General features: G+C 45.7%; 47 protein-coding genes (1 of these 47 running past the window's edge). 28 read left to right on the top strand and 19 right to left on the bottom strand.

Annotated features, from left to right (window positions below):
- Positions 1–91 carry the beginning of a leucyl/phenylalanyl-tRNA--protein transferase gene (gene aat, locus L5L91_RS07400; RefSeq protein ID WP_113940541.1) on the bottom strand. It extends 623 nt beyond the left edge of the window, so the window shows 91 of its 714 coding nt (coding positions 1–91); the start codon lies at positions 89–91; its stop codon lies beyond the left edge, outside the window.
- Positions 92–145: 54 nt separating this feature from the next.
- Here aat and L5L91_RS07395 point away from each other — a divergent pair, with 54 nt between their 5' ends.
- A complete protein-coding gene (locus L5L91_RS07395) occupies positions 146–616 on the top strand; it encodes a glycine zipper 2TM domain-containing protein (protein ID WP_028759742.1) in 471 nt (156 codons plus the stop codon).
- A gap of 70 nt (positions 617–686) precedes the next feature.
- Entirely contained in the window at positions 687–1439 is a 753-nt protein-coding gene (locus L5L91_RS07390; protein WP_263162763.1) for a Nif3-like dinuclear metal center hexameric protein, read from the top strand.
- Positions 1440–1595: 156 nt separating this feature from the next.
- On the opposite strand, the gene L5L91_RS07385 is transcribed toward L5L91_RS07390, so the two are convergent.
- Together L5L91_RS07385 and metG are read right to left on the bottom strand one after the other, a co-directional pair.
- The gene (locus L5L91_RS07385; RefSeq protein ID WP_263176749.1) at positions 1596–2552 is read right to left on the bottom strand and encodes an AEC family transporter; all 957 of its coding nucleotides are present in this window, start codon (positions 2550–2552) and stop codon (positions 1596–1598) included.
- 269 nt (positions 2553–2821) lie between these two features.
- Positions 2822–4891, bottom strand: a complete 2070-nt coding sequence (metG, locus tag L5L91_RS07380) for a methionine--tRNA ligase (RefSeq protein ID WP_263176748.1) — start codon at positions 4889–4891, stop codon at positions 2822–2824.
- 160 nt (positions 4892–5051) lie between these two features.
- Here metG and apbC point away from each other — a divergent pair, with 160 nt between their 5' ends.
- From apbC to L5L91_RS07335, 9 genes are all read left to right on the top strand, one after another.
- On the top strand, positions 5052–6167 hold the full coding sequence (apbC, locus tag L5L91_RS07375; protein ID WP_006081927.1) for an iron-sulfur cluster carrier protein ApbC: 1116 nt from the start codon (positions 5052–5054) through the stop codon (positions 6165–6167).
- 11 nt (positions 6168–6178) lie between these two features.
- Positions 6179–6817, top strand: a complete 639-nt coding sequence (udk, locus tag L5L91_RS07370) for a uridine kinase (protein ID WP_028759746.1) — start codon at positions 6179–6181, stop codon at positions 6815–6817.
- Positions 6818–6848: 31 nt separating this feature from the next.
- A complete protein-coding gene (dcd, locus tag L5L91_RS07365; RefSeq protein WP_028759747.1) occupies positions 6849–7430 on the top strand; it encodes a dCTP deaminase in 582 nt (193 codons plus the stop codon).
- 5 nt (positions 7431–7435) lie between these two features.
- The gene (gene pabC / locus L5L91_RS07360) at positions 7436–8245 is read left to right on the top strand and encodes an aminodeoxychorismate lyase (RefSeq protein ID WP_263162748.1); all 810 of its coding nucleotides are present in this window, start codon (positions 7436–7438) and stop codon (positions 8243–8245) included.
- Complete coding sequence (gene mltG, locus L5L91_RS07355) at positions 8242–9279, top strand: endolytic transglycosylase MltG (RefSeq protein WP_263162745.1); 1038 nt, start codon at positions 8242–8244, stop codon at positions 9277–9279. The genes pabC and mltG overlap by 4 nt, the downstream gene beginning before the upstream one ends.
- A gap of 22 nt (positions 9280–9301) precedes the next feature.
- The gene (gene tmk, locus L5L91_RS07350) at positions 9302–9928 is read left to right on the top strand and encodes a dTMP kinase (protein WP_028759750.1); all 627 of its coding nucleotides are present in this window, start codon (positions 9302–9304) and stop codon (positions 9926–9928) included.
- Positions 9922–10878 carry a DNA polymerase III subunit delta' gene (gene holB / locus L5L91_RS07345; protein ID WP_263162743.1) on the top strand — a complete coding sequence of 319 codons (957 nt, stop codon included), beginning with the start codon at positions 9922–9924 and terminating at the stop codon, positions 10876–10878. Before tmk ends, holB begins: the two co-directional genes overlap by 7 nt.
- Positions 10879–10884: 6 nt before the next feature.
- Complete coding sequence (locus L5L91_RS07340) at positions 10885–11211, top strand: PilZ domain-containing protein (protein WP_028759752.1); 327 nt, start codon at positions 10885–10887, stop codon at positions 11209–11211.
- 133 nt (positions 11212–11344) lie between these two features.
- Positions 11345–12133, top strand: a complete 789-nt coding sequence (locus L5L91_RS07335; protein ID WP_263236022.1) for a TatD family hydrolase — start codon at positions 11345–11347, stop codon at positions 12131–12133.
- Between the two features lie 242 nt (positions 12134–12375).
- Here L5L91_RS07335 and rsmF read toward each other — a convergent pair whose 3' ends face one another.
- Positions 12376–13839, bottom strand: a complete 1464-nt coding sequence (rsmF, locus tag L5L91_RS07330; RefSeq protein ID WP_263236021.1) for a 16S rRNA (cytosine(1407)-C(5))-methyltransferase RsmF — start codon at positions 13837–13839, stop codon at positions 12376–12378.
- 224 nt (positions 13840–14063) lie between these two features.
- On the opposite strand from rsmF, the gene L5L91_RS07325 reads away from it, so the two are divergent.
- Complete coding sequence (locus tag L5L91_RS07325) at positions 14064–15290, top strand: nucleoside recognition domain-containing protein (RefSeq protein ID WP_263236020.1); 1227 nt, start codon at positions 14064–14066, stop codon at positions 15288–15290.
- A gap of 131 nt (positions 15291–15421) precedes the next feature.
- Here L5L91_RS07325 and L5L91_RS07320 read toward each other — a convergent pair whose 3' ends face one another.
- The 3 genes from L5L91_RS07320 to L5L91_RS07310 are packed head-to-tail and all read right to left on the bottom strand — an operon-like array spanning position 15422 to position 19299.
- On the bottom strand, positions 15422–18061 hold the full coding sequence (locus tag L5L91_RS07320) for a PqiB family protein (protein WP_263236019.1): 2640 nt from the start codon (positions 18059–18061) through the stop codon (positions 15422–15424).
- Positions 18048–18665: a paraquat-inducible protein A gene (locus L5L91_RS07315; protein WP_105252657.1), complete on the bottom strand. Its 618-nt coding sequence runs from the start codon at positions 18663–18665 to the stop codon at positions 18048–18050. The genes L5L91_RS07320 and L5L91_RS07315 overlap by 14 nt, the downstream gene beginning before the upstream one ends.
- 1 nt (position 18666) lies before the next feature.
- Complete coding sequence (locus L5L91_RS07310) at positions 18667–19299, bottom strand: paraquat-inducible protein A (RefSeq protein WP_028759758.1); 633 nt, start codon at positions 19297–19299, stop codon at positions 18667–18669.
- Positions 19300–19505: 206 nt separating this feature from the next.
- Here L5L91_RS07310 and L5L91_RS07305 point away from each other — a divergent pair, with 206 nt between their 5' ends.
- The 16 genes from L5L91_RS07305 to L5L91_RS07230 all read left to right on the top strand — a co-directional run bounded on the left by L5L91_RS07305 (position 19506) and on the right by L5L91_RS07230 (position 42686).
- Complete coding sequence (locus tag L5L91_RS07305) at positions 19506–19805, top strand: YebG family protein (RefSeq protein WP_105252655.1); 300 nt, start codon at positions 19506–19508, stop codon at positions 19803–19805.
- A 17-nt stretch (positions 19806–19822) separates the two neighbouring features.
- The gene (locus L5L91_RS07300; protein ID WP_028759760.1) at positions 19823–20281 is read left to right on the top strand and encodes a GAF domain-containing protein; all 459 of its coding nucleotides are present in this window, start codon (positions 19823–19825) and stop codon (positions 20279–20281) included.
- A 280-nt stretch (positions 20282–20561) separates the two neighbouring features.
- Positions 20562–21191 (top strand): RNA chaperone ProQ, encoded by a 630-nt coding sequence (proQ, locus tag L5L91_RS07295; protein WP_028759761.1) that lies wholly within the window; start codon positions 20562–20564, stop codon positions 21189–21191.
- Positions 21192–21219: 28 nt separating this feature from the next.
- On the top strand, positions 21220–23265 hold the full coding sequence (prc, locus tag L5L91_RS07290; protein ID WP_263162733.1) for a carboxy terminal-processing peptidase: 2046 nt from the start codon (positions 21220–21222) through the stop codon (positions 23263–23265).
- Between the two features lie 84 nt (positions 23266–23349).
- Positions 23350–25899 carry an aminopeptidase N gene (gene pepN, locus L5L91_RS07285; protein WP_263236018.1) on the top strand — a complete coding sequence of 850 codons (2550 nt, stop codon included), beginning with the start codon at positions 23350–23352 and terminating at the stop codon, positions 25897–25899.
- A gap of 43 nt (positions 25900–25942) precedes the next feature.
- Positions 25943–26158: a DUF2835 domain-containing protein gene (locus L5L91_RS07280; RefSeq protein WP_028759764.1), complete on the top strand. Its 216-nt coding sequence runs from the start codon at positions 25943–25945 to the stop codon at positions 26156–26158.
- A 338-nt stretch (positions 26159–26496) separates the two neighbouring features.
- Positions 26497–28539, top strand: coding sequence for a DUF1302 domain-containing protein (locus tag L5L91_RS07275; RefSeq protein ID WP_105252651.1), 2043 nt, complete (start codon positions 26497–26499; stop codon positions 28537–28539).
- Positions 28540–28552: 13 nt separating this feature from the next.
- Positions 28553–29917: a DUF1329 domain-containing protein gene (locus L5L91_RS07270; RefSeq protein ID WP_105252650.1), complete on the top strand. Its 1365-nt coding sequence runs from the start codon at positions 28553–28555 to the stop codon at positions 29915–29917.
- A gap of 54 nt (positions 29918–29971) precedes the next feature.
- Positions 29972–30988 carry a WD40/YVTN/BNR-like repeat-containing protein gene (locus L5L91_RS07265; RefSeq protein ID WP_263185379.1) on the top strand — a complete coding sequence of 339 codons (1017 nt, stop codon included), beginning with the start codon at positions 29972–29974 and terminating at the stop codon, positions 30986–30988.
- A gap of 36 nt (positions 30989–31024) precedes the next feature.
- On the top strand, positions 31025–33340 hold the full coding sequence (locus L5L91_RS07260; protein WP_113940560.1) for an efflux RND transporter permease subunit: 2316 nt from the start codon (positions 31025–31027) through the stop codon (positions 33338–33340).
- 264 nt (positions 33341–33604) lie between these two features.
- The gene (locus tag L5L91_RS07255) at positions 33605–38449 is read left to right on the top strand and encodes an NAD-glutamate dehydrogenase (protein WP_263236017.1); all 4845 of its coding nucleotides are present in this window, start codon (positions 33605–33607) and stop codon (positions 38447–38449) included.
- Positions 38450–38512: 63 nt separating this feature from the next.
- Entirely contained in the window at positions 38513–39532 is a 1020-nt protein-coding gene (gene pyrD / locus L5L91_RS07250) for a quinone-dependent dihydroorotate dehydrogenase (RefSeq protein WP_173244571.1), read from the top strand.
- A gap of 200 nt (positions 39533–39732) precedes the next feature.
- Complete coding sequence (locus L5L91_RS07245; RefSeq protein WP_173244574.1) at positions 39733–40266, top strand: cell division protein ZapC; 534 nt, start codon at positions 39733–39735, stop codon at positions 40264–40266.
- Between the two features lie 282 nt (positions 40267–40548).
- Complete coding sequence (locus L5L91_RS07240) at positions 40549–40740, top strand: hypothetical protein (protein WP_263162718.1); 192 nt, start codon at positions 40549–40551, stop codon at positions 40738–40740.
- A gap of 165 nt (positions 40741–40905) precedes the next feature.
- A complete protein-coding gene (locus L5L91_RS07235) occupies positions 40906–42018 on the top strand; it encodes an AAA family ATPase (protein ID WP_263162716.1) in 1113 nt (370 codons plus the stop codon).
- On the top strand, positions 42015–42686 hold the full coding sequence (locus L5L91_RS07230; protein WP_263236016.1) for a DUF4276 family protein: 672 nt from the start codon (positions 42015–42017) through the stop codon (positions 42684–42686). The genes L5L91_RS07235 and L5L91_RS07230 overlap by 4 nt, the downstream gene beginning before the upstream one ends.
- Positions 42687–43001: 315 nt before the next feature.
- Here the strand turns inward: L5L91_RS07230 and L5L91_RS07225 are convergent, their stop codons facing one another.
- The 12 genes from L5L91_RS07225 to hisG all read right to left on the bottom strand — a co-directional run bounded on the left by L5L91_RS07225 (position 43002) and on the right by hisG (position 56849).
- Positions 43002–43337, bottom strand: a complete 336-nt coding sequence (locus L5L91_RS07225) for a YdbL family protein (protein ID WP_106650697.1) — start codon at positions 43335–43337, stop codon at positions 43002–43004.
- Positions 43338–43361: 24 nt separating this feature from the next.
- On the bottom strand, positions 43362–43580 hold the full coding sequence (locus L5L91_RS07220; protein ID WP_263236015.1) for a YnbE family lipoprotein: 219 nt from the start codon (positions 43578–43580) through the stop codon (positions 43362–43364).
- A 13-nt stretch (positions 43581–43593) separates the two neighbouring features.
- Positions 43594–47043, bottom strand: coding sequence for a YdbH domain-containing protein (locus L5L91_RS07215; protein WP_263236014.1), 3450 nt, complete (start codon positions 47041–47043; stop codon positions 43594–43596).
- A gap of 305 nt (positions 47044–47348) precedes the next feature.
- On the bottom strand, positions 47349–48536 hold the full coding sequence (locus L5L91_RS07210) for an aromatic amino acid transport family protein (RefSeq protein WP_263236013.1): 1188 nt from the start codon (positions 48534–48536) through the stop codon (positions 47349–47351).
- Between the two features lie 533 nt (positions 48537–49069).
- The gene (hisIE, locus tag L5L91_RS07205; protein WP_263236012.1) at positions 49070–49711 is read right to left on the bottom strand and encodes a bifunctional phosphoribosyl-AMP cyclohydrolase/phosphoribosyl-ATP diphosphatase HisIE; all 642 of its coding nucleotides are present in this window, start codon (positions 49709–49711) and stop codon (positions 49070–49072) included.
- A gap of 89 nt (positions 49712–49800) precedes the next feature.
- Entirely contained in the window at positions 49801–50574 is a 774-nt protein-coding gene (gene hisF, locus L5L91_RS07200) for an imidazole glycerol phosphate synthase subunit HisF (protein WP_006081894.1), read from the bottom strand.
- Positions 50556–51293, bottom strand: coding sequence for a 1-(5-phosphoribosyl)-5-[(5-phosphoribosylamino)methylideneamino]imidazole-4-carboxamide isomerase (gene hisA / locus L5L91_RS07195; protein WP_263236011.1), 738 nt, complete (start codon positions 51291–51293; stop codon positions 50556–50558). Before hisA ends, hisF begins: the two co-directional genes overlap by 19 nt.
- 65 nt (positions 51294–51358) lie before the next feature.
- Positions 51359–52129, bottom strand: coding sequence for an imidazole glycerol phosphate synthase subunit HisH (hisH, locus tag L5L91_RS07190; RefSeq protein ID WP_263236010.1), 771 nt, complete (start codon positions 52127–52129; stop codon positions 51359–51361).
- A 31-nt stretch (positions 52130–52160) separates the two neighbouring features.
- Positions 52161–53252, bottom strand: coding sequence for a bifunctional histidinol-phosphatase/imidazoleglycerol-phosphate dehydratase HisB (hisB, locus tag L5L91_RS07185; protein ID WP_263236009.1), 1092 nt, complete (start codon positions 53250–53252; stop codon positions 52161–52163).
- 114 nt (positions 53253–53366) lie between these two features.
- A complete protein-coding gene (hisC, locus tag L5L91_RS07180) occupies positions 53367–54563 on the bottom strand; it encodes a histidinol-phosphate transaminase (protein WP_263236089.1) in 1197 nt (398 codons plus the stop codon).
- Between the two features lie 60 nt (positions 54564–54623).
- The gene (hisD, locus tag L5L91_RS07175; RefSeq protein WP_263236008.1) at positions 54624–55946 is read right to left on the bottom strand and encodes a histidinol dehydrogenase; all 1323 of its coding nucleotides are present in this window, start codon (positions 55944–55946) and stop codon (positions 54624–54626) included.
- A gap of 3 nt (positions 55947–55949) precedes the next feature.
- Positions 55950–56849 (bottom strand): ATP phosphoribosyltransferase, encoded by a 900-nt coding sequence (gene hisG / locus L5L91_RS07170; protein ID WP_041408375.1) that lies wholly within the window; start codon positions 56847–56849, stop codon positions 55950–55952.
- Between the last annotated feature and the right edge of the window lie 822 nt (positions 56850–57671).

Below are 57671 nucleotides of genomic sequence, written 5' to 3'. Positions count from 1 at the left end.
CGATAGCCAATAAACCATTAGGATCGGTTAAGGCGTGCTCGGGCGAAGGAAAAGCGTCAAATTCGTGATTCAGGAAAGACAGTGACTTCACAATTGAGTATGATTTAGTTATAGACCTTATTATTAAGTTAGCGGAAATTCAGATATGTGGAAACCTACTCTAGCAAGCTTTATGTTTATTTTTGCTTTTATCATCAGTCCCGCTAATGCTGGCTATGATCGCAATCAAGCCGTGCCAGTTGAGAAAGTACTCTATGGCGATATCACTTCGGTACGTAATATCACCGAAACCCAGTTAATTGAAGACCGTAATCAAGGTTGGAAAACCTTCGGCGGCGCCTTAGCGGGTGGGGTGATTGGTAATCAGTTTGGTGGCGGTTCGGGTCGAGATGTGGCGACGATTTTAGGTGCCTTGATTGGTGGGGGGATCGGTAACCGTTATGGCAGCGGTACTAGCGTGCAATCGTTTAAGCTGGTGGAACTGATGATCAATCAAGAAGATGGCACTCAGGTCATGGTGATCCAAGATTACGATGCTGGCATGACGTTTAACGCGGGTGACAGAGTTCGAGTGGTGTACCTGCAAGGTGGCGTGCGTGTTGATATCGCGATGTAAGCGATTGTCTCATCTTGAATAAGTGCTCATCTTCAGTAAATGGTCATCTAGAGTAACGGACGGTAATGCAATGACACGGACAGAACTAAGCCAATATTTAGCCGATTTTTTACATGTGTCGGCCTTTAAGGATTACGCACCCAATGGGCTGCAGGTAGAAGGCAAGGATGAGATCCGCACCTTAGTCACGGGCGTGACAGCGTGTCAGGCCTTGATCGATGAAGCGATTCGATTAAACGCCGATGCGATATTGGTTCATCACGGCTTTTTTTGGAAGAATGAGCCTGAAGTGATCACAGGCATGAAACAACGCCGAATTAAGGCGCTGCTCAAGCATGATATTAGCTTGTTTGGGTATCATTTACCCTTAGATGCCCACCCAATGCTCGGTAATAACGCGACTTTGGGGAGACAGCTTGGGATCGTCGACGCAGAAGCCATCGAAGAGGTGGCTCAGGGGCTACTGTGGCGTGGAAAACTTGATCTTGCAGTCAGTGCTAGCGAATTTTCTCACACTCTTGAGAATGCGTTAGGCAGAGCCCCACTGCACATTGGTGATCGCGATGCTAAGATCCAACATGTAGCTTGGTGTACTGGTGGCGCACAGGATTATATCGATGTTGCGGCGAGTTTAGGTGTGGATGCGTTTATCAGTGGTGAAGTGTCCGAGCGAACGTTCCATAGTGCGGTAGAGCAGGGCATACATTATTTTGCGGCGGGGCACCATGCGACAGAACGTTTTGGCATTCAAGCCTTAGGCCGTCACCTCGCCCGCGAGTTTGATCTCGTGCACCATTTTGTGGATATCACCAATCCGGTCTAATCCATTCATAAAGCGGCTTATGATGACCATCTAACTGTTTTATTCCTAAACGAAAGGCGAGCATGGCTCGCCTTTTTTATTGTGGTTTATTATTACTTATAGTCACTCAAATCCGTTTCTCTAGCGTTTGTGCAATCAGCTCTTAGCCTTTAGCTGCTAGATCAGCCCAAAAGTGGACAATACAAAGATGCCTAAGGTGCACGTGATCAGCGAGCAGACTGTGGTTAGCGCAATAATATTGGCCGCAAGGGGCGCATTGCCACCCATGGCGCGCGCCATCACATAGCTTGCGGCTGCGGTGGGTGCAGAACTCATTAAAAAGACCATTGCTAACTCAATCCCTCGATAACCCAACAGCAAGGCCCCAATAGTGATAAAAAGCGGGGCAAAGATCAGTTTCAATGCGGTCGAGAACCAAGTTGTATGCTTTTCATGTTTGAGTGAACCAATATCGAGCGAGCCGCCGGTACACAGTAGCGCTAATGGCAGGGTCATATTGGCAAAGTATTGTCCCGCATCGAGCACCATTTTCGGTACTGGAATAGCAAGCAAATAGAAAAAGATGCCGGCCATAATGGCAATGATCAACGGATTTTTGGTGATGGTCTTGATGATCACGCCAAATGCACGTTGGCTGGATTCTTCACCTTTAGGGCTTAGGCAAATAACCGCTTGAATGTTATACAGCAGCGTCATCGAGGCAACATAGACTGCGGCTAAGGCAACACCAGAACTCCCATAGGCGTTGGAAACGTAAGCTAAGCCGATAATGGCGGTATTGGCCCTAAAACCCCCTTGAATAATCACTCCTTGGTCTTTGTGCTTGGGAAATAGCCGCCCAGTTGCATAGGTGGAGAGTAGAAAAAACAGGAAATTGGCTGCTAAACCATAGCCAATTAAGGGCGCGCTGGAGGCGAGATCGTGATTGGAACTAATGATGCTAAGGAACAGCAATGCTGGCAGCGTCACGTTAAAGACTAATCTTGATGCAACATCAATAAAGTTTTCATTGATGACTTGGGTGCGTTTTAGGATCACACCGAGCGCTAACATCAAACAGATTGGGCCCGTAATCGAGGCCGAAAACAGCAACTGCTCAACGATATTTCCCATAACGACTCCTCGAGTTATTCAGTTAGCACTGCGTCGATTTTAGACTTGTCACTGATATGAATGTCACATTGCCGTGAATATCTTGTCGATAGAAATACGAGTTTTAACTCGGTCTCTTAAACCACTCAGTTAAAATTAAATGGCTTAAACTCAGTCTTTTAAAAGACGAAGTGATACTCGGCACCACGAATTGACTAGCAGTCAAAACCAACAAATAAGGCCACATAAAATGCGGCCTTATTGATTTTTCGAGCGTTATCTAGCGCAGATTACTTAACCCGCATGCCAGGCTGTGCGCCTTCATGGGGTTCTAAAATCCACAGGTCGCTGCCACCAGGGCCAGCGGCCAAAACCATGCCTTCTGACATACCAAAACGCATCTTACGTGGTGCTAAGTTAGCCACCATCACAGTTAGTTTGCCTTCAAGGTCTTCTGGCGAATAGGCCGATTTGATCCCTGCAAACACTTGGCGTGTTTCGCCACCGATGTCGAGTTGTAACTTCAGTAACTTGTCGGCGTCAGCAACATGCTCGGCTTTCACGATACGAGCGATACGCAGGTCGATTTTCGCAAAATCATCAAAGTTGATGGTCTCACTGATAGGATCGTCAATCAGTGGCTCACTACTAACCGATGAAACTTTAGCTGTTTTTTCAGGCGCAGCCGTCTTTGGTGCATCGGCCGTGACTTGCAGGTTATCCTTAGAGTCGGCAACCATAGCATTGACTTTATCGAGCTCAACACGTTGCATCATGGCTTTGAATGGCGCGATTTCATGACCCGCTAAATCTTGGTTCAATGCATTCCAAGTGAGCGGTAGTTGGAAGAAGGCTTCCACATCTTGGGCTAAACGTGGCAATACAGGTTTTAGATACGTCACGAGAATACGGAACAGATTCAAGGCATTTGAACACACTTGATGGGCCGCTTCCTGTTGATCATCGTGTTTCACCATTTGCCAAGGTGCTGCATCGGCTACAAAACCGTTAGCAATATCCGCCAGTGCCATGATTTCGCGCATTGCTTTGCCGTATTCGCGGCCTTCGTAAAATTCGGCAATCACCTCTTGCTTGGCTAGAAACGCCTCAGTCAGTTTGGTGTCGTTAATTTTCGCTAGCTTGCCATCGAAACGTTTAGTGATAAAACCTGCGGTGCGCGAGGCTAAGTTCACTAGCTTACCGACTAAGTCTGAATTCACGCGCTGGGCGAAATCTTCGAGATTTAAATCTAAATCGTCGATACGGCTGCTGAGTTTGGCGGCGTAGTAGTAACGTAAATATTCAGGATCTAAATGATCTAAATAAGTTCGCGCCTTGATGAAAGTGCCTTTGGATTTTGACATCTTAGCGCCGTTGACCGTCACATAGCCGTGGGCATAGACGCTGTTTGGCTGGCGGTAACCTGAGCCGTGTAACATGGCTGGCCAAAACAGACTGTGGAAGTAGACTATGTCTTTACCGATGAAGTGATAAACCTCGGCGGTTGAATCTTTGCCCCAGAATTCCTCAAAGCTCAGCTCAGGGCGTTTGTCACAGAGGTTTTTGAACGAACCCATATAACCGATAGGCGCATCTAGCCAAACGTAGAAATACTTACCTGGCGCATCGGGAATTTCGAAACCAAAATACGGTGCATCACGGGTGATATCCCATTGCTGCAGACCTTGCTCGAACCATTCGTCGAGTTTATTGGCCATTTCGACTTGCAGGGCACCAGAGCGAGTCCACTCTTTTAGCATGCCTTCGAAGGCGGGCAGGTCGAAGAAAAAGTGCTCAGTGTCTTTCATCACTGGTGTCGCACCCGATACCGCTGATTTTGGATTGATGAGCTCAGTTGGGCTGTAAGTCGCGCCGCAGGCATCACAGTTATCGCCGTATTGATCCAGTGACTTACACTTAGGACAAGTGCCTTTTACGAAGCGGTCTGGCAGGAACATGGATTTCTCAGGATCGAACAGCTGAGAAATACTCTTGCTCTTGATATAGCCATTCGCACGTAGCTTGAGATAAATATCACTCGCCAGTACGCGGTTTTCATCGCTGTGGGTGCTGTGATAGTTATCGAAGGCGATATTGAAATCGGCAAAATCCTGCTGATGTTCTTTGTTCACTTGTGCAATCATGTCTTCTGGTGCTATGCCTAATTGCTGTGCTTTAAGCATGATTGGCGTGCCATGGGCGTCATCGGCACAAATATAGTGGCACTCATGTCCACGAAGCTTTTGATAACGCGACCAGATATCTGTCTGTATGTATTCCAGCATGTGACCTAAATGTATCGGTCCGTTTGCATAGGGAAGTGCGCTGGTCACGAGAATTTTACGTTGTGAAGTTGCCATCTTGTCTCAAATATCGTGGTGGGCCAAAAATATTGGTAGAGATACTAACCGATTACAGGATGATTTTCATCAAAACCTGAGCCAATTGAGCTAAATCTGCGCTAATGTTTTCTGCATTATCTGGTACACTTGGGCAAATTTATTGGTGGGGGTAATTCTTTTGTCTTCAACTCAAACTGATTATCGTCTGAATGACGATCTTCTCGGGCCAGTTCTGGCTATTCTCGATTCATTTGTTGACCCGTATCTCGCGAAAGGGTTAGTGAGCGCAGGATGCGTAAATAAGCTGGCATTGGAAGGTAAGCGTTTGCAGCTTGGCTTAGTCTATCCATACCCTTGTATGACTCAGTATCGCGACACTGTCATGGCGCTGACGAATAAGTTAGCGGTGCTCGATGCTATTGATGAAGTCGAGTGTGAAATCGATTTTCAACCTAAAGCCTACTCAGCGTTATCTTCTATTGCGCCGATTGCCAATGTGAAGCAAGTGATTGCCGTAGCCTCAGGTAAGGGCGGCGTGGGTAAGTCAACCACAGCGGTGAACTTAGCTTTGGCATTAGCGGCCGAAGGTGCGCAGGTGGGTATTCTCGATGCCGATATTTACGGCCCGTCAGTGCCTATGATGTTAGGTATCCCTAATTTCAGACCGCTTTCCCCCGATGGCAAACATATGACAGCCGCCAGTGCCCATGGTATTGCCGCGCAGTCGATTGGTTTTATGCTCAGTGGTGATGAAGCTGCCGTGTGGCGTGGCCCAATGGCCGCGGGCGCGTTGGCCCAGTTACTGAATGAAACACAATGGCCAGAACTGGATTATTTAGTCGTTGATATGCCACCAGGCACAGGGGATATTCAGCTCACGTTATCGCAAAAAGTCCCTGTGAGCGGCGCTGTTATCGTGACTACACCGCAGGATATCGCGCTGGCCGATGCCAAGAAGGGCATCAATATGTTCCAGAAAGTGAACATTCCTGTGCTGGGTATTGTCGAGAACATGAGTTTCCATTTATGTCCTGAGTGTGGTCATAAAGAACATCCATTTGGAACTCACGGCGGCAGTAAAATCGCTGAACGCTATCAAGTTCCACTGTTAGGCGCTTTGCCGCTGCACATTAATATCCGTGAAGCCATGGATAATGGTGCGCCGACCGTCGTTGCCGAACCTGACAGTGAAGTCGCAGCTCTTTATCGGGAAATTGCCCGTAAAGTGGGCGCAGAACTGGCTTTAAAGCAAAGCCAGAAAACAGTTTCTATTAGTGTTTCAGATGACGAGTAAGGTTTAAGGGTATGAATTCTCAGCAGTGTGTCATTATTGCAATTGCTGGCGCGTCAGCATCGGGCAAAAGTTTAATTGCCAAAACGATTTTTGACGAATTGCGCCGCGATTTAGGCACAGATCAAATTGGGGTAATTAATGAAGACGCGTACTATCGCGATCAGAGTCATTTATCCATGGATGAACGGGTATTAACGAATTACGATCATCCAAAAGCGCTGGACCATCAACTGCTGTGCACGCATTTACAGTTGCTCAAGTCTGGCGAAGCTGTTGATATCCCTTGTTATAGCTATACAGAACATACACGCACTGCAGAAACCTTAAAGATGACACCGAAAAAAGTGATCATTTTAGAAGGTATCTTATTGCTGACCGATCCTAAGTTACGTGCCCTGATGGACGCGAGTGTGTTTATGGACACGCCGCTGGACATTTGTTTCCTACGTCGCTTAACTCGTGATGTGGCCGAGCGGGGCCGTACTATGGAGTCTGTGATTTCACAGTACAAGAAAACCGTGCGTCCTATGTTCTTACAGTTTATCGAACCCTCAAAACAATACGCCGATATTATCGTTCCCCGTGGCGGCAAAAATCGTATTGCGACCGATATTTTAAAGACTCGTATCCAACATTTACTGGCAAAATAACGACATAAAAACTCAAGGAGTAATAGGCAAGATGCGCTTAACCGATATCGAAATTGAACAGGCCCTTGATAACGGCACTATCGTAATAGAACCTCGCCCAGGCATAGAAGCTATTTCAGGCGTCAGTGTTGATGTGCGCTTAGGTGGACAGTTTCGCGTCTTTAAAGATCATACCGCGCCTTTTATCGACTTGAGTGGTCCAAGTGCTGAGATGCAAGCGGCGCTTGATCGGGTGATGAGTGAGATTATCGAAATCCCCGATGGCGAAGCATTTTTCTTGCATCCTGGTGAATTGGCTTTGGCTGTGACTTACGAGAGCGTAACTTTACCTGCTGATATCGTCGGTTGGCTTGATGGCCGTTCGTCTCTAGCGCGTTTAGGGCTGATGGTACACGTAACGGCGCACCGTATCGATCCGGGTTGGCAGGGTAAAATTGTGCTCGAGTTTTATAACAGCGGTAAGTTGCCTTTAGCTTTGCGTCCACGCATGACTATAGGTGCGCTTAACTTTGAACGCTTAAATCATGCGGTTGCACGTCCTTATAACACCCGTAAGAGTGCCAAGTACAAAGATCAGCAAGAAGCGGTGGCTAGCCGTATCAGTCAGGACTAACACGCGTGTTCTGGGTGAATGGCGCATCGCAGGCAAGTGTCGACCCTTCTGATCGAGGGCTTGCCTACGGTGATGGTCTGTTTGCAACGATGCGAACGGACGCTGAGGGGATTATGTTTTTTGAAGCCCATCAAGCCCGTTTAACCGCAGGCGCCGCAAGGCTTGGATTTCAATGGCAAATGAGTGAAGCATTGCAACAGCAACTGAATACCTTAGCCATTGAATATCCTCATCATTGCATTAAGTTAATCGTTTCCCGTGGTGCTGGTGGCCGTGGCTATACACCGCCAGAAACGGTTAATCCTACCGAAATCGTCTCAGTTCATACTATCCCCGGCCATTATGCTCAGTGGCAGCAACAGGGTATTAGCCTTAAAACTTCGTCGGTACGATTGGGTTTGCAGCCGATGTTGGCAGGGATGAAGCATTTAAATCGACTCGAACAAGTTTTGATTAAATCACACTCTTTACCGCAGGGATTTGATGACTGGTTAGTCAAAGATATCGAGGAGAATGTGATTGAATCTTCGATGGCGAATGTGTTTTTTATCAAAGATAATCGCATTATCACGCCTTCATTAGCCCTGTGTGGCGTGGCGGGTGTGATGCGCGAACAGATAATGTTGGCCTTGCTTGAACAGAACATGAATATCGAATGTTTGCCCGTTGGCGCCGAGCGTTTAATCGAATTTGACTCAGCGTTTATCACTAACAGCGTTTTAGGGATTGTGGATGTACTGGCGATAGACTCGCTCAAGTTCACCCGTGCTCCGATTACCGCGCAACTTAGACAGACACTTTCACTCACTCTATGAAAAAAATCATTATTATCGCCAGTTCAACCCTGTTGACCTTGCTAACCTTAGTCTGTTTGGGTGCCTTTTGGGGCTATCAAACAGTTGTCGAATACAGTCAAACGCCGCTGAGTCTCAGCGAGCCTAAAGAGTTGAAGGTTGAACGTGGCACCAGTGTAAATCAACTGGCGCAGCAACTTGCCGATGACGGCGTTATTCAAGATACGTGGAAACTCAAGTGGCTACTTAAGTTTCGTCCTGAGCTTGCCAAAATTCGCACGGGACTTTATGAAATATCACCTTCACAAACGATTACTGATTTACTCAATGATTTGATTGCCGGCAAAGTAAAAACCTTCAGTTTGACCTTAGTTGAAGGTAAAACTATTGTGGAATGGGAACAACAACTTACCAGTGCTCCACATTTACAAATGTCACCAGAAGCATTTGCAGCAGTATTGATGACACAAGGCGATGATTCTGGTTTGCCTGAGGGGAAATTCTTCCCCGACACTTATCATTATACCGCCGAGGCGGATGCTAAAGTCATGCTGACTCAAAGCTATAAAATGATGGAGCAGGAGCTTGCCAAAGCGTGGGCGGAACGGGCGCCTAATTTACCGTTAAAATCGCCCTATGAAATGCTGATTTTGGCATCGATAGTTGAAAAGGAAACCGGCCAAGCCCATGAGCGTGAGCAAATCGCCGGTGTATTTGTTAATCGTCTTAACCTAGGTATGCGTCTGCAAACCGATCCGACGGTTATTTACGGTATGGGCGATCGCTATAAGGGCAATATCACCCGCAAAGATTTAGTCGAAGAGACGCCTTTTAATACTTATCGCATCTTTGGATTGCCGCCAACGCCGATAGCTGCACCGAGTAAAGCCTCATTGATGGCCGTGTCTAAGCCCGCCAGTGTGAGTTACCTTTATTTTGTATCGCGCAACGATGGCACCCATGTGTTTTCAACCACGCTTGAAGAACACAATCACGCCGTAGACGTCTATCAGCGTAAGATAAAACCAGCGACGCCAGAAAAATCACCAAAGTAAAAATGCAGAGAAAGAAAATCCAATGTCAGTTTTTGCAAAATTTATCGTTATTGAAGGTTTAGAAGGCGCAGGTAAGTCGAGTGCGATTAACCTTATTCGCGACTTTATTGAAAAACATACGGGTAAAGCGCCGATTTGCACCCGCGAACCGGGCGGTACACCATTGGCCGAACGTATCCGTGATTTAGTTAAGATTGCTGATGCGAATGATCCCCTGTGTGATGAGGCCGAGTGTTTACTCATTTATGCTGCCAGAGCTCAGTTAGTTGCTAATGTTATAAAGCCCGCGCTTGCGCAAGGACAATGGGTATTGGGTGATAGACACAATCTATCGTCATTAGCTTATCAAGGTGGTGGCAGAGGGTTAATGCCGTTAGTGGAAGCGGTGAGCACTGCAACACTAAAGGGATTTAAACCCGATCTTACTTTGTACTTAGATTTAGATCCTAAGCTTGGGCTTACCCGTGCAGCTAAACGTGGTGAACTTGATAGAATTGAGCAACAAGCGATTGATTTCTTTGAGCGCGCACGCGCTACGTATCTCAAACTTGCCAGCGAAGATGACAGTATTGTGGTTATAGACGCGAGCCAAACTATGGCCGAAGTGCACAAAGATATCTTAGCTGTGCTTCAGGCGATGGTATGGTAGCCGAGTCCGGATTTACGGCTGAGCAATTACCTTGGCTCGAAGGGCCAAGACAGGCATTTTTAGCTCAATTAGCGCGTCAAAAAATACCTCACGCACAACTCGTTGGCATTGATTCAGCCTATGGCGGTGAGTTGCTGAGTGTGTTTATGGCGCGCGCGGCTATGTGTGTGCAGCCAACGCCTGTGGGAGCGTGCGGTTTTTGTAAGTCTTGTCAGCTCTATGATGCGGGCAATCATCCTGATTTTTATCATATCGCCGCCGATGGCAATCAAATTAAAGTCGATCAAATTCGTGAGCTGTGTACGCGTCTGACGGCCACTGCACAGCAAAGTGGCAGGCGTGTAGCGATTATCCACCACAGCGAGCGTCTTAACTCCGCTGCCGCGAACGCACTCCTTAAAACCCTTGAGGAGCCTGGTAAAGACACCTTACTGATTTTGCAGTCGGATACGCCTGCACGTTTGATGGCGACGGTTAGCAGTCGTTGTCAACGCATTCCTTTTGTCGTTCCGAGTCGAGAGGTCATCAAAAACTGGCTTGCCCAGCGATGTGGTATTCAAGAGGATGTAACTTGGTGTTTGAGTGTGGTGGGTGGGCCGTTAAAGTTGGCTGAGAGCTTGCGGTCTGAGGGTAGCCAACAGAGTCGGTATCAATCTTTGCTACAATTTCGCAAAGATTGGGCACAAAGTTTGTCGTCTGGTCATCTGTGTGCTAGTTTGTTAATAATAAGTGAACAACAAATAATTGATGTTCTTAAGGTTTTGTACCTACTTATACGACAGGTTTTACTGAAAAATAGCCATCAAGATGCGTTTGTTCATGCGCAGCTCGGGAATTTGGCGGCTAAGATCATGGGAATGTGTCATAGCTTAAGCACAATGCCGAGCGTCAATTATCTGGCCCTGTGTCAAAGTTATGTCTTAGAATATAGAGAGATAACAAATAAGTAATATGCCATGGTAGATCTCGTCGTTAATTTTGATACCTTACATCAGTTATATCGTGCCTATATGCCTTTTATTAAGCCGGCAGGATTATTTATTGCGACCAGTGAAAGTCATTATCTTGGCCAACCGCTGACGATTGCGTATCGTTTACCCGGCGCAACCCTCACTAATGAATTTCGTGGTGTTGTGGTGTGGATTAATCCCTTAGGAGCGTCGGGTGGCCGCCCTGTGGGGATTGGCATTAAAATTATTTCTGAGCCAGATAGCCATAAACACCATATCGAAAAGTTACTGTCCCGCGAACTCGCCTCCGGCGATCTAACCTGCACTATGTAGCTTAGCCTGCATTATTGATCTGGTTTAAACGTTTGTTCACTGCCTAAACTGGCTATTTACTTCTGTTGAATTTGACCTCGATCTCTTGGCTGGGTATCCTTGTCGTCCTTTGTTACTCTGCTTGGAAATCCTTGTGCTTATTGATTCACACTGCCATCTCGATCGCCTCAAAGCGGCGCCTGATCAACAAACCTTAGAACAGATTCTTGCTAATGCTAAAGCCCGTGGCGTGGACTATATGTTGTGCGTGAATGTACGCCAGCAAGGATTTGAATCGATGCGAGATAAAGTTGCAGCCTTCGAACAGGTATTTTTGTCATCAGGTGTGCATCCATTAGACGTTAAAGAAGGCCTCGATGTTGAGCAAATCCGCCGCTTTGCCACCGATCCTAAAGTGGTCGCGATTGGTGAAACGGGGTTAGATTATTTTTATGCCGACGACACTAAGCTGTTGCAACAGCAATGTTTTGAGCAGCAGATTGCCCTTGCGGTAGAAGTGAATAAACCTTTAATTGTCCATACCCGTGATGCACGTGAAGATACGATCAATATGCTTAAGCAGGGCAACGCGGATAACGTTGGCGGCGTGCTGCATTGCTTTACCGAGAACTGGGAGATGGCGAAAGCGGCGATTGATCTCGGCTTTTATATTTCGGTTTCAGGCATAGTCACTTTTAAAAATGCGGGTGATCTGCGAACCGTTATTCGCAAAGTGCCTCAGGATCGTCTGCTAGTTGAAACTGATTCGCCTTATTTGGCGCCGATCCCACACCGTGGACAAGAGAATCAGCCTGCCTATGTGCGTGATGTGGCTGAGTTTGTGGCAGGGCTTAGAGGTGAGCGTTATGAAGATCTTGCTGAATACACCAGCAATAACTTCTTTAATTTATTCAAAGATGCAGCGCGTTTAGTTGGCCGTTAGCAGCAAGTGCTTTGAATCACTTTATGCGATTGCGTGATTGTTAGCGTACAGGCATAAAAAAAGGCCCAAAACGATTAAAGCTGTTTGGGCCTAGGGGAATGGCTCATTGAAGAGCCGTGCGCTACAGGTGAAAGCGCCATGCAGTGCGCTTTACAATAGACTCAGTGTAGTCGAGCTTTTGTCTTATAGTCGCGCTCACTTTCCCCCTTTTTTAGGTTATTTATCGCTAAAAAACAGCGAAATTATAACGATTTCGTCTGTTCTGGTAGCAGTAACACTTTATCTTTCACTAAGTCTCTGGGTAGGTTGTTTTTTAACTTATTGCCTAAATGTTTCGCCATCCCTAATGGTGCACCGCCATAACAGACGATCACTTCACCTTGAGCTTTCACTGCGGTGTTTAGGGCAATATCTCGCCCCATCAAATACTCTTTCGCTTCAACATCGCTCACATCGACCGTTTTTGCGGTTGGGCTGAGCTGTTTTCCTGCTAATGCAATAATCGCTTCATGGCGGACTTTAAAGCCGTGTTTACTGTTATCGGCGAGTTTAATGCCAATACGCTGAAAGCGCATACGGCCGATAAAAGCGTTGAATTCATGCGGGAATAGCCAGAATTCATCATCGCGAACCATGATGAGTTCGTCCGGTAAGCTGATGCCTAAATCCTGCTGAAAATAGTCTTTGATCCCTTGGGCTTGTTTCGCTGATGCGGGCGTGAAGGGGAAGTTTTTCTGCAGTTTAGGCTCAGGCTGTAAACGCGGCACTGAGGCGGTTTTTGTCAATTTAGCGACAAAGAAACCTTCACTGTCGTAAATCTGTGGCCAGACATGTAAGAAGCCTTCGGGCGTTGTAGCTCGATCTGCGCCATCAAATAAATCGCTTAAGGATTCAAATTGCACCGCATCGCCGTAGACTTGCTTTAAATACTCGCACACGCCTTGGTTTTCGAGGCGGTTTAAGGTGCAGGTTGAGTAGACCAAACTGCCGCCGGGTTTCAGGGCGAGAAACGCCGATTCGATTAAGGCTTTTTGGGTTTCGCTAATCGCCAGCACATCGTCTAGGCTCCAGTGTTTTAGCGCATCGGCGTCTTTACGCACTGTGCCTTCACCGCCACAGGGCGCATCGATAAGCACGGCATCAAAACTTTCGTACAGGTATTCGCCAAATACACGGCCATCGAAATGGGTGAGGGCGCAGTGGCTCGCGCCCATGCGCAGCACATTGGCGTGCAATACTTTTACGCGGCTTGCCGAATATTCATTTGCCACTAATAAGCCTTGGTTTTGCATTAATGCGGCCATTTGCGTGGTTTTTGAACCGGGTGCGGAGGCAAGATCGAGAACGCACTGCCACTTTGCACTAGGCGTAAAGAGTGCATTTGGCGTAAAAAGTGCGGTCGGCGGCAACATAGAGCTGGCTTCTTGAATGTAGAATAAGCCCTGAATATGCTCTAAGGCATTGCCGAGTTGTTCTTCTTCATCGTAACTGATCCAAAATCCGTCTTCACACCAAGGAATAGGATCGAACGTCCAGCCCTTAGGTTGCATCAAGGTCTTAAAGTCGTCGCTGCTGATTTTTAAGGTATTGACCCGAATTGAACGTCTAAGCGGCCTGTCGCAGGCGGCAATAAACTCGTCCATGGATAAATGGGCGGGGAGTTCTTGGGTGATTGTATCGATAAAATTTTGATTTAATTGGACCATTGATTTCATTGAACCATAGGAAAATAGACTGTGTATCAACTGGCGCGAGTATATCATAATCCCTTATTGGGTCTGAGATTTTCTCCCGAGCAGCCAAGGCTGCTATTGTGATTTAATGTTTATACTTTGACGATTTCAGCGATATTGGAATGAGTCGCCATAAAGCTAGCACTCAGTAGCCATGAGCTAATAGAATAAAAACAAATAAAAATAAGGGGATTAGCGTGCTGAATCGCGTGTGGTTGGCTTTTTTTATCACAGCATTGCTTGCAATAGCGGTGCAACTGTTCAATGGGCACATAGAAGTCCTATCGGCTTCGGTCGCCGCATTATTTGCGAGTGCTAAGCTTGCTGCTGAAATTTCCCTTGGGCTGATTGGCGTGCTTTCTCTGTGGATGGGATTGATGCAGGTTGGAGAAAAGGCTGGCGTTGTCGGCGCTATTGCCTTTGTGTTTGAGCCATTACTGCGCCGTTTGATGCCTGAAGTGCCCAAGGGGCATCCGGCCTTTGGCAGTATCACGATGAATTTAACAGCGAATATCTTTGGGTTAGATAATGCTGCCACACCACTTGGTTTAAAGGCGATGCATGATTTACAGAGTTTAAATCCGCTAAAAACCGTGGCGACTAATGCGCAAATCTTATTTTTAGTACTCAATACTTCCTCTGTGACCTTAGTGCCTGTGACGGTATTCCTTTACCGTGCCCAGCAAGGTGCCGCTGCGCCTGCGGATATTTTCTTGCCGATTTTACTGGCTACTTCGGCATCGACATTGGCGGGCTTGCTGGTTGTGGCGTTAGTGCAGCGGATTTCATTATTAAACTCAGTGGTGCTCGGTTATGGCGCCTTGATGCTCTCAGGGTTAGTGGCGAGTGGTTTTTATCTGATGACCTTAAGTGCTGAGGCCATTGGCACAGTGTCGACGGCAATGGGCAATGGTATTTTGCTGTTATTGGTATTTACCTTCGTGATTGTTGCGGGCATTCGCAAGGTGGCGGTTTATGATGAGTTTATTGAAGGCGCGAAGGCGGGTTTTGCCCAATCTATCCGGCTGATCCCTTATTTGCTCGCCATGTTATTAGCGATTGGTTTACTGCGTGCATCCGGCGCCTTGGATTATCTGTTGCAGTTGATTGCCACTGGTGTGCGGATATTAGGTTTCGATACGCGTTTTGTCGATGCTATGCCGACCGCGCTGATGAAACCTTTTAGTGGCTCAGGCGCTAGAGCTATGATGCTTGAGACAATGGATCACCACGGAGTAGATTCCTTTGCGGGTCGATTAGCGGCGATTTTTCAGGGTAGTACTGAAACCACTTTCTATGTTCTCGCTGTGTATTTTGGTTCTGTGGGTATTCGCCATGGACGCCACGCCTTGGCTTGCGGTTTAACTGCGGACTTTGCGGGGATCAGTGCCGCGATTGCCGTTTGCTATTGGTTTTATGGATAAGTGGGCTCGCGACCTAGAATGTGCCAATAACAGTTCGAGAAGCTAAAAATAAATCAGGCGCATAATGCGCCTGATTTATTTGTAAGAGCTTTAATATTAGTGCGTTGGTGTAAGTATTTTGATGAAAAGAATTACTGGGCGGGTGCCCATTGCTGCCATTCGTTTTCGGCTTTGTGTTGCAATCTTAATACTGTCCCAGTCGCTAAACGATTATCCCCTTGAGTCGTGTCCTTAGTCGCCACATTGATGCCGCCAGCGAGTAAGGTTTCCAGCGAGCCCGCTTCGATTTGGGCACCTGAAAAGAGGCCGACATCGACTTTAATCCCTGAGGCATCCCAGAACTGACTGCTTTGATTCACTAAGTGACTGTACTGAGCCTCGATATGGGCCTGCATCAATACACTATTACCCTGTGTCGATAGGCTATAACCGTCGATTTGACCGACTTTAATCCCTCGGAAGAAGATAGGTGTGCCGACTTTCATTGAGCCTAGGCTAGTATCTTCTAGAATGAATTTCAGCGCATCTTCGGCAACATTGGCATAGCTGCTGGCAGCGAGGTTGGCAACAAACTGGGTCGCTTTTTGACTGCCCTTACCCGGTAAGACTCCTATGTAAGGACCTGTGATCAGCGTTTCTGGCGCTTTGATCCCCGCCAGAGAAATTTGTGCATCCACTAAATGATATTCACAGTCACTGCGGCTGAAATGTTCGGCATATTCCCCGTAGAGATATGCGCTAGCTGTGAGTGTATTGAGATCCGCATTGAGCTTCACCTGCGACACTTCACCCACTTGATGACCTTGATAGCGAATCGCGGCCTTGGCCGTAAGCTTGCTGGAGGCGGGTAACGTGAGGCGAATCGCCTGCGCCTGACTTAATGCCAACTGCTTGCTCTCATAGAGTTTTAACGGGGTTGTATTGCTCACTTTGTCATTGCTATCAAGCAGTCCCAGACTGATGCTGCCCTTTAATGCCCCTTGTAGCGGGGCAACGGCGACATCAATACCGGCAAGACTGGCACTGATATCCACGGCGCTGTTACGCCAGAATACTTTTGGCTTTTTCAGCAAGGGTTGAAATTGTTTGTCGATAGCGAGCTTGATAGCAAAGTCTTCGGTTTTGCTTTGCCAGTTCACTGAGTCAACTGTGCCAATTTGCATTTTTTTATAGTAAATCGGTGAGCCTTGGCTGACATCGGCGCCATCTTGACTGATTAACGTTAAATGCACTTGCTGCTGACGATCATAAAAAGCTGTCGCGGCATCCACAGAGCTAAAGAGGGTCAGAGCACTGTTAGCAGCTAGAGGTGTGTCGCTGTGACCTTGGATCAAGCTAACTGCACCTTGAGTGAGCGTTGTAAAATCCCTTGCTTTGACTGAGACACCGTCTAACGATGCGTTTACCGTTAATGCTGACTCAGGCACAAAATAGCTGTCGCTGCGAATTAGACTGGCAAACTCAGGTTGTAGCTCGAGTTGGTATTCCACCGCCGATAAATCTTTGGTTAACTTAACCGCAAGCACTGAACCAATGGGAATTTGCTTGAAGCGAACCTGAGCGCCCGCTGAAATACCCATGTTTTCGGCTGAGGTTAGGGTCAAGAAACGCTTCTTAGATTGCAGTAAATCAGGCGCCTTTGATTGTAAGACAAAGCTGTTTGGTACCGAGTTTTTGGTGTTGATGCCTGGCAGGAAGTTGATCACGCTACCTGTCAGTAAACGTTCTGGATTTTTAATGCCTGAGAGGGAAATATCAGCACCTTCAAGCCAAAACACGCCGTCGTTAGTTAACAGTGAACCGTATTGAGGTTCAAACTTAGCCACGGCTGTAACACCATTAGACGTGAGTTGTTTACTTAAAATACTGCCAATGCTCATGCCGCGATAAACGATGCGGGTACCTTTGTCGACACCGTTAGCGTCAGCCATGGTTAGGTTTATTTCTATGCCGCCAAGGGCAGTGGTTTCTGAATCATAAAGCGAAAAAACGTCACCGTTTTTAGCTATGTCTGCTTTATCGTCAGAGCTGAAACTCACGCCGCCAGCCAGAATGGACGCCAAACTCTCTGAACTGACTTTAACCCCAGTTAGTGAAGCATCAATTTTGACGCCAGAAACATTCCAAAAGTGAGAGTTTTTCTTCACTAATCGCGCGTATTGCTCTTGAATGAAAGCGCTGATAATGACTCTTTGATTGCCATCTAAACGATAGCTGACCACGCTACCCACGGGGATTTGGCGGAAAAATATTGGCGAGCCAACATCGAGCGAACCGAGTTTATCGGAGGTCAATTCGACCATCACACCTTCTGAGCCGATTTGCATCGGCGGCGGTTGGCGTTCTGCTTCAAAAAATGTCGAGGCATTACCTTTCCCTGGTTGGATAGCAATATAGTTACCCGAAAACAGCGCATCTAAGCCTTCAACACCTGTAATACTTGCTTTAGGTGTGACAAGCCAGAAGAGGGTTTCTTTATTCAAGAAAGGCTTCGCGCGGTAGTCCATCATGACCTTGACGTTCACACCTTTGAGATCTTCATCTATGCCAATGTCTTTCACTTTACCGACAGTCAAACCTTGGTATTTGACTAAGGTTTTACCCACATCAATCCCAGTGGCGCTCGGAAAGTGAATTTGAATTTCAACCCCCGATTCTTTAATGCTCTTAATGCCCAGCCAAGCACCTAATGCCAACGCGACAATAGGAAGCAGCCAAATGGGCGAAAAGAGTTTTTTCTTTACAACTTTCGGCGATTCAATTTGTGTCATCTTGAGGTTCCAATCGATCCCAGAGTAAACGAGTGTCTAAAACTTTTGCGGCTAACTGAGTTAACAGAATCACCAAGGCAAATGCGGTAGCCGCAGGCGCGGGTTTCGCGTCGAGTAATTGTCCCATGTTCACTAATGCCACTGTGATTGAGATGACAAATAAATCGAGCATTGACCAGCGGCCAATCCATTCGATGATGTGAAAACCCACCATCAATTTCTTTTTTGAAATCGGAATATCAAAGCTTATCGCACACAGATAAATGGATAAGCCGATGATTTTAATCCATGGTACTAAAATACTGGCGGTAAACACTATGATGGCAATAGGCAGCATATCTGAATGCACTAAATGCAAAATGCCTGAAAAAATGGTGTCGTGCCGCACTTGCCCTTGATTGGTCAGCATAGTGATAGGGTAAATATTCGCTGGCACCAGCAAGATGGCAGCGGTAATCAACAAAGCCCAACTTTTTTGCAGGCTGGAATAGTCCCTGACGTGCAACTCAGTTTCACAGCGCTGACAGTGCGTGAGTTCACTGCTGTTGAGTTGGCGACACACTTTACAGAGACATAGGCCGATATCTTTACCTTGTTGTTTCATATCAGCTATGACCTTCCAATAACGTCCACATATGTTCTAAGTCGTATTCTCTTTGTAGAAACAAGGTCACGAGAAACAGCATAGTGAAGCAAAATGTGCCCATACCAAAATAAATGTCCGAAAAATCAGATAGCTGAAATGATGAAACTAAGAAGCTGATCACATAAATTTCCAGCATAGTGAGTTGCGATAAGACGCCATGAAATTTTAACAACTGCTTCAATGAGTTACGCCAAAAAAGGCTACTCAATCCCCATTTCACAATTAAAATCTGTGTCAATATCGATAACAGTAATAAGCCTGGACCTATCACAGCTGCGGCAAGTACGGCGACACCTACAACCCAATAGCCTTGGTCAAATACTGCAAATGCCCCTTGGAAAACCGTAGTAGTACGAATACTGCCGAAAAAGTGGATCTCGAGTACGGGTAAAAAATTGGCAGGGAAATAAAACACTAATGCCGAAATACATAGGGCTAACATACCATTCACAGAGCAGTATGGCGTGTCATAAAGTGCAGTGCTGCAACGAGGACAGATTGCTCTAACGCCGCTAGGCAAGGCACGTTTGCGGACTGCTAAATCGCAGGAGCGGCATAGGGTTACTGAATTTTCTGCTGCGTTTTCATGCATATAAAAATATATATTAGCCTAATAGGAGTAATAACAGCGAGATCGGTGCAAAGTGTCGTGCTAGTTAGCTGTTAAGCCACGTCTAGCGCTTTATAATCTTGGCAACGAAAGTACGCTAATAATATCAGATTAATCAGAACACTTGCATCACAAGTTCAATCTATGTCACTCTAGTTACTGTATATAAAAACAGTGCGAGGGCAGTCATGGCAGTAATAACACAGTTTGTCGTGGTCAGAGAAGGGGTTGAAAAGATGACATTCACATCTAAGAAGGAGGCTGATGCCTACGATAAGATGCTCGATATCGCCGATAACCTTATCCCCTTCATTCAAAAAGCTGATTTGGGTATAGATGAAAGTGTGGGCGAAAAGCTCGCATTCTATTTTGCTAACAATAAAGATGAGCTGACGAACTTGCTTAAAGGCGCCGTTCAGGTTAATAGTACGCCAACGAATCCGCCTGCAGCGAAAAAAGCGGCTAAAAAGACCGAAGCAGCAGAATAAAATTGTTAGGAAATGTAATGAAATCGAAATTTTATGAGTCACTTAACCGTCAAGCCTTGGCCTTGTTGGAAGGGGAAGACGACCTTGTTGCGGCGATGGCGAATTTTTCAGCCTTGCTCAATGATAATTTAACTGAGCTGAACTGGGTGGGATTCTACGTCATGCGTGGTGAACAACTGGTACTTGGCCCGTTTCAAGGTAAAGTGGCTTGTACACGCATTCCGTTAGGAAAAGGTGTGTGTGGTACAGCAGCATTCACTAATCAAACTCAGCGAGTGGCTGATGTCCATCAATTTGATGGTCATATTGCCTGTGATTCTGCCAGTAATTCTGAAATCGTTGTGCCAGTTCGTGCGCAAGGTAACGTGGTTGCCGTGCTCGATATTGACAGTCCTATCTTCGATCGTTTCGATGAAGAAGACCAAAAGGGGCTGGAATTACTGGTTAAAAGTTTTGAAAACTGCCTATTTGATTAATTTGCGTACAATAACGCATAATTCATAGTCGCAATCGGTGGCGTGCGCCTTATAATATGCGCCTGCACGCATTAAGCTGGTTTGATTGGCATGCAATGAATAAGCTTAGTGTTTTGAGCTGTCAAAATTTGTTAAGGTATATTTTTTAACTTTAGTAAACGCGGCTAGGATGCTAATTTGTACGTTGACTCAATATTGAGTTTAACGAAGATAAACGACATGTAAGAAGCTGATATATATCACCTCGAATCGATGTCCCTTTTTGACTGTGGAAGTAATGATGGAATCAACAGAAAAGTTGACCGACACCAATGCAATTTTGGCGTATTTGTATGAAACATTTCCTTTGTGCTTTATTGCTGAAGGTGAAACTAAGCCATTAAAAATCGGATTGTTTCAAGATTTGGCTGAAAGGTTGGCTGATGATTCTAAAGTCAGTAAAACTCAGCTCAGAGTTGCCTTGAGACGTTACACCAGCAGCTGGCGCTATTTAAAGTGCGTTAAAGCAGGCGCACAACGCGTAAACCTGGATGGCGAACCTTGCGGCGAGTTAGAGCAAGAGCACATTGATCATGCTCAAGCCATGTTGAAAGAGAGTCAGGATAAGGCCAAAGCGAAACGTGCAGCACTTGCACCTAAGCCCGCGGCGAAGAAAGCACCTAAAAAGGTGGCTGTTCCTCAGCGTCCTAAAACTGAGCGTCCTGCTAAGCCTGCACCAAAAGCTGCAGCGCCAGTCGTCAATTATGTTCAAGCACAATTGACTGATTTAACGAAAAAACAACGCGTCAATGTTAAATTAGGTATGACACCCGTAGCCGGTGTGATTACTGACATTAACAAGGAAGATATTCATGTTCAGCTTGATAGTGGCCTAACGATTAAAGTTAGAGCAGAACATATCCTGCTGTAATCATTTATTAAAACGGAGTAACTTGTTGATGCGAAAACTCACTTTGGCTACCTCGATCGCCACTGTTTTTGTCGGATTCTCGGCTTGGGCCGTACCACCCACGATTCAAATCAGCGAGTTACCCACTCTCAAGCAGGAAGCGCAACATAAGGTTGCGAGCAAAAGGGTAACGGACTTATACACTCGTTCGCACTATCATAGATTCAATCTTGATGACGCCTTTTCTGCGCAAATTTTTGATCGTTATCTGCAGCAGTTAGACTATCGCCGCAATGTGTTAACCCAAGCGGATGTCGATAGTTTTAAACCTTATGCTACCCAATTCGATGACATGCTCAGTTCTGGTGAACTTGAGCCTGCCTATAAAATGTTTGATATCGTCCAAAAGCGCCGCTATGAAGGCTTTGTCTATGCTTTATCTCTATTAGATAAAGAGATGGATTTTTCTGCGCCCGGTGATGCCTATGAGTACGACCGCGATGAGGCCGCATGGCCAAAAGATCAAGCCGAGATCAATGAGTTATGGCGTCAACGTGTTAAATACGATGCGCTAAATCTGAAACTCACAGGTAAGAAATGGCCTGAGATTGTTGATATCCTGCAAAAGCGTTATAACAACGCTATTAAACGCTTGATTCAAACTAACAGTGAAGACGTGTTCCAAGGCGTGATGAATGCCTTCTCTCGTAGCATTGAGCCACATACAAGTTACCTTTCACCACGCAATGCTGAACGTTTCCAAATGGAAATGAACTTGAGCCTTGAAGGCATTGGTGCTCAACTGCAACTTGAAGACGATTACACAGTCATTAAAAGTTTAATTACTGGCGGCCCTGCTGCGGGCAGTGAAAAACTGTCGCCGGAAGACAAGATTGTCGGCGTCGGTCAAGAAGGCGGCGAGATTGTTGATGTGATCGGCTGGCGTTTAGACGACGTGGTTGACCTGATTAAAGGTCCTAAGGGCAGTAAAGTTGTTCTGCAAATTTTACCGAAGAAAGGCGGTTCCAATGCTAAGCCATTCGACGTTACCTTAGTTCGCGACAAAATTCGTCTTGAAGATAGAGCGGCAACCTCTAAGGTGATTGAACCTAAAGACGGCGAGTATGCTAATCGCAAAGTCGGTGTGATCCAAATTCCTGGTTTCTATATGAATTTGTCGCAGGACGTTGAAAAAGAGCTAGTGAAGTTAAACGACGCCAAAGTAGAAGGCATAGTCATTGACCTTAGAGGTAACGGTGGTGGTGCATTAACGGAAGCCGTGCTACTGACGGGACTTTTTATCGATATGGGCCCTGTAGTGCAAATTCGTGATGCCGATGGACGAGTGTCTGCGCATCGCGATAACGACGGTAAAACCAGTTATGTAGGACCATTGACTGTGATGGTTGACCGTTACAGTGCTTCAGCCTCTGAAATTTTTGCTGCCGCATTGCAAGATTATGACCGTGCACTGATCGTCGGTGAGTCGAGTTTTGGGAAAGGCACAGTACAGCAGCATAAGAGCCTAGGCCGTATCTACGACATGTATGAGAAGCCAATTGGCCATGTGCAGTATACGATTCAAAAGTTCTACCGTATTAATGGTGGTAGTACACAGATTAAAGGTGTGACCCCCAACATTGCTTACCCAAGTGCGTTGGAGCCGGGCGAGTACGGTGAAGCTGAAGAGAAAAATGCTTTACCTTGGGATAAAGTGCCTATGGCGCAATATGGCACGCTTAATGATGTTACGCCTGAGTTAGTGACTAGCCTTGAATCTAAGCACCTTAACCGTATAAAAAACAGCGTAGAGTTTGCCTATATCAATCAAGATATTGCCGACTTTAAAAAGCATCACAAAGAGAAAACTGTTTCTCTGGTTGAAAGTGAGCGTATTGCTTCCCGTGAAGCCGATGAGAAAAAAGTCCTCGACAGAACAAACGAGCGTCGAGTCGCCAATGGTTTAGCACCGGTTAAATCAATGGAAGACATTAAAGACGACGCTGAATTGCCAGATGCATTTTTAGACGAAACCGCTTATATCACCTTAGATATGGCTGATGTGCAAAAAGTGGCTAAAACTAGTGCTAAGTAGGCGCTAGTCGAGTCGATTTATCCGATATCAAAACGCGCTTATGGCGCGTTTTTTCTTATTTAGATCAGCGTTAAAGGGATCGAAATGACACAAGCTCAAGCAAAATACTTAAAAGATTATCAAGCGCCACTTTTTACGATAGAGACTATCGATTTAGCATTTAATTTGGCTGGCAATGAAACCCAAGTGCAGGCGATCAGTCGTATAAAACGCACTTCAAAACATGCACAAGCCTTAGTGTTGGATGGCGAAGATTTGACCGTTGTTTCGCTGACTGTTAATGGTGATGCTGTGCCTTACCATGTTAGTGCAGGTCAATTAGTTCTAGAAACTGAGCTTGATGAGTTTGAGCTGAACATTATCACTAAGCTCGATCCTGAAGCTAATTCGAGCCTTGAAGGGCTCTATATGTCCGATGGTGCCTACTGCACGCAATGCGAGGCAGAGGGCTTTCGACGTATCACTTATTTCCTTGATCGCCCTGATGTATTAGCTAAATACACAGTTCGTATTGAAGCCGATAGAGCCGCATTCCCGTTTTTACTGAGTAACGGTAATTTGATTGATCAAGGTGAGTTAGATGGTGGACGCCATTATGTTTGCTGGCAAGATCCATTTCCAAAACCAGCGTATTTATTTGCCTTAGTCGCTGGCGATTTTGATCTATTGCAAGATGAGTTCATTACTCGCAGTCGCCGTAAAGTGATCCTGCAAGTGTTCGTTGATAAAGGTAATTTACATAAAGCACACCATGCGATGGCATCACTTAAGAAATCCATGGCATGGGATGAGAGCCGTTTTGATCTTGAGTATGATTTAGATATTTACATGATAGTGGCCGTCGACTTTTTCAATATGGGTGCGATGGAAAACAAAGGCTTAAATATCTTTAACACTAAATATGTGCTTGCAGATACCTTAACGGCCACCGACGAGGATTATCACGGCATTGAATCGGTTGTAGGTCATGAGTATTTCCATAATTGGACAGGAAACCGCGTAACGTGTCGCGATTGGTTCCAGTTAAGTTTGAAAGAAGGCTTAACGGTTTTTCGCGATCAAGAATTTAGCTCAGATTTAGGCTCTCGTGCTGTGAATCGAATTCACGCAATTAAAGTGATCAAGAATCAGCAATTTGCAGAAGATTCTGGCCCTATGTCCCATCCTATTCGTCCAGAATCTGTCATTGAGATGAATAATTTCTACACTGTGACTGTGTATAACAAGGGCGCTGAAGTCATCCGCATGATGCACACTTTGCTCGGCGAAGAAAAGTTTCAGGCGGGAATGAAACTGTATTTTAAACGCCACGACGGCCAAGCTGTCACCTGTGATGATTTTGTGGCGGCAATGGAAGATGCCAGCGGAGTGGATTTAACCCAATTCCGTTTATGGTATAGCCAAGCCGGTACGCCGATTGTGACTGCGATGGACAGTTTTGATGCGCAAACGGGCGTTTATCAATTGACCCTTAAACAAAGTCTAGCGAACTGTGCATCACCGCTGCATATTCCGTTTAGCTTAGAGCTCTTAGATGCGAAGGGCCATTCTTTAGTGAATGAGATTCTCGATTTTACTCAAGCTGAACAAGTGTTTAGCTTTGATGGACTCACTCATAAACCCGTTGCTTCGTTACTGCAAAACTTTTCCGCGCCCGTCAAATTACAATATCGATTCAATGTGGATCAACTCGTTCACTTGATGCGTTTTGCTAGCAGCGAAGTGGCGCGTTGGGAAGCTTCTGTGACCCTAGTGAGCCAAGCTATTTGGCAAAATGTGGCGAGTTTACAACAGCAACAAGCTATGGCTCTCGATCCCCGTGTGCGCGATAGTTTTAAAGGTGTGTTGTTAGACACTGAGCTTGATCCGGCATTGATCGCCGAAATATTAGCGATACCTACGGCTTCGGCTTTGATTGAGCAAACAGAGAGTGTTGATCTAGATGCGTTAGCTTTAGCACGTGAATTTGTACTAATAGAGCTCGCTTCACATAGTGAAGATGAATTGATTGCGCTATATCGTTCTTTAGTCGCAGTAGAGAGTACGCAGGCAAGAGCCCTTAAAAATCAGTGTTTAACTTGGTTAGCTCGGGTGTCGGATGAGGCTGAGGGGTTAGTGATTTCTCAGTTCGATAACGCCAGTAATATGACGGATTCTCTTGGTGCGTTGACGGCAGCCAATGTTGGGAATTTACCTTGTCGTGATGAACTGATGACGACATTTGAGCTACGTTGGCAGGATACACCATTGGTGATGGATAAATGGTTTATGTTGCAAGCGACCCGTGATGCAGATGATGTGATTGAGTGTTTGCGTCAGTTGCAGCAACACAAGTGCTTTAGTATGAGCAATCCAAACCGAGTGCGTGCTTTAGTGGGCAGTTTTGCTGCCGGTAATATTTATCAATTCCACCGTAGAGACGGTAAGGGTTATGCTTTCTTAACCGAATGCTTAATGACCCTTAATAAGCTCAATCCGCAGGTTGCGGCCCGTATGGTGACGCCATTGATCCAGTATCATAAATTCGACTTAGACCGCCAAACCTTGATAAAAGCCTGTTTAGGACAACTTTTGGCTTTGCCTGACTTATCTAAGGATATGTACGAAAAAGTCTCTAAAGCATTGGCAAAATAGCAGTTTGTAGGAGGAGGGCAGCAGTCTGTGCTGCCCTGATATTATGGAACTGTATTTCAAACTATCGATCAGCTATCGAGATTTCTTACCTTATTATCAAGGGCTTGCCGATAAAGTCGAGGTTCGTGAAACTCAAGGGCGGATTTTGTGGATTAATGGCCGTCATTTTAGGCGTTTTTTAACCGAAAATGGCATTCAAGGCTATTTCAAATTGGTTTTAGATGACAAGGGACAATTTGTTTCATTAAATCGAGTTTAGTCTTAATTTGTTTATCTTTACTTAGAGCAATTACTTTAAACGGTCGGCTGATTACTAAGCTCGCTTTGTGATATTTTATTTTTAAATATGTTAATGAATTATATGATTTTTTAATGTGTTTTTATGTTTCATTCCTATTCTGCTTTTCGCTAATTTAAATCTCTCCTTTTTAGTTATCGGTACAAATGTACCTACATGCTTAATTCTTTAGAAAATTTTCTCTAACTGCGCCTTGCTCAAGGGGATTAATTGCTGTAACAATGATGTTACCTGTGAGCTAACAAGATGTTGGTTGTAATTCCTAAAACAAAGAATCCAGCAGGGTACGGAGAGCTAAAATGAAAATTGTTAAAAATAGTTTTAACAAATCGGCGCTTGCTTTGGGGGTGGCGTCGGCATTGAGTTTGTTAATGATCCCAAGCGTTAATGCAGTATCTTTTAATTGGGGAGAGGTTGAGGGCACATTTGACTCAACTTGGACTGCTGGTGCGAGCTGGCGTGTAGGGGAGCGCGATTGGGAAGGTCAAATTGGTAAGGTTAATCAACCCCAATTCGATTGGTCTAATTACAGCGCATTTGGCAATACTAAATACACTTCTGCTGAGATTTGGGCCCAGCCCGGATCGTATTCCAGTAACAATGACTTAAGTAATTTACTTTATTCTCAAGGCGATACTACATCCGAAATCGTTAAAGGTTTGCATGAATTGTCATTGAAATACAAAAACTACGGTTTATTCGCTCGTGGTATGTATTTCTATGATCGTAAACTCAATGACGGTAATTATGATTTTAATGATCCGATAACGGGCAAAGAGTTTGACCCTTGCGAAGATAACCGTGCTTCAGAAGTTCAATGTAAAGATATTCGCCTACTCGATGCGTTTGTGTATGGCAACTTTGACCTCAACGATGGCGCTAATCCATTATCTATTCGTGTAGGTAATCAAGTGGTGTCATGGGGTGAAAGTACACTGATTGCCCATGGGATCAGTGAAATCAACGCCGTTGACTTGAACATACTTAACGCGCCTGGTGCTGAACTCAAAGAAGCGTTCAGACCGCAAGGCATGGTGTGGGCTTCCCTTGGTTTGACGGATTCATTAACGGTAGAAGCATTCTATCAATATGATTGGCAACCTATTTGGGTACCGACACCGGGTTCTATTTTTGCGACTAACGATTTTGCGGGTTTCGGTGGTTACGCTCAAAACGCTCAGCTTGGGTTTAATGCCAACCCTGACATCAATTTAGACTTTGTGATGCAAGAATACGAGCGTTTAGCGGGCATGATTGCCAGCGGCCAATCTATTCCGACACAGCAATTGGTTTCTATGGCCTTAGCTTACCCAACAAAAGTGACGCTAGTGCAGGATGAGGCAGAGCCAAGCAATGATGGCCAATATGGTATTAAGCTGGGTTATTACGCGCCTTCACTGGGTGAAACCGAATTTGGTTTTTATTTCATGAATTACCATAGCCGTCGTCCTCTTATCAGTGGTACAGCCGCCGATTTTAGCACGGGTGCACTTTTGTCTGATCTGGCGACTATAGGTCAAAACTCGGGTAATATTGATCGTGAATTGCTGCTCAATTTGAAGAGTTTCTCTAAGGCGCAAATCGTTTATCCAGAAGATATCAAGCTTTACGGTTTCAGTTTCAATACCTTGGTTGGTGATACCTCTGTCGCGGCTGAAATTGCCCATCGTCAGGATGAACCACTGCAAATCGATGACGTAGAATTGTTGTTTGCCGGTATGCCACAGCAGTTAGCTAACGCTGGTCTTCGTCCAGATCTCGATGGTATTTCACAGATTAAAGATGTTAAGCCGGGTGAAACCGTGGATGGCTTTATCCGTCTTGATACCACTCAGGCGCAGATGACTTTCACCCATTTATTTGGTCCAACGTTAGGTTTAGATAACTTGACTATGTTGGCCGAAGTGGGTGGCGTGTGGATCCATGATATGCCAGGTTTTGATGAGCTACGTCTCAATGGTCCAGGTACGTCACGTTCTGGCGGCAACCCAGATATGCCCGGCATCATTCAAGCCTTGCATAATGGTCCTGAAACTAACCCGTTCCCAACCGACTTTGCTTGGGGATACCGTTTAGTTGGAAAGGCGGATTTCAACAACGTATTTGCTGGGGTCAATATGTCTCCACGGGTGATTTTTTCCCATGACGTTGATGGTATTACACCTGATCCTATGTTCCTGTTCACGGAAGGACGTAAGTCTGTCGCGCTAGGCGTTAACTTCGACTATCAAAACCGTTGGGGTGCAGATATCTCCTATAACAATTTCTTTGGCGGTGTCGGTACGACGAATGCGATGGCAGATCGTGATTATGTTTCATTCAATATCAAGTATTCGATCTAAAAGGACTCAAACAATGAAGAAACTGACGATATTGGCGAGTGCAGTCATGCTGGCTTTCGCAGCGCCAGTCGCTATGGCTAAGATATCAGAAGCTGATGCGGCAAAACTTGGCAATGAACTTACCCCTTTAGGTGCTGAAAAAGCAGGTAATGCTGATGGTTCTATTCCTGCGTGGGATGGTGGTATCACTCAGCCTGTGGCGGGTTATACCAAAGGGATGCATCACCCAGATCCTTTCCCTGAGGATAAGATTGAATTTACTATTACCAATGCTAACAAAGCGCAATATAAAGATTTTTTAACGCCGGGTCAGATGAAGTTGTTCGAACTTTATCCTGATACCTACAAGATGAATGTGTACAAGACTCGCCGTAGCGCCTCTGTACCACAGTTCGTTTACGATGCGACTAAAGTTAACGCGACTCGTGCTGAACTGATTGCACAGGGCAATGGTATTTCTGGCGCGGCTATTGGTATTCCATTCCCGATCCCTGCAAATGGTTTAGAAGCAATTTGGAACCACATTTTGCGTTTTCGTGGTATAGATATCGAAACTTCCCGTAGCCAAGCTGCACCGACAGCCGATGGTAGCTATAGCTTAGTCGAAACGGCTGAGGAAATTCGCTTCGAATATTCTCGTCCAGAAATTACCTTAGATCAGCTTAAAGCCAGCAATACGCTGTTCTACTTTAAGCAAGTGGTGACTCAGCCTGCACGTTTAGCTGGTACAGCCTTATTGGTTAAAGAAACCATGGATCAAGAGGCGCTTCCCCGCCAAGCTTGGACCTATAACACAGGTCAACGTCGAGTACGTAAAGCGCCGAACGTGGCTTTTGATACACCGGGTACAGTGTCAGATGGTCTGCGTACGACAGATGATTTCGATATGTTTAACGGCTCTCCTGTGCGTTACAACTGGGAACTGGTTGGCAAAAAAGAAATTTATATCCCGTACAATGATTACAAACTGCATTCGGATAAGCTGAAATATGACCAAATATTGAAACCTGGTCATGTGAATCCTGAATACGTTCGTTGGGAAAAACACCGCGTATGGCAAGTGAGGGCGACGCTGAAAGACGGTATGCGCCACATTTATAAAGTGCGCGATATGTACCTTGATGAAGATTCATGGCAAGTGTCAATCGCCGATCTCTACGACAACCGTGATCAGTTGTATCGTGTGGCCGTTGCACATGGCTTGAATTACTACGAAGTGCCAGCACAGTGGGATACTTTAGAAGTCTTCCATGATTTGCAATCCCGTCGTTATCTCGCCATGGGCTTAGACAACCAAAGTGGCATGTATAACTTCGATGCCAAACTGACTGAAGCTAACTTTACCCCCGATGCATTGCGTCGTGAAGGTATCCGTTAATAGGCCACGTACAAAGGGGCGCTTAGCGCCCCTCATTAGTTTAAGGAAGTTTGTATGTCGTTTCGCATCCTTCAGTGTGTCGCTGTATTAAGTTTCGGTGGCGCTTTTTTTCCTTCTACGTTATCTGCAACGCCCTCTGATCCGATTTTTTCTCAAGTTCAACCTCTTGCTGTTTCATCTTTGATTTTAGATATTGCCAACGTAGGCGCAGGTTTAGTGGCTGTGGGTGAACGTGGTCATGCTCTGGTGTATGACGGCAGTTGGCATCAAGTGGTAACGCCCGTGAGTTCACAGCTGACCAAAGTCTTTTTCCTCAATGAAAAACGCGGTTGGGCTGTAGGTCATGATGCAACCATTTTACAGACTCAGGATGGCGGTCAAACTTGGCAGTTACAAATGCATTCGCCCGAGATTGAAAAGCCTTTCCTCGATGTGGTGTTTTTAGACGAAAACAATGGTATTGCCATTGGTGCTTACGGTTTGTTTTATCGCACTAATGATGGCGGTGCCCAATGGCGCGAGAAGTTCCATGAGGAGCTTTTAGCTGAAGAAGATGTGGCTTATTTGGCGGAGTTAAAAGGCAGCGATCAATCGGCCTATTTGAGTGCGCGCGCTTCATTATTGCCGCACTTTAATCGTATTTTAACCTTAACCGATGGACGTTTATTATTGGTTGGCGAGCTGGGCTTAGTCGCTGTTTCTGGCGATCAAGGTAAAACATTTACGCGTACCAATTTTGATTACGATGGTTCTATGTTTAACGCCGTAGAAACGAAAAATGCTGTGTATGTGATGGGCCTTCGCGGTCATATATTCAAAGCTGATGTGAGTTTAAGCCAATGGAATCAAATAGAATTGCCGGTGCAATCCTCAATCAACGGTGCCATGGTTGTTTCTGACGACGCGCTATATTTAGTGGGAAATGCGGGGATAGTGATCAAGCTAAATGAGGACGACAGTAGCAGTATCGTGACTCGTCGCCAAGGGGAAAACTTAGTGTCTATTGCGAAGGATAATCAAGGGAATGTGTGGTTATCCGGCAGCCAAGGGCTGTTTATTCTTAAGCCATAAAATTTTAAAACTACAATAAATAACAGGGCCGAGAAGATGTTAGAAAAACTGGTCAACGGATTTGAGTCATTTTTGTTTCGCAATCGCGCATGGGTCGTCGGCATTTTTGTGTTTTTGACGTTGTTTTTTGGCTATCAGGCCAGTCAACTCAAAATGGATGCGGCTTTTATCAAAAATATTCCACTGCAGCACAGTTATATGCAGACCTACCTGAAACACCAAAAAGATTTTGGTGGTGCCAACAGCATCATGGTGGCCGTTGAGGATACCAGCGGTAATATTTTTAATGCTAACTATTTTGATACCTTAAAAAACGTGCATGATCAGCTGTTTTTTATTCCAGGGGTTGACCGTGCGCAGGTGAAATCAATTTTTTCGCCTTCCACTCGTTTTACTGAAGTCGTTGAGGATGGTTTTGCTGGTGGGCCTGTTATTCCAGCGGATTTTTCAACTTCAGTGTCTGGGTTAGAAACGGTTCGCGATAATATTGAAAAAGCAGGGATTGTCGGCCGATTAATTGCCAACGATTACAGTGCGGCTATGGTGTCGGCTCAATTAATGGATTTTGATCCACAGACGGGTAAACCGCTTGATACCATTGCTTTTGCTGCACAATTAGAAAAAGAGCTTAGGGGCAAGTTCGAAACCGATAAGGTTAAAATTCACATCATAGGTTTCGCCAAAATGGCCGGAGATGTGGCTGATGGCGCTAAGGGCGTGTTGCTGTTCTTCGTGATCGCGATTTTGGTCACTGCCATTATGGTTTACCTCTTTTCTAAATCCATCATCTTGACCATGCTGCCACTGGTCTGCAGTTTAACGGCTGTGGTCTGGCAGCTTGGTTTATTGACTGTGATAGGTTTCGGTCTCGATCCTATGTCGATTCTGGTACCGTTTTTAGTCTTCGCCATTGGTGTGAGCCACGGGGTGCAGATCATCAACGCTGTACGGCGTCGAGTGCTCGACGGGCAAACGACAAAAGCGGCTTCGGCGTCGGCATTTCGTAGTTTATTAGTGCCGGGTGGTGTGGCATTACTGTCCGATACTGTTGGTTTTATTACCCTGTTATTTATCGATATTGGGATTATTCGCGAGCTGGCGATTTCTGCCTCGCTCGGTGTGGGCGTGATCATTTTCACTAACCTTATCCTGTTGCCTTTGGTGATTTCTTTTACTGAAATCAAAGTCAATAAACACGCAGAACCGACGGCTGAAGAAGTGCGAACTGAGGCTATTTGGCGCTTCATGGCGCGTTTTGCAACACCTAAATATGCTGTGGTAGTCATTATTGCCACTGTGGTGTTGTATTTTGTGGGTCTGCAACAAGCTAATCAGATGAAGATTGGTGACTTACAGGGCGGCGCGCCAGCGTTACATCAAGATTCGCGTTATAACCTCGATACCTTCTTCATCACAGATCATTTCTCTATCACCACAGATGTGATGACTGTGATTGTTGAGGCAGCACCTGAAGCCTGTACTTACCACGATGTGCTCACTCAAATTGATCAGTTTGAGTGGTTAGTACGCAATACCCCAGGGGTGGAGTCGACTGTGAGTCTGGCGTCGGTCGCTAAAAAAGTGAATGCAGGCTTCAACGAAGGTAATCCAAGATGGGAAGTGTTGCCGCGTACAACGGCGAGCTTAGTACAGGCTATTGGCCAAATTCCCACGACTTCAGGTTTATTAAATGGCGATTGTTCTGTCATGCCTGTGTATCTGTTTATGAAAGATCACAAGGCCGAAACCATAGAAACTGTGGTCGCTAAGGTCAAAGCCGTCGCCGCGAAAATGGACAACGAGAAGTTGCAGTTTAAACTGGCGTCGGGTCCTGTGGGTGTAATGGCAGCGACTAACGAAGCGGTGGCTGAGGCACAGTTACCTATGATGATATACGTCTATGGTGCTGTGTTTGTACTCTGCTTAATCAGCTTTAAATCTTTTAAAGCCACTGTGGCGGTTATTATTCCGTTATATGTCGTGTCGACACTGGCACAGGCTTTGATGACTCAGCTCGATATTGGCTTAGCTGTTAGTACGTTACCTGTCATTGCGCTGGGGGTTGGTATTGGCGTGGACTATGGTATTTATATCCTCTCGACTATGTCGTCTAAGCTATCGAATGGTATGCCAGTACAGCAGGCTTACTATGAGGCGTTGGTCGAACGGGGTAGTGCGGTGATCTTTACTGGCCTTACATTGGCGATTGGTGTCAGTACTTGGTTCTTCTCGGCGCTTAAATTCCAAATGGACATGGGAATATTGTTAACATTCATGTTTGTGGTAAATATGCTCGGTGCCATAATTATCCTACCTGCATTGGCCGCCATTTTCTGGCGCCAGCCTAAGTAGAGTCTACAAATGGGGAGCTAAGCTCCCCATTTACTTTTGAATACTTAGTCTGCTTTATCGATTGTTTGGTCATTTGTCATTCCTTGTTTACGCCAATACTGGATTTCAAGAGGATGTACCACTAAAATTTTCCTCGAAATACAGCGGTTTTAGTAATAAACTTCGCGCGACGATCTAGATCACATTAATTTATCTGCGATTGTTAAGCCGAAGCATCCAAATAATGAAAAAAGCGCTGCCATAGACGCTTAAGGAAACAGCAACATGGCCTTGAAAGATGCAATGCCTTCAGTACTACTTGAAAATGTAGTCAGTTTAATTCACGCTAAAGTCCCTAATTCACAAGCCAAGCAAGTTGAACAGTTCGCCACCTGCCTTTATGCCCACATGTCGAAAGACGATCTCAATGCGCGTAATGACAGTGATTTATACGGTGCGGTTCTCAGTTTATGGAACGCCCTGAACAAAACGCCAAAAGGTAACACTCATCTAAGAGTGTTCAATCCTAGCCAAGCCAAACACGGCTGGCAATCGACTCACTCGATCATTGAAGTTATCCAACCTGACATGCCATTCTTGGTCGATTCAGTTGGTATGGCATTGAAGCGAATGGGTATTACTGCTCACATGATGTTGCACACTCCACTGGCGATTGAGCGTTCAGAAAGTGGTGTGACGAATGTCACTTATCTTAATCAGAGCCCTGAAAGCACTGAGCATGTCGCCGTATTTTTGATTGAAATTGACCGTCAAAGCAGCACGGTCGATATCAAAGCATTAGAGCGCGAAATTCAGTCTGTGCTTGCCGATGTCGCTTCATCAGTTAACGACTGGGAAGTCATGTCTGCCAAGTTGGCTGAGATGATCAAGGAATTGCCAAAACGTCCGTTCCCGGGCGATAAGCAAGAGTTAGAAGAAGCGATTAACTTCCTGACTTACTTGAATAATCATCACTTTACGCTATTAGGTTACCGTCAATACGATTTGAAACGTGTCGAAGGTGACGTTGAGTTAGTGCCTAATATCGCCTCTAGCTTAGGTTTGATGAACAAGCACACTAAAGCGCAACCTGAGCAAGGTTTGTTGTTATCTAGCTTCTCCGATAGTGCCCGCAAAGAAGCCTTAGACCACAGCTTACTGATCCTCACTAAGAGCAGTGCTAAGAGCCGCGTGCATCGCCCAGCTTATGTCGATTATATCGGTATTAAGCGTTTCGATAAGAAAGGCAATGTGATTGGCGAAGATAGATTTATCGGTTTATATGCGTCAAACCTGTATAACCGTAGCCCACGTGAAATCCCACTGCTGAATGAAAAAGTGCAGCGTGTGTTAGATCGTTCAGGCTTGACCCCACGTTCACACGACTATAAAGCCCTGCTAAACATCCTTGAGAATTTACCTCGTGACGAGCTAATTCAAGCCAATGTTGATGATTTATCGCACATGGCTCATGGCGTGTTAGAAATGCAAGACAGAGACAAGCTGAAACTCTTTGTACGCAAAGATGGCTTTGGCCGTTTCTTATCCTGTTTAGTGTACGTTTCTAAGGATCGTTACAACACTAAACTCCGCCAAGATACTCAACGTATTCTGGCCCAGCACTTTAACAGCAAAGAAGATGTAGAGTTTACGACTTATTTTTCCGAGTCGACGCTAGCCCGCACTCACTACATAGTCAAAGTTGATAACAATAATATGGATGTAGATGTGGCTGCCATAGAGAACAACTTAATAGAAGCGGCACGTTCGTGGGAAGATAAGTTAAGCACTGCGCTTAACAGTGCACTCGGCGAAGAAGCTGGCACTCATCTGACTAAGCGTTATTTCAATGCGTTTGAACAAAGCTATAAAGAAGACGTATTACCAAGTTCTGCCGTCGTTGACATGCAACAGCTCGAAGCACTGGATGATGAACACAAGCTCGGCATGTTGTTCTATCAACCGCAGGAAGCGGCGCTGAACGACAACAAAGTGCGTTTAAAGCTATTCCATAAAGATGAGCCTATTCATCTATCTGACGTGTTGCCAATGCTCGAAAACTTTGGTCTGCGCGTGATCAACGAGCGTCCATATGAAGTCACGACTTCAGACGGTTCTACCTTCTGGATCTTAGACTTCTTGATGACAGTTAAAGTCGTCAACACAGATAACATCGCTGATAGCCAAGACAGATTCCAAACTGCACTGTCACAAGTGTGGCAAAAGAAGTTAGAAGATGACGGCTTCAACCGCATTATTCTGGCGTCAGGTTTAACGGGCCGTGAAGTCTCTGTATTGCGCGCGTATGCGAAATACATGCGTCAAATCGATGCGACTTTCAGTCAGTCATATATTGAAGAAACCTTCGGTCGTTACCCACAAATCGCTGATTTGTTGGTGAAGATGTTCATCCGTAAATTTAACCCTAAACTGAAAACCCGTACTCTGGGCAAGTTTTTGGAGCAGATCAATTTACGTTTAGATGAAGTGTCTAGCTTGGATGATGACCGTATTATTCGTCGTTATTTAGACTTGATTAACGCCACTCTGCGTACCAACTTCTACCAACTGGATGCCAAAGGCGAATCTAAGAGTTATATCTCGTTTAAATTCATGCCTTCACTGATCCCTGAAATGCCACGTCCACTGCCGAAATTCGAAATATTCGTTTATTCGCCACGGGTTGAAGGTGTGCATTTACGTTACGGTAAAGTGGCTCGTGGTGGTCTGCGTTGGTCAGATCGTCGTGAAGACTTCCGTACCGAAGTATTAGGTTTGGTAAAAGCACAGCAAGTGAAAAACACTGTGATTGTGCCTGTGGGTGCTAAAGGTGGTTTTGTTTGTAAACAATTGCCAACTGAAGGCGGCCGTGAAGCTTTCTTCACCGAAGGTCAAGAATGTTACCGCATCTTTATCCGTGCATTGCTCGATATTACCGATAACATTTTGAACGGTGAAATCGTCCATCCATTGGATGTGGTTCGTCATGATGAAGATGACCCATATTTAGTGGTAGCAGCCGATAAAGGTACAGCGACATTCTCTGATATCGCGAACTCGATTTCCCTCGAATACCGCTTCTGGCTCGGTGATGCATTCGCATCGGGTGGCAGCAACGGTTATGACCATAAGAAAATGGGTATCACGGCCAAAGGCGGCTGGGAATCGGTTAAGCGTCATTTCCGCGAAGTCGGTATTGATTGTCAAACCACAGACTTTACCTGTTTAGGTATAGGTGACATGGCGGGCGACGTATTCGGTAACGGTATGTTGTTGTCTAAGCACACTAAACTGGTTGCAGCCTTTAACCACATGCATATCTTCATCGATCCAAATCCGGATACGGCATTAAGTTATGATGAACGGGCGCGTTTATTCGCTCTGCCACGTTCAAGCTGGGAAGACTACAGCAGCAAGTTGATTTCTAAGGGTGGCGGTATTTTCCTCCGTTCATCTAAATCCATTCCATTATCGGCAGAGATGAAGCAAATGTTGGCCACAGAGAAAACCTCTATGACCCCAACTGAGCTGATGAAAGAACTGTTGAAAATGCCAGTGGATTTGATCTGGAACGGCGGTATCGGTACGTATGTGAAATCTTCACGTGAAACCCAAGCTGAAGTCGGCGATCGTGCCAACGATGCTCTACGTGTCAACGGTGGCGAACTGCGCGCTAAGATAGTCGGCGAGGGCGGTAACTTAGGTTGTACTCAGTTAGGTCGTATTGAATATGCGTCTAATGGCGGTCGCATCAACACTGACTTCGTGGATAACGTTGGTGGTGTGGACTGTTCAGACAACGAAGTGAACATCAAGATTTTGCTGAACGCTATGGTGACTGAAGGTGAACTGACGCTTAAGCAGCGTAACCGTTTACTGGAAGAAATGACCGAAGAAGTCGGCCAAATCGTACTGCAAGACTGTAAAGATCAAACTCGTACTATCTCTGTGACTCAAGTGCGCGGTGCTGAGCAGTTAAAAGAGCAGATCCGCTTTATCCAGTATCTGGAAAAAGAAGGCAAGTTAGACAGAGCGTTAGAGTTCTTACCGTCTGACGATGAGCTAGCTGAACGTTTAGCCAGTGGTCGTGCATTAACGCGCCCAGAGCTATCAGTATTGGTTGCTTATGCGAAAATGGTACTGAAAGAGCAATTAGTGACGCCAGAAATCACTGAAGATACTCTGTTAAGCCAACTGCTTATCGCGTATTTCCCGAAAAAACTTCAGGAAAAATACAGCGACAAAATGGCAACCCATCCACTGCGTGGCGAAATCATTGCGACCTCACTCGCCAATGAACTCGTCAACGACATGGGCTTGAATTTTGTTCAACGTATGCAAGATGAGACTGGTGCCTCAGTTGCCGACGCGGCAATTTGTTACACTATGGCTCGCGAAGTATTTGGTTTAGCTGAATTAACTAAATCGATCACTGACTTAAACGGCATAGTTCCGGCTGTGGTTCAAGGTGAAATGCTGCATCAGTTACGCCGCAATATGCGTCGTGCTAGCCGCTGGTTCCTCCGTCACCGTAACCGCTCTTGGAGCATCGAACAAACCGTTGCCTTCTTCAAACCAGTATTTGAACAAATTAAAGATAATGTTCATTTATATCTGGTAGAAGAAGAAGCGAAGGGTATCCAATCTGAGATCAATGCTTTGGTCAAAGAAAACGTACCACAAGCTGTGGCAACCATTGTGGCTAACATGAGCACCTTGTTCTCTGCCTTAGACATTGCCCAAATTGCGCAAACAGAAGATAAGACAGTGGCATTAGTGGCTGAAACTTACTTCAAACTCGGCGCCCGCGTTGAGCTGCACTGGTTCTTAGAACAGATCAGCGCTCAACCTGTAGCGAACCATTGGCAAGCACTGGCTCGTGCCGCCTTTAGGGAAGAGTTAGATTGGCAACAACGTGCATTAAGTTCAGTTGTCTTAAGAACCTGCAGTGCAACCTGTGATGCCGAAAGTGTGATTTCTCAGTGGATTGAGATAAATCAAGGCTTATTGGAAAGATGGTTCCATATGCTAGCTGACTTTAAAACGTCGCAAATCCATGAGTTTGCTAAGTTCTCTGTCGCCCTACGTGAACTTAACCTTCTGATCCTTCATTGCGAAGGCCAAAAGTAAACTTATTATAACAATCAGAAGCCCTGGCGATCGCCGGGGCTTTTTTTAGGTCGAGGAAAGTACATGTTTTATAAAATCGCACAGAAAGTCATGTTTCAGATGGATCCTGAGCGAGCTCACCATCTTGCTATAGGCAGTTTAAAAATGACCGCCAATAGCCGGTTAACGTGTCTATATGGACAAACGATTGCACCCGCTCCTGTCAGCTTTATGGGGTTGACCTTTCCTAACCCAGTGGGACTCGCTGCCGGTATGGACAAGGACGGCGAATCGATTGATGCCTTTCATGCGATGGGATTTGGTCATATTGAAGTGGGTACAGTTACCCCAAGACCACAGCCTGGTAACGATTTACCCCGTCTATTTAGATTAAAGCCTGCCAAAGGCATCATTAATCGCATGGGGTTTAATAATAAGGGTGTCGATAATCTGGTCAAAAATTTGATCGCTAAAAAGACCGATATTATGGTTGGCGTTAATATTGGCAAAAATAAAGACACGCCAGTAGAACAAGGTAAAGACGATTATTTGATCTGCATGGATAAAGTTTATCTCCATGCGGCTTATATTGCGGTGAATATTTCATCACCCAATACCCCAGGATTACGATCGCTACAATATGGCGATCTATTAGATGAATTATTGAGCGCAATTAAAGCCAAGCAACTTGAGCTGGCCGAAAAGCATAAAAAATACGTGCCCATCGCGCTTAAAATTGCTCCAGATTTAACCATCGAAGAAATTGAAAATATCGCGCAAGCTTTGATTAAAAACAAATTTGATGGCGCAATTGCGACCAATACTACTTTAACACGTGATGGTGTTAGCGGTCTTGCCAACGCCAATGAAAGCGGCGGCTTAAGTGGCAAACCTTTAACTGAGCTGTCTACTAAAGTGATTAAGCAATTGGCAATTTGTTTGAAAGGGCAGATCCCGATCATCGGTGTGGGCGGTATTAATAGCGCTGAAGATGCCTTAGCCAAATTCGATGCGGGCGCCACTATGGTTCAGATTTATTCGGGTTTTATTTATCAAGGTCCGAAGTTAATTAAAGAAATAGTGAATGCATACCGCTTGAAATAATGATCTTAGGATTAAGATAACGATCTAAAATAAGATCTTATTCTTTAACAGCGATCTAAAATGATCCTTAGATCGCTGTTAAGATCTTACAATAGAACGACTAAGTAACTGTTAAATAATTTGTATTTTATTATTTTTATTTTGATATTGGATAAAATATCTACTATTATGTCCCAGTGTTCAAATATTGGGTCACCGTTATGTTATTAATGCCGCAAAAAGATTGGCAATGGAAATATAACGATTCGTATGGTGTATTAGGCGTATCGTTAGGTTCCGAGATAGAATTTCTGACGTCTTATAAAGCAAAATTACTCATTCCAGATGCCTTATCAAGCATGGAATTTAATATTGCGCACGCCAAATTCTATATGAACTTACTCGATAGATTGCCTAAAACCCTGTCTTTGTCCGATGCCGCTATTGTTCAAATTGCGCTCAATGCCACCGCAGCCCATTTTATGCTGACACCGCAAATGCCTAAATCATGGTTTTTTGATACCAGTGATGTCTGTGTTTATAGCGATGTAGGTAAAGTCTTTGAACTTAAATGCCAAAAGCAAAGGGCACTCGTGCTTGTGGTTGAAAACACCCTGCAATCGGCCTTAGTGATGTTATTATCGCCCGAATGTGTTTTATCCGGTGCTAAAACTATGGTGCAGTTTGAAACCATCAAAGTGATGCATAATCGCTTACACCCCCTACGTGCGCAGCGCCACGTGGTTGCGGCATAGTGTAGTTGTAGATCAATAGCCATTATTGGTTTTTAATATCTGCCATTAGCCATACATCACGATTGGTTTTGATATTAACCACTTGCCGATAATTCGCTAAAATCCCCATGGCGTTAGTGCGTTATCTGTACTCTTTTCTGCTAAGAAAGCCTTTTCCTAAAATTAGTCACGTGGATCTTCAACACCTTCCTTTCGAATTCTACCCAACGATAATTTGTGAGTCTTATTACTCTTTATTGGCTCTGCTTTTAGTATCAAACTCATTACGCAGTCTGGTTTGCCATGGTATTCACTCGTCGACTCGCAGCGAGTCCATCCGTGGATGCTCGACCGCCCCGTCCATGGGGCGGACGGTCGTCTCGCCAATCACCATGGCGCACCTTTCAGCATTTGCGTAGTCTGCAGGTTCAAGAGGAGGAGTTTTTATTTAACTATGGTAAGAACGGTTTTGGTGAGCTGTTTGTGTACCTCTAAAAGCAAAAAGAGTTGGGAGTGCCTATATTTTTTGGGGATTAAAATGCGCTAGCCGTGGTAAAGTGTCTGTTATTGTTTGGACCGAATAAGGCGATCGTATCAACGATTACCAATTAACGTCAGCAGAAAAGTGTGTAGCCAGAGAAAGCTAAAAGAGGGTGTAAAATGGGTACAGTAAACCCCATCAAGGAATTGAGTATTGTCGGTTTTAAATCGATACGTTCGATGGAAAAGCTAAGATTAAATAGCTTAAACGTCCTAATTGGCGCTAATGGTGTTGGTAAAAGTAACTTTGTTTCATATTTCCGCTTGCTTGGTGAGATGCTCGACGGGCGTTTACAGGTATGGAGTAAAAAACAGGGCGGAGCAGATCGAATTTTAAGCTTTGGCATAAAAGAAACTGAAAAATTTGGATCTCTTGTGACCTTTGGTATTAATGGTTATAAGTTTCTTTTAGAACCAACAGTAGATGGTGGTTTTACTTTTGCGCAAGAATCACTCTATTTTAAAGGGCCTTATTTTGGTGATAAGTGGATTTCTCTGGGTTCTGGTCATAATGAAGCAAAGCTAAAATTTAAATATGAAAAAAGCAGTAAATTTTCAGAAGCTGATTATTGTTATAGTTCAATTTCGAGTTGGCGTGTGTACCATTTTCACGACACTAGCGATACGGCAGGAGTAAAGCGGTTATCCTCTGTACACGATAACGAGTATTTACGTAATGATGCTTCAAATTTAGCAGCGTATTTATATCGTTTAAAAAATGAAGAGTCCGAGGTATATAGTCAAATTCGTAAGACTGTTAAGCTAGCGATACCATTTTTCAACGATTTTGTGTTAAAGCCAACTCAGTTAGAAACTGGTGAAGAACAAGTTCGTTTATTATGGACACAAACAGATAGTGATTATGCGTTATGGCCTAGTCAGTTGTCTGATGGTTCAATCCGTTTTATTTGCTTAGTAACAGCGTTGCTACAACCCAAACCTCCTTCTACCATTATTATTGACGAGCCTGAGCTTGGATTACACCCGTACGCTATTACTTTACTTGGAGCATTATTACGATCGGCTTCACTGCGTATGCAAGTGATTGTTTCGACACAATCAGTACCTTTGCTGAATGAGTTTGAAATCGATGATCTTATTGTTGTAGAAAGAGAAAATGGTGCTTCTAACTTTAAACGTTTAGAGGAAGATGAATTTAAGTTTTGGCTTGAGGATTATTCAGTTGGTGAACTTTGGGAGAAAAATATTTTAGGCGGGAGGCCGTCAAAATGATCATTGTTCATGTCATTTGTGAAGGGCAAACTGAAGAAGCCTTTGTTAATAATTTACTTGTTGAACCTTTTGCTAATAAAGGTATTTACCTTAGGCCTGCTTTAATAGGTAAACCTGGGCATAAAGGCGGTAACTTCAAATTTGAACGTCTTTTGCCCGATATCCGAAATCGACTTACTGCGGATAAAAACTGCTATTGCACCACATTTTTTGATTTCTATGGGTTACCCGAATCATTCCCGGGTAAAAAAGCTTTAGCTGTTAATGCTGCTATTACGGATAAGGCTGAATCGTTGCAGAAAGAATTGGTTGCAAAGCTTACCGAGACATTAGGTACTGATGTGATGCGCCGCTTTATTCCTTTTGTACAAATGTATGAGTTCGAAGGTTTGTTATTCAGCGATCCCGAGAAAATGGCTTTAGGCATGGATAAACCAGATTTAGTTGCATCCTTTCAAGCTATCGCTGATAAGTTCGCTTCACCTGAACACATCAACAACAGCCCGCTAACAGCACCGAGTAAGCGTATTATAAGTTTAATTGATAATTACGAAAAACCACTGATGGGAACTTTGGCGGCACTAGATGTTGGCCTTGAAGCTATGCGCGGAAAATGTGAGTTATTTAATACATGGTTGCAACAAATTGAAGCATTGTCAGCAGAGTAATTATTACAATAGCAATCGATTTTTTAGTAACACAATTACGTAATTTAGTTAATAATTTAATAGCACCCATTGTTAAATTTGGTTACCCAGTATACGCCGGGGTTGATGAGATTAAGCACAGTCATGGAAGTGACCATCCGTGACATGGATGTCACGGTCGAGCCTATAGGGATACTTCTTACTAGGTAACAGGACGGCGTGTCACTGGAATAAGTGTGCTTAATTAAACTCCATCAACAAAAACGCCTGCTACTGCAGGCGTTTTGTTTATGTCTATTCGCTTTGCTTTTACGCGCTATAGCCTTAGAAAGCGGACTATTTTTTAATCCATTTGCCTTTGGCATCTTGCACATAGTTGCCTTTATCTGTGGCGGCTATGGCTTTTTCGCCTGCGAGTTTAGCTACATCGGCTGGGGAGAGTTTGTTCTTCTTGGCGATGGTTTCGTAGTGGGCGCGACGTTTGTTATTTACGTCGTCCATCACGGCTTTGGCTTCGGGATTGGCTTGCACTAATCCTAAGTAGCCGTTGGCTTGTTCGCCTAAATAGCCCTGTGATTTAGCTTCTTGAAGTGACATGGCAAAGGCGCTTAGGCTTAAAAAGCTGAGGGTTAATAGCAATAATAACTTTGTTTTTAGTCGGATTGATTTCATGGTGATTCCTCAATTCTTATTTAATTAGAACAGCTTATCGTCTGATAGGAGTTGGTCTAATTCCTTATCTACTTTGATCCGTATCTCATGTTCAATTTTCACATTGAGATTGATAACGATAGGTTTATCCGGCGGTTCTATTTTGACTGTGGGCGTACAGCCCTGCAATGAGGTTAGGGCTACCAATGCGATAAGTGCGCTTCGGGTACCTATGCTAATTTGCTGTAATTGAATTATCTTCACTGAGGTTTCCTTGTTACTTCACTGATTTTTCGATTCTGTCCTGCAAGTCATTACCAATTTGCAGACTTCTAAATAATTGCAGCATGTTCTCTTCGTGGGAGTAATTCAAGTGGATAGGGCGTTCAATCCCTTCACCGCGGCCTTTCACTTCGACGAGTAGTTTAGCATCACCGGCTTGGTCCATATCAAAGCTGCTTGATAATTGGCTGTATTGTAAGTGTTCTAACGTCGAAAAGACAAAGTCTAGATACGGTTGGGATTGGCGCATCTGCTCAACGGCGGGGTTGCCCGAGATAGCGATGAGTCCGCCGGGTGCGCGCGCGGCTAATTGCCCGCCAGTGATCGACACTTTGCCGTTGATTAAATCGACGGGCAACACGCCATCGAATATGCCGTCGGCATAGATGCCAATTTGCGGTTGAATACGCAGGACCTCTTCTAGACTCATGGCCTGCAGTAACAGATAGGCATGGGATTTATCCTGCAATTTAAGATTAAATTCTGGCAGCAGAAACTGGCCGCTGAGCACTTTGCCTTTGGCGGTCATGGAAACATCGGTGTCACTTAAGCCTGTGAGTTGTTGTATCCAATTGTCGGGCAATTTCTCGGCATCTTTGCCAAGGGCGATATCGGCTTCCACTTCGATATCGGTCAGTGGGAAGCCTGGATCAAATAAGTTAAAGGTCATCAGCGTCTGCGGGCAATTGAGCTTACTGAGGCTGCTAAAATAGCCTTTATCCTGTGGCTTGTTATGAGACACTTTTTTATAAGATTGCCCCCAAGTGAACTCACATTGCGCTTGCAGTTTTCCCCCCTCAAAAATGATGTCTTTATAAAAGCCTTCAAGTTCTGTCATCGATTGAGTTATTTGCATGGCAAATTGGGTCTGATCGCGCTGTTGGGTTAAATTAAACTGCGCCTGTAATTGGTTATTACCTGTGACATTAAGCTCAGATGGTAAGGGTTGGGTTTGATTGAGCAAGGCTAGCGCCTCGGTCATGCTAGTGTTGACTACCCATTGGCCCGTTAACACTAAGGGATTGTTCGCGGTGGCAAGATTCAGCTTATGTTGGCTTTGCAGTTCAACTGTGCCCACTTGCCAGTGCTCATCACCAAAGAGCGTATTATTTTTCCAATCTAAGCTTTGTGCCAGCGTTAACTTGTCCAGCTTGAGTACGGTTTCTTTGCGGCTGCGGCCTTTGCTGCTGAGCTGTTTTTCGATATTTAGCTGACTGGCTTGCCATGCGAGTTGATTACGCCAAGTGGTAGCGCGTAGTGAGTCGAACAGCGCTTCGATATCGGGTTTAAGCTCAAATGACATGGCTTTGTGTAATGCAATCGAGAAACTGCCCGCATTCATATCGGTTTTCGTTATGATGCTAGTGCTAGCATTTTTATCCGCATTAGCCTCAGTGACTACATCATCTGTCACTAAAGTCTGTTTGGTCTGCGAAAAATACAGTTGCTCCAGTGCTAAGGTTAAAGGCGGTATGGCAAGGGTTAACCTGTTTGCGGTATCAGATGTGGGCACTGAGCTTTGCGCTGGACTGGCTTTCTGAATGCTAGCGTTTTGAATACCAGAACTCTGAGTATGAGTGCTTTTCTGCGAGCTTATGTTCAGCGGCGCGAGGGCATTTATCGCGATACTACCAAGGCTAAACTCTGCATGTTTAGCCGCATTTTTATTTTGCATGCTAATACGCTTAAGCTCACCCACGGCGAATTGTAGCGTGTTGCCAGTATTTTGTTTTGTTGATTGAGTCAGTTCAGTCGATTCGGTAGCGGCAGTGATAAATTGCCAATCGGTTGAACTTGGCGTCTGAACTAAGTTAAATGTGCCTGCTGTCGTTAACTGACTATTATTCCAGCTAAAGTCCTGCGGCGGATTTGCCCACAATTCAGATAATTGCATTGAGCTGGTTTGCTTCGTACTAAGGCGCCAATCTGTTTTGAAGGACAGTGCTTCGGTTGATTTTGTTATTTCAACATTGGCCAAATCGACTTGGGTATCTAGCTTACTGCCTAAGGTCTTAAGCTTCACTTGAGGAAGTTTAATTGCAAGGGGATTAGCTAAGTGCACATCTTGCGGAATTTGAGTCAGCGGATAGTGCAGGGCTTCAGGCAATGTCAGTGCGATCCCCACTGGTGTATCTGTACTCTTGAGCCCCGATAGCAGCTTAGCGATTTGACTCGCTAGCGGATAAGGCACTTGCTCCGAAGCAGGCTTGGCTGCCGGCTGGGTTAAAGATTGAGTTGAAGGCTGTGTTAAAGGCTTAGCCAGCGACTTATCGAGCAGCTGCATCAATCGTTGTTGCTGGACGGCATTGGGGCTCACAGCTAAGCTAAAGGGCTCTAGTTTTAGGTCAAGTTCAGCTAAATGTCCGGCAATCTTAAATGCTAACTTAGGTTTTGACACAAGCTCGGGTTTAGGTGCAAGTTGCAGCGCTGCCAACTGATTAAAGGTCAGCTTTGGCTCGATTAACTGATGCTCACTGATAAGCTCGCCTGAGGTTAATGTAATACTGCTGTTGGATACCAATTGGCCTTGTAAATCAATTGCTAACGCTTGCCACTCTTTATCAAGCTCAGTTAACGGACTCAGCACACTGTCTTGCGCTTGCCTCAGGCTGATTTGATGCAAGCTCGTAAGCAGCGGCGCGAGCTGGATTTGACTCATGAGTTGCCATTTGTTGGTTTCGAGTGTTGCTTTCAGTGTGGCGATGCTTTCGCCTGCGTGGCTAAACTCGCTGTTGATTTCCCCCGCGCCGTTGAGGCTCAACTTGTCCATCACCAAACGATAGGCAGGTAAATCATTTTGGGTGTTGAGATGCTGGGCTTTGAGAATAAGACTGGTTTTTCCGATATCGATGAGTGGTAATGATTTGATATCTAAGGCCAATGCGGGGCCTTGTTCATCGATGGCATTTCTATTGGGTAAAAACAGTGATTGCCCTAACTCGACCTCAATATCACCTGTGGATATTTGGGTGATTTTTTGAGTGAGGTAAGAAGCTTGGCTGAACTGTTTAAGTTCGGCAAAACTCTGTGGCCAGTCAAGTTTTAGCTGAATATTCAAATCATTAAGCCTGATATGGCTATCATGCACCCTCAGGTTGGCAGAAGTAATTCGCCAATGTGCTAACTGACTTTGCCCTAATTCAATGTCAATCAGTTCGCTGTCCATACCTGTGAGGGCAAAATTTGCCGCCCGTATGATGAGTTGTTCAGCCTGGGTATTCACAATCCAAACAGTTAACGCCACGCCCGCCAAGATGCCCGTTAAGCTGGTCGCCAATAAGGTTTTTTTTAGGGGGAATTTACGGCGATTTTGCTCAGCAACATGGGTATCCGTTCCAGAACCTAAAGCACCACTGCGAGGGTCAGCGGATATCTGCGTTGCCTCGTGCTGAAGTGTCTTGCTATCAGAGGCATTGCCACGGCTTGGCTTGTTGTGGATTGGCATTGGGTTTGATATTTATCCTTTATTGACTGAGCCCTGATCAAACTCGTGCTTTAGCAGTGCAAAAATACACGAATGTGTATATTTCATTGGCACTTTTACTTCGTTCGGTTACTTCGGAGCTTTTATATCGCGCACGAGCACCTGAGGCAGTTTAACACTCAAGGGCTTAGCTGACTAATGTGAAAGGATCATTGAATAGACAAGAGACTGATGTCAATAGTTGAGGTTTTACAGGCTCTTGTACTTAATCTATCATTCGGGCAAGCTAACTTTTAGTTAACTCACTCTTGGTGAGTGAATTGCGGCTAGCTAAATATCTGGGCGGCGATCACCACAATTCCGCAAAGTGTGGCGAGCATTAAGGCTAACTTGCCGCCCGCAACGCGGTAACCCGTCGGCATATTGGCAGCGTCTCGCATCTGGCGTTGTGTCCACACCATGGCCACAGGTAAAAAGATGGCGAGGATCACCAGCGCAATCGCCGCGTAACCTAGGGCGGTGATAAAACCTTGAGGGTAGAAGAGGGCAAAACCTAAGGGCGGTAAAAAGGTGATAGCCGCGGTTAAGCTTCGACCTGTTGCATTATCTTCTTGCCTTAAGCTTGAGGCCATAAAATCGAACAAACCTAAACTCACCCCTAAAAACGAGGTCGCAAGGGCGAGATCGGCAAATAGACTAATAGCGCTACTTAAGTATTCACTGTGCAGTACGCTCGCCAGTTGATTGATAAAGCTTGATAAACTCTGGTTTTCGAGCAATTGACTTTGGTTCAATACGCCTTGACTGCCCAGTTGCCACAAAAGGTAAATCACTAATGGCAAAGCTGAGCCAAACAACATGATCCTGCGCAGGGCTTTGACCTCAACGCCCAAGTAGCGCACCACTGAGGGAATCGAACCGTGGAAACCAAAGGAGGTAAAAATTACCGGGATAGCCGTGATAATCAGCCCTTGGTTAAGTGGAAGCTCGAGTAAATGTGGGCTTTCAACCTGCGGCAGTAACAAGGCCAACATAAGCAATAATGCCAATAGCTTAAGGGCAAATAAACCGCGATTGATGAGATCCACACAGTGGGTTCCCATGCCCACAATGGCGCCAACCAGCAGGGTGAATAGGATTGCACCCGTCTGCGGTGGCAAATTTAGTCCTAGCCAAGTGCTCAGCTTTTGGTTCACTTGCTCGCCGCCGCCAGCAATGTAGGCGGCGCAGAGGGCGTACAGTAAAAACATCAAGGCGCTATTGGCGACCAACTGGCCCTTACGACCCAATAAGCGCTGCGCTAAGTGATTAAGACTGGCATCGCTGGGGGCGAATTGGTGGATCTCCACCATTAGCAGTGCCGTGTAGGCCATTAGCGCCCATATGATGAGCATTATGGCGGAGGAGGTGCCAAAGCCAAGTCCAGCAGATGCGATAGGCAAAGCCAACATGCCCGCGCCGATTGTGGTGCCGGCGATAAGCAGTAAACTGCCGAAAATTTTATTCTGTGTCATAACATGATCTCAAAAGCGTGTTGCAAGAAAAAGAGATAAAGACTTGATCCTAAAGCAACTGTCTTAAAGGATTTTGATGCGATTCAATAATGAAATGATTCAAGCACAAAATAATTTAAGCAAATGAGACAGTGGCGCTCAGCGGATCCGAAAGGATATGGCCACAATGGAATGTCAGGCGAGGTGCCTATCTATGCCATTGCGGCTACAGATAGGGAGTATAAAATGCTGTGAAACACATAAAACTTGCCTTAGCGTGTGTTGAGTAAAAACGGATAAGTGTTTTGATGCTTTGCCTTAATAACCTAACGGCAACGGAGGTTACCATAGGGAACTGAAATGTACTTGTCAACCATTACAACAGTATTTTGATTATTTTTTGTCACAGGATTAAGGCGCAAGATATTCATTGTTTACATTGCGGCAATGGCACTTGAGGGAATCGCACGATAAAAAATGCCGCCGACTTGATTTAAGCGGGCGGCATTTTTAGCGGTAAAATCGATAGTAAGACATCAGGAACAGTGAGCAGATTATGCTTTGCTCTGCAGCGCCTTTTCATGTCTTGCCAACAAATTTGCTGTGATGTCACTGAGGCTTAAGTGTTGATCCTCAAGCAATACCAGCAGGTGATAGATAAGATCTGAGGCTTCATTAACCAGCTCTTCCTTATCGTGGGTCGCGGCGGCAAGGGCGGTTTCAAGACCTTCTTCACCGACCTTTTGGGCGATACGTTTTGTGCCGCGCGCAAACAAAGACGCCGTGTAACTGGAATCGGCACTTTGCCCTTTACGTGAGGTGATTAAGCTCGCGAGGTTGTTCAAGAAAGGGTGCGCATTGTCATCTAACCAGCAACTTTCGGTGCCTTTGTGGCAGGTTGGGCCGTTGGGGATCACTTGCACTAACAGGCTGTCGTTGTCGCAGTCCTTATCGATAGCGACCAACCTTAGCGTATTCCCCGAGGTTTCCCCCTTGGTCCACAAGCGCTGTTTTGAGCGGCTGAAAAAGGTGACATCACCTGTGCTCAAGGTTTTTTCCAGCGCGGCCTTATCCATATAACCGAGCATTAATACCTTGCCCGATAAATGATTTTGGATCACGGCAGGAATGAGCCCATCCTGTTTGTTCCAATCCAGCTCGCTAAAATCCGACTTAGTGTTTGTTTGCGTTGACATAGTATTCACTCTTAATCTGTTTGTAGAACCTAGAACCTAGAACCTAGAACCTAGAACCTAGAACCTAGAACCTAGAACCTAGGACCGCTCTAGCGTCTAATCGCGATCCCTTCGGCCGCTAAATAGGCTTTTAATTCACCTATGTTGATAATCGCCTTGTGGAATACGCTCGCTGCCAGCGCTGCATCGACCTTAGCTTCAATAAATACATCGCGAAAATGCGCCATAGTTCCAGCACCGCCCGAGGCAATTAACGGCACGTCGCAGATGGCGCGAACAAGACTTAACTGCTTGATATCGTAGCCACCACGCACACCGTCTTGGTTCATCACATTGAGCACGATTTCACCACAACCACGTTTTTGCACTTCTTCAACCCAGTCTTGGGTAAACCATTGGGTATCTTTAGTCGCAGCCTCATCGCCAGTAAATTGCTTTACTTTATAGCTGTTGCTGGTGGCATCGAAAAAGGAGTCGATACCAATCACGATACATTGGCGGCCGAACTCGTCCTGCAGGCGTGAGATCAAACTCGGATCGGTTAACGCGGGCGAGTTAATCGAAATCTTATCCGCACCAAAGGCTAATAACTCACGGGCTTGGCTAATGGTTTTAATGCCACCTGCCACGCAGAAGGGAATATCAATCTGCTCCGCCACGCGGCTCACCCAAGATTTATCGACCACACGTTCGTGGGCGCTGGCGGTAATGTCATAAAACACCAGCTCATCGGCGCCTTCTTCGGCATAACGCGCGGCTAAGGGGACGATATCGCCGACAATTTCGTGGTTACGGAACTGCACGCCTTTCACTACTTTACCGTCTTTTACATCTAAACAGGGGACTAGTCGTTTGGCCAGCATTGGATTGCCTCCGCCACGTTAAACTGATTGATAAGCAAGGCTTTACCGATAATGATGCCCGCAGCGCCGCTATCACGCACGGCGGCAACATCATCAAGGGTCGCAATACCGCCGGAGGCTTGCCAAGCTATATTGGGATAGCTAACTGCAATTTCTTGATAAAGCGCGGTATTGGCGCCCGTTAAGGTGCCATCACGGCTAATGTCAGTTACAAGCGCGTGCTTTAAGCTGACCGCGCTAAAGGTTTCTACAAGGGATTCTAAACTCTTACCGCCACCACTTTGCCAACCGGATACGGCGACCATTTTCTCACCGCTCTGGTTGATATTCACATCGAGAGCGAGGCAAATCGCTTCGCTGCCGTATTTGATAAACCATTGTTTGACTAACTCAGGTTCTTTCACCGCCAGTGAGCCAATCACCACGCGTTTTACGCCGATAGCTAATAATTCAGTGACTTGCTCTTCTGTACGAATGCCGCCGCCCACTTGAATGTTGGCGTTAAGTCCCGCCACGAGTTCACTGATAAGGCGAGTTTGGCGTTTAGCGGGATCTTTCGCGCCTGTTAAATCAACGATATGCAACCACTTAGCGCCTTGTGACTCGTATGATTGCAGCTGCGCCAAAGGACTTAAATCAAAGGTGGTCTGCTGGCTGTAATCGCCTTGATAAAGGCGGACGACATTGCCATCAATTAAATCAATCGCAGGAATAATCATATGCTTAGATCCTCGATTGATTTATTTGTAAGTTGTTTGTTAATAACTGGTTTTTAATGAGTAATTTATTCATTGGTCAGTCTTTCCTGCGCCAACTTGTCCATCAGCGCTTCATCCATCTGTAAAAAGTTACGCAGAATTTGCGCGCCCACGGCGGCACTTTTTTCGGGGTGGAACTGCACGCCCATAAAGTTGCCTTTGCCAATGGCGGCGCTAAAACCTTCACCATAGGAACATTGGGCTAAGGTGAATTCGCTCAATGGCGCGCGGTAACTGTGGACGAAATACACATAACTGCCATCTTCAATGCCCGCAAATAGCGGGTGAACGCTAGGGGTTTTGGCTCCTTGTGAGTTTGTCGTTAGCTTAAGTTGATTCCAGCCCATATGCGGTAAAGGTAAGCCTTCAGCTTTGAGTAACTCAGTATCCAGTTCACAAATGTCGGTCGGGATTATGCCTAAGCATTCGCAGTCTTGACCTTTGCCGCCGCGCTCCTTAGAAATCGCCGCCAACATTTGCATGCCAAGGCATACGCCCAGTACAGGTTGAGTCAGGCCTTGAATGAGTTCGACCAAGCCTTTTTCATGCAAGGACGCCATGGCGGCTCCCGCTGTGCCCACTCCCGGTAGCACCACACGTTTTGCCGCTTTGATTTTGGTTTTATCGTCTGTGACCAACACCTTAGCGCCTAAACGCTCGAAGGCGAAACGTACTGAGTTTAAATTGGCGCAGCCCGTGTCTATGATGACGGTTTCAGCATCTGATGATTCATTTGCTGTTAATTGCGGGCTAGTTGTTAATTGCTGGCCAGCTATTAATAGAGTGTCTTGTTGCATCCTAACCTCTTAAACGATTTATGCTGATGCCTTAAAGCACGCCTTTGCTTGATGGCAGAATATCGCCTTCGACTTTAACCGCTTGGCGTAGCGCGCGCCCGAGCACTTTAAACAGGGCTTCAACCTTGTGGTGATCGTTATCGCCTTCGGTTGACACATGCAGCGTACAGCGCAGGCCATCGGCAAAGGATCGGAAGAAGTGCGGCACCATTTCAGTGGCCATTTCGCCCACATGCTCACGCTCAAAATCGGCCGAGAACTTGATAAAAGGGCGGCCAGAGATATCCAGCAGACATTCACCCTTGGCTTCGTCCATCGGCAGACTAAAGCCGAAACGGGCAATGCCGCGTTTGTCGCCGAGCGCTTGGCGCAGGGCATCACCTATAGCCAGTGCAGTGTCTTCGATGCTGTGGTGATCGTCGATTTCTAGATCGCCATCGACTTTCACATCCATTTTAAAATTACCGTGGGTGGCAATTTGATCTAGCATGTGGTCGAAAAAGCCAATGCCAGTGTCGATTTTACCTTTAACGGGGCTGTCGAGATCCACAGTCACGCGAATATCGGTTTCTTTGGTGGTACGTACGACTGTGGCGGTGCGGCCTTTATTGAGCAGCGCATCGGCGATGGCGTTCCAGCCTAAAGTGTCGCGTTGATATTTCAGGCTTTTAATGCCCATGGCATTGCCCAGCTCCACATCGGTTTCGCGATCGCCAATTACCGCCGATTGGGTGAAATCGATGCAGCCTTGGGTGAGGTAGTCTTTCACTAGCCCAAGCTTAGGTTTACGGCAGCTGCAATTTTCATCATTAAAGTGTGGGCAAATTACCACATCTTCGAAGTTAACCCCTTGGCTTTTGAGGATTTGCATCATCATATTGTGGGGCACATCGAAATCTTCCTGCGGGAAAGACGGTGTGCCAAGGCCGTCTTGATTGCTGACCATGACTAAGCGAAACCCTGCCTTTTGCAGACGGAGCAAAGCGGGGATCACCTGTGGCTCAAACACTAATTTAGCCAGACTATCGACCTGTTTGTCGGTGACGGGTTCTTCAATCAAGGTGCCATCGCGGTCGATAAACAGAATTTTTTGTGCAACATTCGGGATAAATTGTGGGTTCATGGCTCTACCTTCAAATTCAAGTCGTTTAGCTAATGCTTAAGCTGATTTTACCTTCAGCGTTGCATTCGCTTTTTATTAGTTTTTTATGATCAGAGATTTATTATCAGTGACTTATTATTCGTTTTCTGATGACTGCTCAGTGCGTTGCGATTCAAATAAATTCACTAACACATCGGTATCCGCCTTTGAACTAAAGCTAAAGCGGATAGCTTTGGCAAGCCTTGGGTCTTTGTAAGCGCGGGCGACAACACCGCTGCCTTGCAGTAACGCAGCGACCTTGGCGACATCATCAAATTCAGCCAGTACATAATTGCCGTTAGGCTTAAGCACGCGGGCGCGGGACTCTGAACTATTCGATTTTGAACAATAAGCGCTGATCGCCGCTGTGAGTCTGGCGCCTTGCTCATTTAATTGTGCGACTTGCACTTTCATCCGCGCAATGCCAGCGCTTGATAGCGCCTGTGTGGCGACTTCACTCACGGGCAGCGGCACAGGATAGGGCGCAATCACGCGCATAATGATTTCGACTACGGCCTCGTTTGCCAGCATAAAACCACAGCGTGCGCCGGCGAGTGCGAAGGCTTTTGACAGGGTGCGCAGTACCACTAGATTCGGATAGCTTTCCAGCAAATCTGCCACACTGTATTCGGGGCAAAACTCAATATAGGCCTCGTCGATTACCACAAGCGTGTTGGGCAGGGCCTTGATCGCTTGCTCAATAATGGCTTTGTCAATCACTGTCCCCGTTGGATTATTGGGATTGCAGATAAACACCAGTTTTGCGCCGCGAACGTCCTCGGCATAGCTTGACGGCAAGCCATATTCCGCGCTGAGATTTAATGCTTTAACGCCCACGTTAAAGGTGTTCGCGCTGATGGCATACATGCCGTACGTCGGGCCAAAGCAGGCAATGCTGTCGACGGCAGGTATACAAAAGGCACGAATTAATAGTTCAATCGCTTCATCGGCGCCGCGGCTGGCAACTATCTTACTGGCACTCACACCGCTGTACTCGCTGTAAGCGTTGATAAGCTGCGGCGGTTGGCATTCTGGGTAACGATTCAATTTTGATAAATCGAGTGCTGCGGTATCGACATTATTGAAGGGTGATTCGTTGGCATTGATCCAAATATCACCACGACCGCCCAGCCTGCGGGCACTCTGGTAGGGCGTTAAATCCAGTAACTCTGGGCGCGCTAAACGCTCGGCTAAATTTAGCGGCGTCGATTGCGCTAACGTTGATGATGCTAGCTTTGATGCCGTTAATGCTGCGGGTTCTGCTGTCTTTTCCATGCTGCTCACTTGGTTCATTTTCTTCACTCAGCTCTATTTTTATAAACTTAAGTGCTAATCACTTAAGATCTAGGCGGGTCATTTCTCTAGGCTAGCTAGACGAATAGCGACGGCATTTTTGTGCGCATCGAGCAATTCGTTACTGGCTAACGTCATGACCGCTTGCCCCAATCCGATTAAGCCCTTAGCGCTGAGTTCCTGCACGGTAAAGCGGCGGCTAAAATCGGCTAATGACAGGCTCGACACGGCGCGGCTATAACCGTAGGTCGGCAGCACGTGGTTGGTGCCACTGGCATAATCACCAATAGATTCAGGTGTATAAGCGCCTAAAAATACCGAGCCCGCCGCGCGAATGTTTTTCAGTACCTCACGGGGAAAGCGCGTTTGAATGATCAAGTGCTCAGGCCCATATTGATTCGAAACCTGCGCGGCTTGCTGCATATCGTCCACAACAAAAGTGCGACTGCTGAGGAGCGCCGTTGTAGCTATATCACAACGCGGCAGCGCGGCGAGTTGTCTTGTCAGCGCGTCATTGACGCCATCGGCGATAGCTTGCGAATCTGTCACTAAAATCACTTGTGAATCTGGGCCGTGCTCCGCTTGCGAAAGCAAATCGGCGGCGATAAATTCGCAATTGGCGTCGCTATCGGCAATCACTAACACTTCAGAAGGACCGGCTGGCATATCGATACACACAGTGCAGCGACCATCCTGTGACACTAAGCGTTTAGCTTCTGTCACGTAGCGATTACCTGGGCCAAAAATCTTATCGACCGCGGGAATCGTTTCTGTGCCGAAGGCCAGTGCCGCAATGGCCTGCGCGCCGCCTACTTGATAAATTTCAGTGATCCCACAGGCATTGGCGGCATAGATAATGGCATCGTTGATGGGCGGTGGGCTGACTAATACTCTTTGTTCGCAGCCTGCGATCTTGGCGGGCAGGGCGAGCATCATCACGGTAGAAATTAATGGCGCACTACCACCAGGGATATATAAACCCACTTTTTCAATCGGTTCGCTACGTAGCTCGCAGCGTACTCCCGCCTCGGTTTCCATATCAATCGGGCGAAATTGCTGGGCGCTGTGAAATACGTCTATGTTCGCCATGGCTTTGGATATCGCAGCTTTCAGCTCTGGCGATACCCGTGCGCTTGCCGCAGTAATGTCGGTTTCACTCAGACGCAGCTCATCACTACCTTGTCCATTTACATCTATGGTCGCGCTATTGAAGCCATCAAACTTTTGATTAAATTCGGCAATGGCGGCATCACCCCGCGTTGCCACCGCATCGATAATGGCGCGAACGCTTTGCTCTAAGCCGCTGTCACCAATTAAAGGTGAGCGTTTCAGCGCCGTTTTTTGCTCGGCGGTTGATAAGGTTGACCAAGTTAGGATTTCCATACATTACCCCATCATTTTTTCGATTGGCATTACCAGAATCGAGCTGGCACCGAGTGCGGTCAACTGTTCCATGGTATCCCAGAACAAATCTTCGGTACTGACGGCGTGGATAGCAACGCGGTTAGTATCATCATTTAATGGCAATACGGTTGGGTTTTCCGCGCCGGGCAGTAGGGCGACGATTTGATCTAAGGTTTCGGTTGGCGCGTGTAGCAGTATGTATTTGCTCTCACGGGCGCGGATAACGCCGTTGACGCGGGACAGAATTTTGTCGATGAGTGCTTGTTTAGTCGGCGATTGAGTTTGGGTCGATTGAATGATGCAGGCCATAGAGCGGTAAATCACTTCGGTTTCGTATAAACCGTTGGCCTCTAAGGTGGCGCCCGTCGACACAAGATCACAAATCCCATCGGCAAGGCCGGCACGCGGGGCGACTTCAACCGAGCCTTTTAACATACAGTCGCGATAAGTTATGCCTTTTTGTTGCATAAAACGGCGCAGAAGGTTCGGATAAGAAGTGGCGATGCGTAATCCTTCTAACGAGGAGGCATCGGCGTAACTGAATTCTGTTGGTACGGCTAACGAAAGGCGACATGATCCGAAATCTAACTGACGCAGTTTGAGACAATCTGCGGGTTTGTTCAGAGTTTGACGCTCGATTTGTTCTTCTTCGAGCACGTTTTCACCTATGATCCCCATATCGACTACGCCGTCCATCACTAGACCTGGGATATCGTCATCACGAACGCGCAGTAAATCGATAGGCATATTGTCAGCATGAGCGATAAGGCGTTGTTCATTAATGGAAAATTTAACACCACAGCTTTTTAGCAGTTGCTGAGAGTCAGTAGAAAGACGGCCAGATTTTTGGATGGCGATGCGTAAACGGTTCGATTCAGTCATAGTGTTATCTCGCTCAAAAGTATCAAAATTAAAAGATTCAAAAAGTGTTGTTTAATCGGTTTAATACGCACTGCCATTCAATGGGCCCTAGCTAAGAAATCTAGCTAACGTATTGATAATTTATTAAATATCTAAAAGTTTTTTATTTAAATTAAAACCGAAATTAATGCCTAAATGCAAAAACCCCCGGAATTCCTTCCAGGGGTTTATGATCATCTTGAATCAGTCCGCCAGAAGGATATAGTCCTCCGGCAGTGAGCGTCCGAAGGCTACCGCATATGGTGGTGATGGTGGTGGATAGCGTTCAGTAGTGTGCTCATTTTACTCTCTCGGTATTTAACGTTATTGGCCCAACTGTTCGAAATAAAGTGCAGTCGAAATACAGTTAAGCCTTGAATGCGTTGTTACGGACGTCTATCCGTATAAGTGGATTTAAACTAACCGCTTTTATGAGCCTTTGCAACAGCCAATTTGAATTAAATGAGAATATTTATGCGTTTTTGTGAAAGGCGGAAGGTTATCGTTAAATAAAGTTATTGAGCATTTTTGTTGGGTGGATGTTGAAAGTAGATGGAAATGTGTTGGAAAGTAGTGTTTGGGGTGCAGTAATTTCAGTTGTTAGAAGTTTAGCGTTTACGGGTATCCACTAGCACAGGCTTGCCATGGCATTCGCTCGTCGACTCGCAGCAAGTCCTATATGGACACCTCGAATAGATCAACCACTTTTTGAGTAACAGAAAGTAATACTGCGTACGTATATCCGACCTGTTTGTGAGAATCTTTGTTCTCTGGCCTTAATGAGAACCGCGCCTTTGCTGCTTA

The sequence above is a fragment of the Shewanella sp. SM55 genome, from assembly GCF_025654025.1.
GTDB classification, from domain to species: Bacteria; Pseudomonadota; Gammaproteobacteria; order Enterobacterales; family Shewanellaceae; genus Shewanella; species Shewanella oncorhynchi.
Note: the sequence above shows the minus strand (reverse complement) of the source record. Positions and strands in the feature narration are given on the sequence as shown.

Coding starts and splice junctions, on each gene's coding strand:
- hisIE (WP_263236012.1), bottom strand. CDS start 49,711: ATGTCAACGCAAACAAACACTAAGTCGGATTTTAGCGAGCTGGATTGG.
- dcd (WP_028759747.1), top strand. CDS start 6,849: ATGCGCTTAACCGATATCGAAATTGAACAGGCCCTTGATAACGGCACT.
- L5L91_RS07320 (WP_263236019.1), bottom strand. CDS start 18,061: ATGACACAAATTGAATCGCCGAAAGTTGTAAAGAAAAAACTCTTTTCG.
- rsmF (WP_263236021.1), bottom strand. CDS start 13,839: ATGGTCCAATTAAATCAAAATTTTATCGATACAATCACCCAAGAACTC.
- proQ (WP_028759761.1), top strand. CDS start 20,562: ATGGAATCAACAGAAAAGTTGACCGACACCAATGCAATTTTGGCGTAT.
- holB (WP_263162743.1), top strand. CDS start 9,922: ATGGTAGCCGAGTCCGGATTTACGGCTGAGCAATTACCTTGGCTCGAA.
- L5L91_RS07260 (WP_113940560.1), top strand. CDS start 31,025: ATGTTAGAAAAACTGGTCAACGGATTTGAGTCATTTTTGTTTCGCAAT.
- hisB (WP_263236009.1), bottom strand. CDS start 53,252: ATGAACCCACAATTTATCCCGAATGTTGCACAAAAAATTCTGTTTATC.
- L5L91_RS07235 (WP_263162716.1), top strand. CDS start 40,906: ATGGGTACAGTAAACCCCATCAAGGAATTGAGTATTGTCGGTTTTAAA.
- L5L91_RS07225 (WP_106650697.1), bottom strand. CDS start 43,337: ATGAAATCAATCCGACTAAAAACAAAGTTATTATTGCTATTAACCCTC.
- L5L91_RS07240 (WP_263162718.1), top strand. CDS start 40,549: ATGGTATTCACTCGTCGACTCGCAGCGAGTCCATCCGTGGATGCTCGA.
- hisD (WP_263236008.1), bottom strand. CDS start 55,946: ATGGAAATCCTAACTTGGTCAACCTTATCAACCGCCGAGCAAAAAACG.
- L5L91_RS07255 (WP_263236017.1), top strand. CDS start 33,605: ATGGCCTTGAAAGATGCAATGCCTTCAGTACTACTTGAAAATGTAGTC.
- L5L91_RS07305 (WP_105252655.1), top strand. CDS start 19,506: ATGGCAGTAATAACACAGTTTGTCGTGGTCAGAGAAGGGGTTGAAAAG.
- pepN (WP_263236018.1), top strand. CDS start 23,350: ATGACACAAGCTCAAGCAAAATACTTAAAAGATTATCAAGCGCCACTT.
- L5L91_RS07300 (WP_028759760.1), top strand. CDS start 19,823: ATGAAATCGAAATTTTATGAGTCACTTAACCGTCAAGCCTTGGCCTTG.
- hisC (WP_263236089.1), bottom strand. CDS start 54,563: ATGAACCAAGTGAGCAGCATGGAAAAGACAGCAGAACCCGCAGCATTA.
- L5L91_RS07210 (WP_263236013.1), bottom strand. CDS start 48,536: ATGACACAGAATAAAATTTTCGGCAGTTTACTGCTTATCGCCGGCACC.
- L5L91_RS07315 (WP_105252657.1), bottom strand. CDS start 18,665: ATGAAACAACAAGGTAAAGATATCGGCCTATGTCTCTGTAAAGTGTGT.
- metG (WP_263176748.1), bottom strand. CDS start 4,891: ATGGCAACTTCACAACGTAAAATTCTCGTGACCAGCGCACTTCCCTAT.
- tmk (WP_028759750.1), top strand. CDS start 9,302: ATGTCAGTTTTTGCAAAATTTATCGTTATTGAAGGTTTAGAAGGCGCA.
- L5L91_RS07280 (WP_028759764.1), top strand. CDS start 25,943: ATGGAACTGTATTTCAAACTATCGATCAGCTATCGAGATTTCTTACCT.
- L5L91_RS07385 (WP_263176749.1), bottom strand. CDS start 2,552: ATGGGAAATATCGTTGAGCAGTTGCTGTTTTCGGCCTCGATTACGGGC.
- L5L91_RS07270 (WP_105252650.1), top strand. CDS start 28,553: ATGAAGAAACTGACGATATTGGCGAGTGCAGTCATGCTGGCTTTCGCA.
- udk (WP_028759746.1), top strand. CDS start 6,179: ATGAATTCTCAGCAGTGTGTCATTATTGCAATTGCTGGCGCGTCAGCA.
- hisA (WP_263236011.1), bottom strand. CDS start 51,293: ATGATTATTCCTGCGATTGATTTAATTGATGGCAATGTCGTCCGCCTT.
- hisG (WP_041408375.1), bottom strand. CDS start 56,849: ATGACTGAATCGAACCGTTTACGCATCGCCATCCAAAAATCTGGCCGT.
- L5L91_RS07275 (WP_105252651.1), top strand. CDS start 26,497: ATGAAAATTGTTAAAAATAGTTTTAACAAATCGGCGCTTGCTTTGGGG.
- L5L91_RS07265 (WP_263185379.1), top strand. CDS start 29,972: ATGTCGTTTCGCATCCTTCAGTGTGTCGCTGTATTAAGTTTCGGTGGC.
- L5L91_RS07390 (WP_263162763.1), top strand. CDS start 687: ATGACACGGACAGAACTAAGCCAATATTTAGCCGATTTTTTACATGTG.
- hisF (WP_006081894.1), bottom strand. CDS start 50,574: ATGCTGGCCAAACGACTAGTCCCCTGTTTAGATGTAAAAGACGGTAAA.
- pyrD (WP_173244571.1), top strand. CDS start 38,513: ATGTTTTATAAAATCGCACAGAAAGTCATGTTTCAGATGGATCCTGAG.
- L5L91_RS07310 (WP_028759758.1), bottom strand. CDS start 19,299: ATGCATGAAAACGCAGCAGAAAATTCAGTAACCCTATGCCGCTCCTGC.
- L5L91_RS07230 (WP_263236016.1), top strand. CDS start 42,015: ATGATCATTGTTCATGTCATTTGTGAAGGGCAAACTGAAGAAGCCTTT.
- mltG (WP_263162745.1), top strand. CDS start 8,242: ATGAAAAAAATCATTATTATCGCCAGTTCAACCCTGTTGACCTTGCTA.
- L5L91_RS07215 (WP_263236014.1), bottom strand. CDS start 47,043: ATGCCAATCCACAACAAGCCAAGCCGTGGCAATGCCTCTGATAGCAAG.
- prc (WP_263162733.1), top strand. CDS start 21,220: ATGCGAAAACTCACTTTGGCTACCTCGATCGCCACTGTTTTTGTCGGA.
- L5L91_RS07395 (WP_028759742.1), top strand. CDS start 146: ATGTGGAAACCTACTCTAGCAAGCTTTATGTTTATTTTTGCTTTTATC.
- L5L91_RS07340 (WP_028759752.1), top strand. CDS start 10,885: ATGGTAGATCTCGTCGTTAATTTTGATACCTTACATCAGTTATATCGT.
- L5L91_RS07245 (WP_173244574.1), top strand. CDS start 39,733: ATGTTATTAATGCCGCAAAAAGATTGGCAATGGAAATATAACGATTCG.
- hisH (WP_263236010.1), bottom strand. CDS start 52,129: ATGCAACAAGACACTCTATTAATAGCTGGCCAGCAATTAACAACTAGC.